Genomic DNA, 57,671 nt, shown 5'->3' with positions numbered 1-57,671 from the left:
CTTTCTGGAGGAGCACAGGCAGATCCCGGAGAGAAAGGAAGTCCTGAACTTTTATTTTAATCTCACCTCATTTCTGAACATTGCGGAGATGATGGATGAGAATTATGTCGTGTATGACGAGATAAGGGATGACGGAAGATTTGTGGTGAGACTGTACTGCGTCAAGCCTGCAGTTAACATAAGAAACTGCTTGGACAAAGGGCTTGCCACGGTGTTTTTCTCGGCTACAATACTTCCTGTCAGATATTATATGGAGATGCTGTCGGACTGCCCGGATGACAGGGCAATATACATCCCGTCTCCATTTTCTGCGGAGAACAGGAAGATAATGATAGCAAATGATGTCACGACCAGATACACGAACCGTAATGAGGCGATGTACAGGAACATTTACAGCTATATAGAGCGCGTGATAAGTGCGAGACCGGGCAACTATATGGTGTTCTTTCCATCGTATGCCATGCTGGAGAAGGTGCATGTGCTCACTGAAGAGCTTCCAGAGTCTCTTGGGGTGGAAGTTATAGCCCAGGAACAATACATGACGGAGAGCGACAGAGAGAGCTTTCTGAGGGCATTTGAGGAGAAGAACAATGTGCTGGCACTGTGCATCATGGGCGGAATATTCTCCGAGGGAATCGATCTGACTGGTGACAGGCTGATAGGAGCGATAATAGTCGGACCCGGTCTTCCCCAGGTGTGCACGGAGAGAAAGCTGATGATGGATTACTTCGACAGCAGAACCGCGGCGGACGAAAAAGAGGCTGCATCCGACAGGAATGGATTCAGATATGCGTACCAGTACCCGGGAATAAACAAGGTATTTCAGGCTGCCGGAAGAGTCATAAGGACGGAGACGGATCAGGGGATAATACTTCTGATAGACGAGAGATTTGCCACCAGGCGTTACACGGAGCTGTTTCCTGTGGAATGGAATGACAGCGTGATATGCAACATGCAAAATGTGGACGGGATCCTTGAACAGTTCTGGGATTATAAAAGTAAAGAGATTTAAATATACAAAAGCATAATACAGTGCTATAATGGACACCTGATGAAGCCGGAGCGGCGGTAAAGCCCGGTTGTATATATTTTATCAATATGAAAAAGGGGATAGTGATGGTAGATATAACAGTAAAAAATATTCTGGAAGCTACAGGAGGCGTACTCCTCTGCGGAGATGAGAACACTGTTCTCACTGACATCTGTATAAACTCTAAGGAGGCCAAGGAGGGCGATCTGTTCGTGCCGATCATAGGAACAAGAACCGACGGACACAGATTTATAGAATCAGCACTTCAGACTGCAGCAGCCACACTCACATCGGAGCATGACAATGTTGTGGTGTCGGACAAGGCGTATATCAGGGTGGATGATACTGTTAAGGCATTGCAGGCCATTGGAAAGTATATAAGGAACAGATACGATATGCCTGTTGTGGCGGTTACAGGAAGCGTGGGCAAGACCACGACAAGAGAGATGATCACAGCGGCTGTCAGTGCTGGAATGAAGTGCTTCCACACAGAGGGCAATTATAATTCGGTGTACGGCGAGCCTATCACGGTGTCAAGGATGACAGACGAGTACGATGCGGCTGTTCTTGAGCTTGGAATCGGCGAGCCGGGTGAGATGGACATCCTCACTGATATAGCTCAGCCGGATATATGCGTTATAACGACCATAGGCGTTGCACATATAGAATATATGGGTTCACTGGAGAACACCCGCAAGGAGAAGCTCAGCATTATCAAGGGCATGGGCGAGAATGGAACACTGTATATCAACGGTGATGATCCTATGCTGTATGCGGTCAAGGATGAGATACCATGTAAGGTATACACATATGGCTGCGGCGAGGGCATGGACTTCAGAGCGACTAACATCCGCATGGAGGATGGATATTCTGTATACGATATGGTACATGGGGATGACGTTGTAACTGTCAAGGTAGGAGTGATGGGACTGCACAACGTGCGCAATTCATTGGTGGCCATGGCTGTGTCGCATCAGCTTGGAGTTCCATATGAGAAGTCGTCGAAGGCATTTGAGAATTTCAGAGGCCTCAGACAGAAGGTCATCAAGCTTCCTGGCAAATACACGATCATAGACGATACATACAATGCAAGCCCTGATTCCATGAAGGCCAGCACCGATGTCCTCTGTGACATGAAGTGCGAGGGCAAGAAGTATATCGTGCTCGGCGATATGCTTGAGCTCGGAGAGAAGAGCGATGAGTACCACTATGAAGTCGGAGAGTATCTCAGAGATAAGAAGATAGATGAGGTCATAGTCATCGGAGAGCATGCCCAGAAGATCAAGGAAGCTCTGGATGCCTGTGATACGAAGTATGCCAAGACTGTGTCATTCACTGACACGGAGGAGATCGCGATATATCTTATGGCGCTCATGAAGCCTGAGGATATAGTGCTTTTGAAGGGATCAAACGGAATGAAATTGAGTGAAGTGGTTAATATTCTCACGAATTAGTGTGTGTATTTGTACAAAATGACAAAAGCAGTCACGGATTTACAACGATCTGTGACCGCCTTTTTGTGTAAAGTGTTGCCATTTATTGTAAATCAATTCCCAAAACGATACAAAAGGGAGAAAAGAATTTGGTTATATTGAAAAAATATAAAAAATGGAGTAATATCAACCTAGCTTGAAAATAAATACATAAGATTACATAGATACTTTTTATTTGGGAGGAAAGAATCATGGCTACAGCAAAGAAGGCAGATGAGACAAAGAAGGTAACAAAGGCAACACCTGCAGCAGCACTTGCTAAGGTTGAGGCAGTTAAGAAAGAGGAAGCTGCAAAGAAGACAGCAGCTACAGAGACAAAGGCAGCACCTGCAAAGAAGGTAGCTCCAGTTAAGGAAGAGCCAAAGGCAGCACCTGCAAAGAAAACAGCACCAGCTAAGAAGGAAGAGCCAAAGGCAGCAGCACCTGCAAAGAAGGCTCCAGCAAAGAAGGCAGCTCCAGCTAAGACAACAGAGAATGTATTTGTTGAGTTCGCTGGCGGTCAGATCGAGATGGCAGCAATCGTTGCTAAGGTGAAGGAAGTTATTGGCAATAAGACAGTTAAGGAATTGAACGTATACTACCAGCCAGAAACAGGCATGGTATATTATACAGCTGATGGAGAATCAGGTTCTTACAGTCTTTAATCTATAGATGTTTGTTTTGAGACGGATCCCAGTCGTAACGACTGGGATCTTTTTTATGCAATATTGTGTTGTATATAATGGGCTTTCTGTGATAATATGTCATAGGTTAGCGACAGCTAACTAATGCTTTTACAAGGGGTAAGAGATGACAATACACGAGTATGGAGACAGGAAGAATCCGCATATATTGCTTATACATGGAATGTGGATGTGAATATATTAAAAAGCCTGTGATATGAACTTTGATTCATACCACAGGCTTTTTGCTTGCAGATAATACTATATATTATGAATTACTTTGTTGTCAGGAAATCTGCGTATGCTGTAGGAAGACCATGCTCTGTAGGATCAAGTCCCTTGATCTCTTCCTCCTCAGATACTCTAAGTCCCATAGTCTTCTTGATGATCAGGAATACGATGGTGATCGTAACTGCTGTCCATGCTGCAACTGCTGCAAATCCAAGTAACTGGATGAGAAGTGGATGAATGCCACCGCCGTAGAACAGACCGTTTAATGTATCATTTCCAGGAACAGTTGTTGTGGAGAAGAGACCTACAGCGATTGTTCCCCAGATACCATTTACACCATGTACGGCTACGGCACCGACAGGATCGTCAACATGTAATGCGTGGTCACAGAGCCATACTCCGAATACTACGAGAAGTCCGGCAACGATACCGATGATAGCTGCGCCGAAAGCATCGACTGTATCACAAGGAGCTGTGATGGCAACAAGACCAGCGAGTGAAGCGTTGAGACACATTGACACATCAGGCTTGCCATATTTGAGCCATGTAAATATCATACATGAAACTGTTGCAAGTGCAGGTGCGATAGTAGTAGTGAGGAAGATAGAACCTAACTGATCAACAGATGTTGCGGCTGCACCATTGAATCCGTACCAGCCGAACCACAGGATGAATACACCGAGTGCGCCGAGTGGAAGGTTATGACCAGGGAAGGTGTGAACCTTTACTACTTTGCCATTCTCATCCTTATTGAACTTTCCGATACGAGGTCCAAGTAATGCGGCACCAATCAGTGCTGAGATTCCGCCTACCATATGGATGGCACATGAACCGGCAAAATCATGGAAGCCAAGTTTTACAAGCCAGCCACCTGGATTCCAGATCCAGTGAGCCTCAATAGGATATATCAGCAGTGAGATGATAGCTGAGTATACACAATATGCAGAGAACTTTGTTCTCTCTGCCATAGCTCCTGACACGATGGTTGCTGCTGTTGCACAGAACACAAGGTTGAATACGAAGCTTGACCAGTCATAGTTTTCAAAGTGAAGGAACAAATCCCATGATGGTTTTCCGATGAAACCTCCGAGTGCCCAGTCACTGCTGCCGAGCAGAAGTGATGAACCGAGGATCATGAATGAGACTGTACCGAGACAGAAATCCATGAGATTCTTCATTATAATGTTTCCGGCATTCTTGGCTCTTGTGAAACCGGCCTCAACCATTGCAAATCCGGCCTGCATCCAGAATACCAGTGCGGCTCCGACAAGGAACCATACTCCAAATACAATTGTGCTTACGTCTTCCATAATCATTCCTCCTTTTAATACATTGTAGTTGTGGAAGTGATCAGATAATAAAAAAAGATGCGTCCCGCCAGGTATGCTCCTGACAAAACACATCTTTGTGCACATTATATCTGATCGTACGTCACTGAGATATGACTGATAATAAGTATCTCAGTGCCACACCTCAATTACTAACTTGGGTTGAGTATAGTATTGAGATATGGTAAAATATTGAAAAAATCGGACATGGAACGATAAACCTTATTATATTTTGCGCGGGCTTAATATAATAAAGCAAAGATACGGTAAAGATAAATAAAGTTATGCGGAGATGGCGTATGGATAGTCAGATTTTATTGAATGTTAATTTTTGCAGTGAAGTACATACTAATTTGATAGAAAAGAATGAGAAGTCTGTGTATGTGAGAGCTGGTTACAGCTTGGGTGGGCTGAGAATAGTGCCACAGGAGAATGCTGGGATATGTGTGATATGTACGGATGGACACATCAAAAGGGTGTATCCGGGTGAACTGGAGGCGGCTGTTTGCATTGAGGAGAGCTGCAGCTTCATATCTGTGGAGCAGGATCTTGGATTTGGCAGGGAGATTCTGGATACCCAAGATATGCGTCTGCTTGAAAAACTGCTGACGGCTGATCATGCATTTACAGGAAATGGTGCAGAAGATCCGATAGAGAGTGCGACAGAGGAGATCACGGAGCATATAGAGAAATGCGGATCGTTGTGGCAGAGGAATGGCATGGCTGATTCGGACATCGTGAAACAGGCGGATGTCATATATGCGGCAAAAGGGAAGATAAGCATATCAGAGCTTGCTGAGCAGATGGGATGCACCGTTAGACATGTGCATAGGAGATTTGTGGAGGAGCTGGGGGTCAGCCCCAAGAGGTTTGCCCGCATCGTGAGGATCAGGGAGACTGTGAGAAAAATGCTGGAGCATCCGGGCGGACATGTCACGGATTATATGGATGACATGGGATATTCTGACCAGGCGCATTTCCAGAGAGAGTTTAAGTGGTATACAGGGATGACCCCGGGGGGTCTTCTGAAGATACTGGGAGACAGAGCAGAACGATAAAAAACAGGCAGTGTACAAATGCCACTGCCTGCAAATTTAGAAAAAGGAATGATACTGGATACCTGTGCTTATTAGAGTGCTGTCTCTCCGCGCTCGCCTGTACGGATACGAACGACATCTGCCACATCATATACGAAGATCTTACCATCACCGATCTTACCTGTGGATATTCTCTCGCAAACCTTGAAAATGATCTTGTCCGCAACATCGTCTGCTGCGATGGTCTCGATCTTTACCTTTGGAATAAGGTTTACAACATATTCGCTTCCTCTGTAAGTTGTCTTATATCCCTTCTGATTACCGTAACCCATGATGTTTGATACCATGGCACCTGTTGATTCACACTCATCAAGTATTGACTTTACATCATCAAGCTTTTCTGAACGAACTACGATTTCAAGTTTCTTCATAATTACAGTCCTCCTTTTACCCGTTGGATTTATTTTTTATGATTATAGCATAGCGAAAAATCCAATTCCATAGCACTTCGCAAATGCTGAAATATAAAAACGATTCGAAAGACCACAGTTGTAAAATGACATAAAAAACGGGAGTTTGACTTAATATTATTAAGGAGAAAATGATGGTATGAGGAGTTTGGTCACGGCTATTTTACAGTAATTTCATATTTGCAGGTGTTGGTAAATGTGGTATATGTGTGTTATTATATTTCTGACTGAGACTATATGTATAATCAGGAAAGGAAAATGAGATATGGCAGAGAATTATGATGATATAGATAAGAAGACACCGGATACGGTGGATACCGATGGACATGCATCGGATGATAAGGATAACGATGACGACTACGAGAAATACTGCTACCTGTGCAGGAGACCGGAGAGCGTGGCCGGCAAGCTGATACATATGCCTGGAGATATAAATATATGTGCGGACTGCATGCAGAGATCATTTGACAGCTTTAACAATTCCGGTTTTGGCAACATGCCGGGGCTTGGCAATATGCAGTTCATAGATCTTACGAACATGCCATTTGGCAATATAGACATGTCCAAGTTCAAGGCACAGAATGACGTGCCAAAGTCACAGAAGGTCAAGAAGAAGGCGCCAAAGGAAAAGAAGCAGGAGGAAGAGCTCACGCTTAAGACCATTCCGGCTCCTCATAAGATCAAGGCTATGCTGGACGAGTATGTTGTGGGACAGGAATATGCCAAGAAGGTTATATCCGTGGCTGTATACAATCATTATAAGAGGGTTCTCACAGATACCATGGATGATATAGAGATAGAGAAGTCCAACATGCTGATGGTGGGACCTACAGGCTGTGGTAAGACATATATAGTCAAGACCATAGCAAGACTTCTCAAGGTACCTCTCGCAATAACTGATGCCACAACTCTAACTGAGGCCGGTTATATAGGCGATGATGTTGAGAGTGTTCTGTCAAAGCTTCTCGCCGCCGCCGACAATGATGTGGAGAAGGCAGAGAGAGGAATCGTGTTCATAGATGAGATAGACAAGATCGCCAAGAAGCAGAACAGCAACAGCAGGGATGTGAGCGGTGAATCCGTACAGCAGGGACTGTTGAAGCTGCTTGAGGGTGCGGATGTTGAGGTACCTGTGGGATCGGGCAGCAAGAATGCTATGGTTCCCATGACGACCATCAATACAAGAAACATACTGTTTATATGTGGTGGAGCATTTCCTGATATAGAGGAGATCATCAAGCAGAGGATCAGCAAGCAGGCGTCCATGGGCTTCAAGGCTGAACTCAAGGACAAATATGATGATGATCCGAATCTGCTGAGACAGGTTACAACCGAGGATCTCCGTGAGTTTGGCATGATACCTGAGTTCCTTGGAAGACTTCCGGTACTCTTCACACTTGATGCGTTGGACAAGAATATGTACGTGAGCATACTCAAGGAGCCTAAGAATGCGATATTAAAGCAGTATAAGAAGCTCCTTGCACTGGATGAGGTGGATCTTAGATTTGACGATTCGGCATACGAGGCGATAGCCGAGGAGGCGATCAAGAGGAAGACGGGAGCCAGAGCATTGCGTGCAATTATAGAGAAATTCATGCTGGATATCATGTACCAGATCCCAAGGGATGACACCATAGGAAGGGTGACCATCACAGGTGATTATATAAAGGGCAAGGGAAGCCCTATCATAGAACTGCGCGGAACACCGGCACTTGAGGAGGCAAGCGCAACTCAGATCGATAAGCAGGACTGAATAGATCTGTAATGACAATAATGCGATAACAGGAAAATGCTACTTGATAATATTTTATCAATATGCTAGAATATCACCGTTCATTAAGGGAGTAGTCAGCGCAGAGCTTGCGTTGTGATATCAACATAATGATTGGCAGCCATCGGTCGATGATGGCGTGAATCTGGTATTACTGTAGATGATGAGACTTTCTGGACAGCTTTTAGCTGCCCGGGAGGTCTCTTTTTATATGTGTCTGTGACTGCATCCGTCAAATCTATATCAAGGAGAAAAATTATGAGTATTGCAGAGTTATTCCTGTTGGCAGTTGGTCTTTCAATGGATGCATTTGCCGTGTCTATCTGTAAGGGGTTGTCCCTGCGCAACATCAAGGTGAAGCACATGCTTATCGCAGGTGCGTGGTTTGGAGGATTTCAGGCACTTATGCCGACGGTAGGATATGTCCTCGGAAGCTTTTTTGCAGATCTGGTAAGCAAATGGTCACACTGGATCGCATTTGTGCTCCTCCTGTTCATCGGCGGAAGCATGATCAAGGAGTCGTTTGGCGGGGAAGAGGAAGTAGATGCAGATATGAGCTTTAAGGTCATGTTCCTTCTGGCGGTTGCAACCAGCATAGACGCACTGGCGGTTGGAGTGTCATTTGCATTCCTCAAGCTGTCCACTCTGTATATCATACTTGCGGTATTATTCATAGGATGTATCACATTCATATGTTCAGCGGTCGGAGTGAAGATCGGAAGTATATTCGGAACAAAGTACAAGTCAAAGGCTGAGCTTGCCGGAGGTATCATACTTATACTCATAGGAGTAAAGGTTGTTCTGGACGGACTCGGTATATTGTAACCTTAACATAAAATAAATGGACAATAGTATGGTTTATGGCATACAATGTGTAGATAGGTTATGTGAAGGGACAATATATTAAGTAAGGAGTAGATGTATGACCAGATTCAAAAAGAATATGAGAAGATTTGTCGTGGCTGCTGTTGTCGGAGCCATGGCCATGTCGATGACTGCATGTACTTCTCATATGTTTGATGAGAAGACTATCACAGGAACAATAAAGGATAATGCGGACAACTACACAAAGGTGCAGAAGGAGTTCGAGGAATATCTGCACGATGAGTATGTGGACAGTGTGACATCGGACACACTCTCGTACAACTATGAGATAAAGGATGGGGATGCCCTTGGTATTCCTGAGCCGGAGGCATCTCTGGGCGATTCGGATATGAGCGATGAGGGAATCAAAAAACGTAAGGCTGAGTTTGATGAGTCCTTTGACAAGCTCAAGTCATTTGACAGGGACGATCTCACGGAGAGCCAGCAGCTCACATATGATATACTTAATCAGTATCTGGAGACGGAGTCAGAGGGTTATCTGAACATATACCTCAGCGAGCCGTTCTCACCTATGAAGGGACTGCAGTCGAATATATCCACATATTTCACAGACTACCGTTTTGACGACAAGGGTGATGTGGAGAGATATCTCCAGGTGCTTGGAATGGTAAGGGATTATTTTGATGACAATCTAGAGTTTGAGAAGACAAAGTCCGAGAAGGGATATTTTATGAGTGATGCCGTGTGCGATAAGGTCATCGAGCAGTGCGAAGACTTCATCAAGGACAAGGACAATCACTTCATGATACAGGTGTTCAACGATAACATCGAGGCGCTGGACTTTCTGACTGCGGACGAGATAGCGGACTTTGAGGAACAGAATAAGAAGGCCGTTGCGGAAAGTCTTATACCTGCATATGAGGATGTTATAGATGTGCTGTCATCGCTCAAGGGAACCGGTAAGAACCAGGGCGGTGTGTGTGGCTATGAAGGTGGTAAAGAGTATTACGCTTACCTTTTGAAGGACGCTGCGGGAACTGATAAGACACCTGAGGAAGTGGCACAGATGCTGGATGACAACCTGTCAGATCTCATGACAGATCTGTATTCCATAGCCATGACACAGTACGATTCATATGAATATTTTGTGGAGCACTACGATGACCTCTTTGGAGACAGTGACTCAAAGGAGCCTTCAGAAATAATAGATATACTCATGAATACAGCCACCGAGAACTACCCAGACTTTGGAGAGATAAAGTATCAGGCGAAGAAGCTTGATAAGAGCCTTGAGGATATTCAGGAGAATACGCTGGCATACTATATGTCACCTGCGATCGATGACCAGGACAACAACCTTATCAGGGTAAATGGCAAACATACGGATGGTATGTGGACCACACTTGCCCATGAGGGATATCCGGGACACATGCTGCAGAATGCATACTACATGTCAACAGATCCTGAACCGGTACGTACCATATTAAGCTTCCTTGGATACAAGGAGGGCTGGGCAATGTATGCGTGCTATGATGCCATAAACTATTACACATTTGATGGGGCATCTGATTCGGACACCGTTGCAAAACTGTACAGGTTAAACGATGAGATCAATTATCTTATAAGTGGAAGGATCGATATAGGAATCAACTATGAGGGCTGGTCACTGCAGGAAGCAAAAGATTACCTGAATGAAAAGGGATTCAACGGCGATGCCGCCGACGATCTGTATACTACCATGATAGGTGATCCTGCCGTATACCAGAGTTATTCAACAGGCTTCTATGAGATGCAGGAGATCAGGGATTATGCTGAGGAACAGCTTGGATCAAAGTTTGACCTGAAGGAGTTCAATACAGTCGTTCTCGAGACAGGTCCATGCCAGTTCAATATCCTGAAGCAGCAGGTTCAGAAGTATATTGATACAAAACAATAAAATAGAATATAGCCGGTACATATAATGTACAGATGGAGACATACCGCAGCCGGAGAAATTTCCGTGCTGCGGTATTTTTGTGTAAAGATTCGGAATTTGCTGCATATACTATATAGATTGCCCCTGGAGGAATGTGCGGTGATATCAGATGCTGCTTACTCAGAGGATTATGTGGAATATATAATAGAATACAACGGAGACAGGGAAGCTCTGATGGATCTGTATCAGCCATACGGGCTCAACATAATAGACGACAGATATGCGGTGGCATATCAGCCGTTTCCGGCTGGGTATATGGAGAGTTTTTCAAGGCTTGAGTACAATCTTTTCCCAAAAGTGTACGGCCTGATGGACGATGTGGGGGCTCTTGAGGCTATAGGGGTTATCAATATCCAGCAGGAAAATATACTCGGACTCACCGGAAAGGGGATGCTGCTTGGCATCGTCGATACGGGGATCGATATATTGGGCAGTTCATTTGTGCGGGATGGGGGTAAGACAAAGATACTTGCGGCGTGGGATCAGACTGTGGAGGAGGCTGACAACGCATCATACGGCTACGGCAGGGAGTATAGCACGGAGGAGATACAGGCTGCTGTGGATGAGAGACAAAGGATATTGACGGATACCACCGGGCATGGAAGCTTCTGCGCGGGAACGGCTGTGAGTGTGGCTCCGTCGGCAGACCTGGTGGTGGTGAAGTTAAAGCAGGCAAAGGAGAATCTCCGCAGCTTTTATGGTATTCCATCGGATGCAAATGCGTACAGTGAGGTTGACATAATGACAGCGATAGCATATCTGCTTGAGCAGCAGAAAAAGCTGCGCATGCCTATGAGCATACTCGTGACGCTTGGGACCAACAGTGGAAGCCATACGGGGGCGGGAGCGCTGGACAAATATATAAACAACATAGGAGATCTTCAGGGGTTTGCGGTATCTGCTGCCGGTGGCAACGAGGGGAGAGCAGGACATCATTATTCCGGGATCGTCACAGGGGCATATGATGTCGTTGAGATCGATGTGGCAGATCACAACAGCTTTACACTTGAGATATGGGGTAAGTCCACCAATACCTACTCGGTGGCCATAGAGATTCCCGGCGGGGAATTTATAGAGAGGATATCGCCGAGGTATGACAGGAGCTCGATCATCCGTCCGATATTTGGAGGTGGGATGATATATGTCGACTATTTTCTCGTAGAGGATTCTGCTGGGCAGGAGCTCATCATGCTCAGATTTATAACCCCGGCAAATGGTATATGGCGGATAAGGGTGTACGGTGTTGGAACCACGGAGCTCAGCTTTAACGCGTGGCTGCCCATAAGCAGCTTTGTATCCCCGGGGACGAGATTTGTGTCAAGTGATCCGGGAGTGACCATAACGAGCCCGGCGGTGGCAGAGACTGCGATATGCACTTGCGCATATGATCACTCAAATGGTAATCTGTATATCGACAACAGCAGAGGCTATACGGCGGACGGCAGGGTGAAACCGGATCTTCTCGCTCCCGGAGTGAATATAAGGGGAGAAGGAGCCAGCGGGGAGACGGTTATAAGAAGCGGCACCTCAGTGGCGGCTTCGTACACTGCGGGCTGCAGTGCCATCATGCTTGAGTGGTCGTATGGGAGAAAGATGATAAGGAATATAAACGGCAACCAGATAAGGGGCTACCTGATAAGGGGAGCGGTGAGACCGGGAAGTTCGGGCGGGCTTTTGGAGATCAGGCAGTATCCGAATCCCGAGTGGGGATATGGCCTGCTGAACATTTACAATACATTTGAAAGTCTCAGGAATGTGTGAGGATAAGTTATGGGAAGAACATGCAGAGAAGAGCTGGCGAGCGGCGGTACGCTAATAATAAGTGAGAATGACTTCAGGATAGAGTATTTCTTCCCGGGGCCGGATGGACGCTATGGTGGAGTGAGGGTCAATATTCCGGGAAGGAAAGTTGAGACCTATATGAGGGCATGGCAGAAGAATTATGAAAGGTACGAAGAGCTTCAGAAGGCGGCGGGTGCAAGTGTGGTGAAGAGACCGGCTGCGATGAGAGGTGAGTGCGGAATGACGATACGGACCGGTTTCATGGACGGAGTATATCTGAAGGGAAGCCACATGAGAGTGACGGAAAGGGTGCAGCTCGACATGATAATCCGGGATTATGGATACGCTCTGGACAGATGGAAGAAGTCCGGGCAAATGCCTGAAAGTAGTGATTGTTAGTCTGCGTGATACTGTGCTATAATGCATCTGTGTGGTCAGAAACGGGAGGAGTATGACATGCATTAATTCACACTATTTATAAGAACGGAGGATAATATAATATGTATATAACATGTCTTGATTTAGAGGGAGTACTGGTGCCTGAGATTTGGATCGCATTTGCGGAGGCAAGCGGAATACCTGAGCTTAAGAGAACAACAAGGGATGAGCCTGACTACGATAAGCTCATGAACTGGAGACTTGGTATACTTAAGGAGCACGGACTTGGACTCAAGGAGATACAGGAGACTATAGCAAAGATAGATCCTATCCCTGGAGCAAAGGAGTTTCTGGATGATCTGAGATCCATAGGACAGGTGATAATCATAAGCGATACATTTTCACAGTTTGCAGGCCCTCTCATGAAGAAGCTCGGTTACCCTACAATATTCTGTAATGAGCTGATCGTTGCAGATGACGGTGAGATCACAGGCTTCAAGATGAGATGCCCACAGTCGAAGCTCACAACAGTCAAGGCTCTGCAGTCAATCGGCTACGACACTATAGCAAGCGGTGATAGCCACAACGATCTGGGAATGATCTATGCGAGCAAGGCAGGCTTCCTGTTCAAGAGCACAGATCAGATCAAGGCGGACAATCCTGATCTTGAGGCATTTGAGACATACGATGAGCTTCTTGCGGCCATCAAGAAGGCAATGGACTAGTTGGAGATACAGATATGAAGTACAAGAGTGTAGATGAGATCGAGACGCTCTCTTTCAGGGATGCGACTCTGATCAGATGTATATATTCGGAGAAGCAGGGAATCCTGGAATTTGAATTTGACGGCGCGGTAGTCAGAGAGGACAACTCTGCAAATGAGCTCTATACTGACAGATATGCCAGTGATATGCAGGTCAGATTCACTGAGCCTGAGATCGAGGCACTTCTGCTCGAGGGTCATAAGTATTACGATGCGAACGATGTCCTCCAGGAGTCAGTACCGGATAAGCCTGTGGACAGGGCGGACTATGAGGATGTGCTGAAGAGCTTTGAGGGCAGGGTTGTATTTTATTCGGGCCAGCCAAAGGAGATGCTCAAGTCTTCGGAGAATGCTGACAGAAAATGCTATCAGATGATAATAGATGTGGATGAGGAATCCTATGTTCTGAGTTTTTACTATGATAAGGTGATCGCACAGTGGGAGCACTTTATGAACAAGGTGATGAACTAGCCTGACGGTTCGGCAGGGATCAGGAAAGGAAGATGCGGCAGATGGCAAAGAGGATACGCCGGTATATAGCATATATTGATGAGCTTTTAAAGAGGAATGATGTGGACTTTGCACGGGAGGCAGAGAGACATCTCACGCAGGTAGGATTTTTCATGCATGAGAGACTTATCCACCTCATAGTGCTGGTATTGTTTGCCGTATTGACGGTTGCAACATGTATAACATTTGTAGTGACGGACAATATATCGCTGCTGATACTTGCACTTGCATTCATGGTGCTGCTTGTTCCATACATAATGCACTATCATCTTCTTGAGAACAGTGTCCAGTATATGTATGAGCAATACGACAGAATGCTCGAGAAGGCGGGCATAGATGCGTTTGTAAACAGATGATTGGTGAAAGGCGGTAAAGCATATATGTTCAATTTCGTTATGGGTATCGTGATGATCGGAATAGGCGCAATAAGTGTGGCTCATGCATTTTTTTCAAAAAATATGGCGGGCTTCATATTCTTCGGCATACTGATGATCGGATTCGGAATAGTGGAGCTGGTCAGATCCAGGGGCGTAAAGGCCAGAAAGAAGGCTGCCAGAGACAGAGAGTTTGACATGTACAATCTCATTGCGTCGGAGATGGGAGTCAAGATCAATCCGCTCACAGGAGAGATGCTGAGCTCAGACAAGAAGGGTGAAGACGAACCAGTGACTGTTACTGAAGCTGATGATGCAGCGGATGTGGCAGAATAAGAACATAGAATAAAGCGGCATGGAGGTTTTCAGATACCTCCGTGCCGCTTGTTTTTTCATGCGGGATATTTCATCTATTTATAATCAGAGAAATCATACTCTGCAAATGTCTTCCCGTGCTCATCGGATCTGTACACCTTGCCATCGCTGGAGTCGATATAGAAATCACCGACCTTGGTGTCGCCCTCTTTATTGTTGTCGTGGAGCTCGATGTGGTAGCCTGTTTTTCCACCGGAAAATTCTGTGAGATCCTTGTCACTGTTGGCAACCTCGAATCTTCCGTCACCTGCGGGAAGCTGATCCATGAACCAGTCCTGGGCATCATCGAATGAACCGAAGATGCCTGACACGGTGTTTCCCACGCCGTCAGCGACATCCTTTACACCGTCGGCCACGCCGTCAGCGACATCCTTTACAGCGTCGGCTGCTCCGCCTACAACGCCTTTGTCAGATGAGTCGGTGCTGTTTCCTTCAGAGCTGTTACCATTCTGAGCCTCAGATGTTGTCTGGGTGCTGGCTGCTGAAGATGAGCCAGTGCTTGAAGCACCGTTTGAATTGCCACAACCACAGAAGAGGATCATGGTGAGTGTCATACACGTCACAAGTAAAAAGTATTTTTTCATTGTACATGTTCTCCTTTTTTTAATATTTGCTATTTATATTCTCCGTATATCTGAGAAATATTCATGGCATAAAAAATAGACACATAATTAAAAATATAAAATAATATAATAGAAAAAATGCTATAGGCGGCGAGGATCATTTGAAAAAAATTGACAATGTGCAGGAGGTGACTGACAGATGGCAGTATATTATGCTGGCGGTTGCCATATTTCTTGCCATAATTTTCTGTTGTTATTACATAATCAGCCAGTCGAGGTGGGGCTTTTATACTGCCGGAGGGCCGGTCAGGCAGCAGGCAAATGTCCTGGGGGCGGATGAGAGCACACCATCGGAGGTGGATGGGGCAAATGATACCGGGGAGATGCAGCCGGAGAAGGACGAAACGGAGTCTGATGCGGAGCCGGAGATAACGAAGAGGGCGTATCTCACATTTGACGATGGGCCATCCGGGAACACAGTGGAGATACTGGATATCCTTGATAAATACGATGTGAAGGCAACATTTTTTGTCGTGGGGCGCGACAAGAGCTATTATGATGCCTACCGGGATATAGTGGATAGGGGACATACGCTGGGGCTTCATTCGTACACCCATGATTACGATAAAATATATGGAAGCCTTGCTGATTTCTCCGAAGATATTGAGGAATTGCGAAATTTATTGTATGATGTAACAGGTGTAAATTGTGTATATTACAGATTCCCGGGCGGCAGTTCAAATACGGTATCCAGAGTGGATATGAACACCCTGATAGACTATGTGAATGCCGAGGGGCTTATATATTATGATTGGAATGCGCTGAACAATGATGCCGTGTGTGGCAGCTACACGCCGGAGCAGCTTGTCGACAATATCATGAAGGATGCACTGCAGCACGACGATGTGGTCATATTGATGCATGATCTTGAGTCGAGGCACACCACGGTGGAATCACTGCCGATGCTCATTGAAAGACTCCGGGATGATGGGTATGAGCTGCTGCCTATAGATGAGAATGCACCACTTATCAGGCACAGATGAGAAGGGACGGATATATGCCATGACTTATGAAGAGGCAAGAAGTTATATAGAATATACGGACACCATGGGAAGCGTTCTGGGGCTTGACAGTATAAAGGAGCTGCTGAGAAGGCTGGGCGATCCGCAGGACGCAGTCCCGGTTATACATATAGCAGGAACAAATGGCAAAGGCTCGATATGCGCATTCCTGGACGAGATACTTGAGAGTGCAGGATACAGTGTGGGAAGATATATATCTCCGACGATATTTACATATCTTGAGAGATTTCAGATAGATAAGGAATATATGTCTGAGGAGGATTTTGCCGTATATCTTGAGACGGTGAAAGATGCAGCGGATGACATGGTGTCGGACGGCTGGGGAAGACCCACATCGTTTGAGACGGAGACAGCGGTGGCGTTCTGTTATTTCTGCGACAAAAAGGTCGATTTCCTGTTGCTTGAGACCGGAATGGGAGGCCTGGAGGATGCCACAAATGTGTGTAGCCACCCGGTCTGTACGATAATAGCAAGTATAAGCATGGATCACATGCATTTCCTCGGGAATACCCTGAGGGATATATACAGACAGAAGCTTGGAATATTGAAAAAGAACTGCCCATGTGTGGCGTACCCGCTTGCCTCAGAGCTTGAGGATATGTGGGATATGGCATGTGAGCAGAATAATATATCGGACTTGGCGGTACTTATCAGGGAGAAGGATATAGAGATATGCAGAGAGTCAGTAGGTGGAAGTGAATATATATATGACGGACAGAGATACGAACTTCAGGTTCCGGGCATATATCAGATATATAACAGTGCCACAGCGGCTGCGACCGCACATGTTCTCATGAGGCTTGGATATGAGCTGACTGAGGATGATATAAGGAGAGGACTTAAAGCGACGTTCTGGAAGGGAAGATTCCAGAAGCTTATGGACAAACCTCTCTTGTATGTGGATGGCGCACACAATCCGGGAGGCTGGAGAGCACTTAGACAGAACATAGATGAGTATTTTGCCGGAAGAGACCTCATATATATATGTGGGGTGTTCAAGGACAAAGACTATGAGCAGATGCTCAGGATCATGATGCCGGGGGCTTCTGCGTTCATAGCAGTTGAGCCGGATAACCCGAGAGCACTTTCAAGGCATGAGCTGAAAAGGCTGGCAGGGACATATATAGATGAAGTCTATGAGCAGGAAGATGTGGACGATGCTGTGAGGCTGACGATGACGCTGGCTGATGACAGGCAGGATCCGGTGGTGATGGTATTTGGCTCGCTGTCATTTATTGGGCCGATCATAGACCGTGCGGAACATGGAGGATATATAGAAAGCTGATGCAGACAGAGATGGACAGAGTGGACAGGATCATATACAACGATGAATACAGACGTCTCATGGAGACTGTGCGGAACAAGGAGACCGACAGGATATTCTGTCGGCATGGACTTGAGCACTGTCTGGATGTTGCCAGGATAGCGTATATAATGAATATCGAACAGGGATATGCGATAGACAGGGAGATCATATATGCCGCGGCACTTCTTCACGATGTGGGACGGGCAGATCCTGATGACACCGGCAGGAAGCATCATGAGCTGAGTGTTGAGTATGCGGGCAGGATACTGGAGCAGTGCGGATTTTCCACGCAGGAGAATGAGCAGATATGTGATGCCATAGGCTCACACAATACAGACGGTGCTGAGCGGGAAGGACTGGCATATGTGTTGTATAATGCGGATAAGCTGTCTCGAAACTGTTTTGACTGCAAGGCATCAGACCAGTGTTACTGGCTGGAGAGTGCACGCAATACAGGGATAAAATATTAAGGGAAGTACCAAGGGATCGCACGTCATGTGCGGATATTTTATATCTGGAGGATAAAAGGATGATAATAGGAAACAAGACATTTGAGAGTGGAAAAGAACCTTATGTGATGGGGATACTGAATGTGACCCCAGATTCATTTTCGGATGGAGGACAGCATAACACCATGGACACAGCTCTGTTTACCACAGAGAAGATGATAGCTGAGGGTGCTGTGATAATAGATGTTGGCGGTGAGTCCACAAGACCTGGATATACAAAGATATCGGATGAGGAGGAGATAGAGAGGACCGCACCGATCATAGGGGCGATAAAGAGAGATTTCGACGTGGCAGTATCACTCGACACATACAAGTCTGCGGTGGCTGAGGCGGGTATACATGCAGGTGCAGATCTCATAAACGATATATGGGGACTGAAGTACGATGAGAAGATGGCGGCTGTCATAGCGAAGTACGACAAGGCGTGCTGTCTTATGCACAACAGGGAGAACACAGATTACACAGACTATCTGGCTGATGTTGTATCAGATCTGGATGAGTCGGTTAACATGGCTCTGGCAGCAGGCATAGACAGGGACAAGATCATGGTGGATCCGGGAATAGGATTTGCAAAGGATCTGCATCAGAATCTGCTCCTCATGAACAATCTGGAGCTGCTCCACAAATGGAATCTCCCGATACTCCTCGGAACGTCGAGAAAGTCGATGATAGGACTTACACTTGATCTTCCGGTGACCGAGCGCGAGGAGGGAACAGTTGCCACATCAGTGCTTGGGCTTGTGAAGGGCTGCGATTTCTTCAGAGTACACGATGTGAAGAGCAACTACAGAGCACTCAAGATGACGCATGCGATGCTGAGTGCCAGATAAAATATAGCGGAGGTGCGGTATGGACAGTATCAATATAAAAGGACTTGAGGTATTTGCACATCACGGAGTGTACAGGGAGGAGAATGTCCTTGGACAGAAGTTCGTGGTGGACGTATCCATGCAGGTGTCGACCCAGGAGGCCGGCAGAAGTGATGATATAAGAAAATCTGTGAACTATGGCAGCGTGTGCGATGGCATACAGAAGGTCATGAAGAACAGAAATTATAAATTGATAGAGACTGTGGCTGAGGAGATAGCAGACATGATACTTCTCACTTACGATGATGTGAGAGGGGTAAATGTGACGGTGAAGAAGCCGTGGGCTCCGGTCATGGTACATGTAGATACAGTGTCCGTGGCCATAAGCAGAAAAAAGCACACAGCATATCTTGGACTTGGGTCAAATATCGGCGACAGGGAATCATATCTGGACATGGCCATAGATGAGCTGAACAAGGATAAATACACCAAGGTGACAAGAGTATCAGATTTTATAGAGACCGAGCCGTATGGCGGCGTTGAGCAGGACGATTTCCTGAACGGCTGTCTGGAGATAGAGACGCTCAGGACTCCTGAGGAACTGCTGAGACTGGTGAATGGAATAGAGAAAGCGGCGGGAAGAGAGAGGCTGATCCACTGGGGACCGAGAACTCTGGATATCGATATCCTGCTTTATGATGATGTCGTGTATGACAGTGAGGATCTTCATATACCACACGTGGAGATGCACAAGAGAGAGTTTGTACTTGAACCGTTGTCCGCGATAGCGGGATACAAGAGGCACCCGCTGCTTGGCAAGACAATATCCGAGCTTCGTGCCGGGCTGGACAAACAGTGACAAATTTGACACTTCAAGTGGAAGGATAGATAGAATGAATACATTGGAAGAGATAAACAGTCTGGAGGAGCAGATACAGCAGCTTATCACCAGAAAGAATGAGCTTATCGACAGAGCGTGTGTTGAGGGCAGAGATATTGCGCTGGCACATATAAGCTCTGATGTGGTGGGCGGGTTTGTGCCCGTGGATCATCTGAAGGTCGATAAAGACACGGTGGTTGTATACCAGGGTGTTCCGGGGGCTTACAGTCATCAGGCTATGCATGACTATTTTGGCAAGGATATAAAGAATGTAAATGTTGCAAAATTTGAGGATGTCATAGAGACGGTGAAGAGAGGCAAGGCTGATTACGGAGTCCTGCCTATAGAGAATTCCTCTGCCGGATTTGTGAGTGGTATATATGATATGGTTGGCAGCAGCGGCCTGACCATCGTGGGCGGAGACGAGGTCAAGGTGGCACATATGCTCATGGGAGTTCCGGGCTCAAAGCTTTCTGATATACAGACTGTATATTCCCATCCGCAGGGGCTTCTGCAGTGCAGTGAATTCCTAAACAGAGCCGGATACGTACAGTGCCCGGTTGCGAACACTGCAGTGGGTGCGGTGGAGGTCAGGGATGAAGGTGATATTACCCAGGCTGCCATAGCGAGCGCTCTTGCCGCAGATATATACGGACTTGAGATACTCAAGGACGATATAGTCAACAATGAGAACAACACAACGAGATTTATCATACTGTCAAAGAAAAAGGAGTATGTGAAGAGTGCGGGAAATATATCCGTATGCTTTGCACTGCCACATGAGAGTGGAACCCTTTACAGTATACTTGGACATATAAAACATAACGGGCTCAATATGACAAGCATTGAGTCGAGGCCTCTCAGGGGAAGAAAATGGGAATATTCATTCTTCATAACTCTTGAGGGAAGTCTCATGGATCCGGCGACGATAGATGCGCTGGACCATATAAATAAGGATTCTATGGATTTCAAGATAATTGGAACATACTGATAAGTAACATGAAAGGTGGGGTAGATATGGCAAGTAAGGTATTTGCAGCCATCGATGTAGGTTCTAACGAGCTGTCAATGAAGGTGTATGAGATAACTCCCAAAAAAGGGGCGAGGGAGATCGATTACGTCAACAGCACAGTTGAGCTCGGAAGTGATACCTACAACAGTGGCAGGATAACCGAGGATTCCATAATGAAGGTATGTGAGATCCTCAACAAATTCCGCAGGAAGATGAGGGAATACGATGTGCGTGAATACAAGGCGTATGCATCGTCCGCTGTGCGTGAGGCGGAGAATTCAGTCATGGTCCTTGAGAGGATAAAGCAGCACACAGGCATCGACGTCTCAGTGCTCAGCAACTCGGAGCAGAGATTCATGAACTACAAGGCGTATGCGGCAAAGTCGAAGTTTGAGGATGCCGACACGAAGAACAGGGCGCTTCTGGACATAGGAGCGGGAAGTCTCCAGATATCTATATTTGACAAGCAGAATCTGATCCAGACACAGAACCTTCCTATAGGAGCCGTGAGAATAAGGGATTATCTGGCAAAATACGGCGCAGACACGGTGGCTCTGGAGAATATCATGGAGGAGTTCGTATCGAACTTCATAGAGGAGTTCAGGAACCTCTTTATAAACGATAAGGACATCAAGAGCATAATAGCCATAGGAGACGGAATCGCAAATCTGAAGAAGGTCGGACCGGAGCTGAATATCACAGACAAGATCACAAGAGATCAGTTCCGCGTGCTTTATCACAAGGTAGTTGAGACCACCCCGGAGGTCCTTTCAGAAAAATATGGTGTGCCATACGAGAGGGCGACACTGATGCTTCCGATGGCGATCATTTACCAGTCATTCCTCGACAACTCAAGGGCGGAGGATATCATCACGCCGGATGTTACGTTCTGTGACGGAATAGTTGCCGATTATATGGATAAGAACGGAACGCTTCTGCTGAATAAGAATTTCGACGAGGATATCATTGCATCGGCAAACAGCATAGCCAAGAAATATAAGGTCAACAGGAAGCACACACAGAATGTGACGCAGAACGCACTGGATATATTTGATTCCTTCAAGAGCGTCCACGGACTCGGAAGGAGAGAGAGACTGCAGCTCCAGATCGCAGCCATGCTCCACAGTTGTGGCAAATTTGTAAATATGAACGTGGGCACCATGATGTCCTATCACATAATCATGTCCACGGAGATACTTGGACTGTCCCACAAGGAGAGGGAGGAGATTGCAAATATTGTGAAGTTCAACGAGTATTATCTCCCTTCACAGACAAAGGCACAGGTATCGCTGATGACTGCGGATTACATGAAGGTCGCCAAGCTGGCATCCATACTGAGACTTGCGGATGTCCTTGACAAGAGCCACAGGCAGAAGATAAGTGATATGAAGTTCAGCTTCAAGGACTACGTGCTCACGATGACGGTAGATACACTGAATGATATTACGCTTGAGGCAGGGGTGTTCAAGACCAAGACTGAACTGTTCAGAAAGGTCTTTGGAGTGAAGCCTGTGTTAAAACAGAAAAGGGGGTTGTAAAGGATGGCAGATAAGAATCCGATATTTTATAACAGAGAGCTCAGTTGGCTTGAATTTGACAAGAGATGTCTGTCCGAGGCGAAGGACAGGACCATTCCTCTGTTTGAGAGAATAAAGTTCCTGAGTATAACGGCATCCAATCTGGATGAGTTCTTCATGGTAAGAATAGCATCACTCACGGATATGGTGCACGCCGGATACACCAAGAAGGATATAGCCGGAATGACGGCGCGGGAGCAGCTTGACGCACTCCATGCCAGCACCAAAGAGTTCATGAAGAACCAGTATCAGACACTGAACAGATCCCTCATCCCTCAGCTTGCCCAGAACGGATTGAAGCTTGTGAGACACCATGAGGATCTCACTCCAAAGCAGGCAAAGTACGTGGACAAATACTTTGAGAAGGATGTATACCCGGTACTCACACCTATGGCGGTGGACTCGTCCAGACCATTCCCGCTGGTGCGCAATAAATCACTGAATATAGGTGCACTCATATACGATAAGAAAAAGGACGTGACGGATATAGCGACCGTCCAGGTTCCATCTGTACTTCCAAGAATCGTGAGACTTCCTTCTGAGGAGAAGGGCGTTACCGAGATAATTCTTCTGGAGGAGGTTATCGAGAAGAACCTTGACAAGCTGTTCCTGAACTACGACATAGTGTGTGCATATCCATACCGTATCATGAGAAATGCAGACTTCTCCATAGATGAGGAGGAGACCGCAGATCTGCTGAAGGAGATCGAGAAGCAGCTCAAGCAGAGACAGTGGGGCGAGGTCATAAGACTTGAGGTGGACGAGGCCATGGACAAGAAGCTCCTTAAGGAGCTCAAGAAGCATCTCGGAGTCGATGACGAGGTCGTATACAAGATCAACGGACCTCTGGATCTCACATTCCTCATGAAGGTGAACGGCATAGATGGTTTTGACCATCTGAAGTATCCTAAGTACAAACCGCAGCCTGTACCTGGAATGGGCGATTACAGCCATATATTTGACAGGATAAAGAAGGGAGACATCCTTCTGTTCCATCCATATTATGAGTTCACACCGGTCATAGAGTTCATAAAACAGGCGGCAAATGATCCTGATGTCCTGGCGATCAAGCAGACACTTTACCGTGTCAGCGGCAATTCACCTATCATCGCGGCACTTGCACAGGCTGCCGAAAATGGCAAGCAGGTAACTGTTCTCGTCGAGCTCAAGGCAAGATTTGACGAGGAGAACAATATAGCGTGGGCCAAGAAGCTGGAGCAGGCGGGCTGTCATGTTATCTATGGCCTTGTGGGTCTTAAGACACATTCCAAGATCGCACTGGTTGTCAGACGCGAGGAGGACGGAATTAGAAGATATGTGCATCTGGGAACAGGAAATTACAATGATCAGACCGCAAAGCTTTACACTGACATGGGACTTCTCACCTGCAGTGATGCCATAGGAGAGGACGCGACGGCGGTGTTCAACATGCTGTCAGGATATTCAGAGCCGAAGAAGTGGAACAAGCTTGCAGTTGCCCCGATCTGGCTGAAGGACAAATTCCTCATGCTGATAGGCCGTGAGGCAGAGAATGCGAGACAGGGCAAAAAGGCAAGGATAGTTGCCAAGATGAACAGTCTCTGTGATCCGGTGATCATGAATGCGCTCTACGATGCCTCAAAGGCAGGCGTAAAGATCGAACTCATCGTCAGGGGAATATGCTGTATCAAGGCAGGAGTTCCGGGACTTTCAGATAATATATCAGTAAGATCCATAGTTGGAAATTATCTTGAGCACTCGAGAATATTCTATTTCTATAATGACGGATTTGAGGATATATACATGGGAAGTGCGGACTGGATGCCTAGAAATCTGGACAAGCGAGTTGAGATAACGTTCCCTGTAGAGGATCCGGAGCTTAAGAAGAAGATAAAGAATATCCTTAAGATACAGCTTGAGGATACACTCAAGGCTCACATCATGCAGCCTGACGGCTCATATGCGAAGCAGGATCTCAGGGGCAAGGCAAAGCTTGATTCACAGATGTATTTTGTGAAGCTTGCGCAGGAGAGTCAGAAGCCGGTGAAGGAAGAGGACAATGACAGGGTGTTCATCCCGGTTGAATCCCACGGCGATAATGAGTGATATAAAGGCAGCACAGAGGCATATCGACAAAAGAAAAATAACAGTTGACACACGGCTGGCGATGTGGTATTCTACCATTGCTGTGTGAAACAGTGAACATAGAAGCAGAGTATCCACTCTCACCTCAGCATGGTCTGACATGACTCGGGTTAATATTTAGCTTAGAAGATTTACAGGGTTTTCCTGAGTTTGAATATGCTTTGTATTAAGAAAGTGGATAGATGGTTCTATCCACTTTTCTTATGTCAGAGAATTGAATTTTAAAAGTGTGGAGGTAGAGAGTCATTAGCGATTTAATGATCAACGAACAGATTAGAGACAGAGAGGTACGACTCATCGGAGAAGATGGTCAGCTTGTTGGAATAATGTCATCCAGGGATGCATACAAGATGGCTCAGGATGCAGGACTTGATCTTGTGAAGATAGCACCTAAGGCACAGCCACCGGTGTGCAAGATAGTTGACTATGGTAAGTATCGTTATGAGCAGGCCAGAAAAGAGAAAGAGGCCAAGAAGAAGCAGAAGACCATGGAAGTCAAGGAAGTCAGACTTTCACCGAACATCGATGCGAATGACCTTAATACCAAGATCAATCAGGCAAGAAAGTTCCTTGAGCATGGCGATAAGGTTAAGGTTACACTGCGATTCAGGGGAAGAGAGCTTGCGCATGTAGAGCAGTCAAAGGTTATTCTTGACAACTTTGCTGAGAAGCTTGCAGAGATAGCAGTTATCGATAAGCCTGCTAAGTTTGAAGGAAGAAGCATGATAATGTTTTTAACACAAAAGCGTTAAATTATTATAGACATATAATTCAAGGAGGAAGTAAGTAAAATGGCTAAATTAAAGACAAAAAGAGCAGCAGCTAAGCGTTTCAAGAAAACAGCTAACGGCGGTTTAAAGAGATCTAAAGCTTATAAGAGTCATATCTTAACAAAGAAGACCACTAAGAGAAAGAGAAATCTTAGAAAGGCTACAATGACAGACGCAACAAACGAGAAGGTAATGAAGAAGATATTACCTTATATCTAATAGATCAGGAGGAAGAAAACCAATGGCAAGAGTTAAAGGCGGAATGAACGCAAAGCAGAAGCACAATAAGGTATTAAAGCTTGCAAAGGGCTACAGAGGAGCAAGAAGCAAGCAGTATAGAGTAGCAAAGCAGTCAGTTATGAGAGCACTTACATCTTCATACGCTGGCAGAAAGCAGAGAAAGAGACAGTTCAGACAGCTCTGGATCGCTCGTATCAACGCAGCAGCAAGAATGAATGACATCTCATACAGCAAGCTTATGCATGGTCTTAAGCTGGCAGGTGTTGACATCAACAGAAAGATGCTCTCAGAGATGGCTATCAGCGATGCTGAGGGATTTGCAAAGCTTGTTGAGGTTGCAAAGGCACAGTTATCATAATATAGAATATAGAATCTTCTATATATAAGTAAAAAGAACCGGATGTGGTATAAACTTACACATCCGGTTCTTTTGTTGCGCGAAAAGGTTTTATAATTCGGAGGCGTATGCTATAATTATAGAGGTTAGGGGGATGACCAATGAGAGTAAAGACACAGAGTAGGAGGCACATATGTTCGTAGAGAGAATAACAAAGGATCAGATGAAGATGTTTCTTGAGACTTTTGCTTGCTGTAGTGAGCAGAAGAACCTCGTTATGAGACTTAACTATGCAGGAAAGGAACCGTATCTGGATGTGACCAGGTTCAGCAATGGTCTGGTATATACTGATTCATATTATGATTTTGACAGTACATACTGCAGTAATCTTTGGAATAAGTTCCTGTATACACAGTTCACACATGAGTATTACACAGCGTTCAAGGAGTACCTTATGAAGGATGTGGACAGAAAGCTCACTAATATGATAAAAATCTGAAAAAAGTTGTTGACTTTGTATTCGATAGATGGTATTATCTTATTCGTTGGTGACGAGCACAGAAGTCGACATCACATAAATATGCGGGAGTGCTGGAATTGGCAGACAGGCTAGACTAAGGATCTAGTGCTGGAAACGGCGTGTGGGTTCAAGTCCCATCTCCCGCATTTTTATTTTGAAAGTCTTATGGAATTTCGGATGTGAGAGAATGGGCGGTTATCAATTACATATAGAATATGCGGGAGTGCTGGAATTGGCAGACAGGCTAGACTAAGGATCTAGTGCTGGAAACGGCGTGTGGGTTCAAGTCCCATCTCCCGCATTTTTTATTTCTAGAGAAAGCTTAAAACATAAGCTTTCTCTTTTTTTTAACTAATATTAACTCCCGGGAGATTTCCTTGATATATGGGCTGACAGGGGGTAGAATCAAATATATTCATAAAAACAGGAGGAATAGAGCGTGTCAAAAGCGATATTCAATAAGAAGGTTCTGGCGGCAGCGATTGCCGGTCTGATGTCCGTGTCGCTGGTTGGTTGCGGAGGCAGTACCGGTGGACAGACAGGAAGTTCCAGAATAAATATAGAGCCGTATAGCAAGGTGGAATTCAATACGGATCAGGTTAAGAACGGAGATATCCAGTCCTCATTGACATTGGAGCTCAAGCCTGATGGTTACAGTAGCAATGATTACTCGATACAGCAGTCTGACTACAAGGTTCAGGAGGTCAAGGTAAAAGAGGGCGATAAGGTGGCCAAAGGCGATGTGATGATTCAGTTTGAGGCCAAGGATATCCAGAAGACCATAGATCAGTATACGGATCAGAAGGAGCGGGATCAGCTTCTTATAGACCATTACAACAGGCTGGCGAGCATAGACAGCAGCCAGGATTACTCCAGTGACATATCCGCGGCGAAGGAGGATATGGATCTGGCGGATACATACATCAAAGAGCAGAACGAGAGAATGAAGGAGTATCAGGTCATTGCAGACAAGAACGGAACAGTGACTTATGTCAACTCAGATCTGCAGTATGGATATGTCACAGCGGGTGATACGCTCATAACGGTGGATTCGGGTTCGTCTGATTATGTATCAGAGACTGCGGATTCATACGAATTCAAGGAGGGGCAGACCTACGATGCTGATTTTCAGGAGGCAACATTTACACTGAAGCTCACGAAGTGTGAGAAGTATACAAGCTCTGCCACCGGAGAGGAGATGCAGAAACTTACATTTCAGCCTGTCAGTGATATGACCGGAGTGACCGAAGCGGATACCCTCAAGATGGTCATAGATAAGCCGGTTGTAAAGAACGTTGTATATGTGAATAAAAAGGCTGTGTTTGACGGCTCGGGTGAGAAGAAGTATGTGTACACTGTAAATGAGGACGGATACAGGAATGCGGTAGAAGTTACTGTTGGAGATACGGTGGATGATTATACAGTTATCAAATCAGGACTGAAGGCCGGAGAGCAGGTGGTGATAAATTGATGAGACAGAATATTATGCATAAAGGCAGCACACGGACAAAAAAGAATATGACCGCCAGAATAGCATGCCTGGTAATGTCATTTGTCATGGCAGGAGGAATGGCGGGCTGTGGCAAGGAGAACAGCGAGAAGGTTCCTGAGCTCGTTGAACCTGTAAGTACAAACGAGGCATACAGACCGGTCACATATGGAGATATAGGCAAAAAGGTCATCAAGACCGGAACGATAGTCCCAACTGACTATTGTTATTACTATGACACATCTGTGACTCTGTCAAAGGTGTATGTGAATGTGGGCGATGAGGTCAAGAAGGACACGGTTCTTGCAGAGACCGACAGCAATGCATCCACAGCATCGGGAGACGATGGCAGTGATACAGATTCAGGCTCAATAGTGGATGATTCTTCAACATCGATGGATGGGGACGACAGCTCTGGAGCTGATTCCCAGGATGTGAAGAAGTATTCACATGAGATCAAGCAGAAGATATATGAGCAGAATCAGGCTGAGTTGGACTGGAAGATAAAGGCGTGCGAAGAGATCGGTGATTCAAAGGGCGCTGCAGAGGCCAGAACAGAAAAAGCCATAAATGAGGAGAACAACAGGTACGATAATCTTTTATATGAGTATGAGCAGAAAAAGCTCACACAGCAGGACGAGGATGAGGACAAGGTCAAGCAGAGCGGAACGCTCAAGGCAGACCGTCCGGGCACGGTAACATACGCCAAGAAGATAAGCGGCAGTGAGAATACTGTCGGCGGCGGTGAGAACGTGGTCGTGGTTTCAGATTACAGTGATCCATATATAGAGATAACCGGTGAGAGCTTCAAGAAGAATACATACAGCATGTATAAGAACATGTACACTGTGATAAATGGAAAGCAGTATGACATAGTGCCATACAACTACACCAATCAGGAGATAGCTGTGGCACAGAGCAAGTCAAGTCTTCCATACACAAGATTTAAGCTCAAGGGTGTGAAGGATGCAGATAAGATCCTCAGCGTGGGCAACACGGTGTCACTGTATTTCAGTACATCCGATGCAAAGGACGTACTCACAGTGGGAAATGATTCCATATACGAGGAGAACAACCAGAAATTTGTATATGTCAAGACAGATTCCAGTGAGAAGGAGCGCAGGGATATAGATACCGGTGCCAGCGACAATAACTACACAGAGGTAGTCAGCGGACTCAAGGAAGGCGATCTTGTCTACTACGCTTCAGATGCGGTCATGCCTAGTGATTACACAGAATACACGGTGGCACTCGATTCATATACGAAGACAGCAACGGTGAAGAGCGATTCGTTCTCGGTGGAGGACCTCAACAGTGTCAGCTACACTGCACCATGCGATGGACGTTTCACGTCACTCAACGTCAAGAAGGGCCAGAAGGTTAAGAAGGGGGATGTGCTGTTTGTCATTGACAGTGGCGGCGGAACAGCGGCGGTCAAGGATATAGATAACCAGATCAGCGAGGAGAACCAGACTTACAGTTCGGATCTCAAGGATTTTGATGATCAGATAAATGAGCTTACAAATGAGATCACGAGATACCAGAAGGGTAAGGTGGCAACGCCGACGGATGCAGAGAACACTCTCTACATGGCGGAGCAGCTCGTGTGCCAGAGAAATGTTGTTACATACAACAAGGATCTTAGGATATATACACACAATGCAACCATCAAGAGCTTAAACGCACAGAGAGAAAAGCTCAACAAGAACAATGATGGAAGCGGAAAGATAACTGTCTACGCTGACCAGGCGGGAACAGTCCTCTCGGTTGGCGCGAAGACTGATGTGGCTGTCAAGGAAGGTGCAAATGTACTCACAGTCGGAAGCAACGACAATGTGATCCTGGCGATATCCATATCAGAGGGAAAACTTGCTGTAAACCAGAAGGTTTCAATATCAAATAAGAACAACAGCGGTAAGAAGATAAGCGGAGTGTGTGTCGGAAGCACCGGAGACAGCTCCAAGTCATATATCAGTACTGATTCAGAGGGTGGGGTTCACGTAACCAAGTGTTCAGGCAGTGATGAACTGAAATATTATATAAAGGTTGATGATGCAAGCTTTTACAAGAAGCCGAAGTCATATCAGGTCAGCTACCCGACAAAGTCCTATGAGAACGTGGTCATGATACCTAACAACATGATCTATCATGAGACGAGCAAGAACAATTCAAATGAGTATGACTATGTATGGCTCATCAAGGATGATGAGATCATAAAGCAGTATGTCACTCTCGGCGAGGCAGACAAGACCAAGACGGTTATACTGTCAGGTCTTTCAGAGGGCGATGTCATAGCTAAGGAATCAGGAGCAACATCCACCGGTGGCTCATCGAGTTCATCAGATGGTTCCGATAATTCAAAGTCAGGCGCAGACAGCCAGTCGGATGGCGGATCGGATTCATCTGGCGGAGATGCGGCGGCAGCAGAGTAGCAGAGAGGAGATATAATGTTTAAATTTTTATCACATAAATTATTGAACAAGAAGTGGTTAAATGCATGTCTCCTGCTTGGAATCATATTGCTGGTGGCTGTTGCATCGTGCAACCCAATGTTCAAAAACGGAGCGCTGGATATGCTCATGTCGTCCAAGTTTGACGCGGCGATGGTAGAGCAGAACAAGTATCCGGCAACTATCGGCAGATCAGGCTCATGCGCGGTAGACGATTATGCCGATGCCGATGCAGTGCTTGGCAGGATCGGCAAATATGAGGACATGTGGAACTACTACATGGAGATAGATGCTCTGCAGAAGCAGACCAGCCTGTCACTTCAGGCGGGGTACACCCAGAGCAACCTGAATCACAGGACCAGCTTCAACATGACATATATGCCACAGATAGAGGATCATGTGAACATAACATATGGAACGTCACTCGAGGATGCCAAGACAGAGGATGGTGTGTATCCTTGTATCATCTCACAGAGAAACCTTGACAAATACGGCCTTGTCGTTGGAGAGGTATTCAGCATAGATACCGGACTCAGCGATGCCGTTGACTCACAGGGCAATCCTATGAAGTATCAGATCGTAGGTGTATTTGAGGAGAAGGATTACTCAGACAGCTTCTGGTATGACCAGCTTGCAGATCTCGACAGCGAGGTATATGTGAAGAAGGATGACTTCAACGACATGATAGGCAAGTACGGCTTCCTCACAATATACTACGTGGATCACGTCATGCTTGACTACTCACAGATAACACACAAGAATGCCATGGACACGCTGTATTATCTCCAGTCATTTGAGAAGTCAGATAAATATTTTGAGCAGAATTTCAGCAGTGTGCTCATAGATTATAAAGGCGATGCAAGAACCATCGGTATAATCATATGGGTTCTGGAGCTCCCAATACTGGTTCTGCTTCTGGCATTCATTTACATGGTATCAAGTCAGATACTTGAGATGGAGGATGGAGAGATCGCCATGCTCAAGAGCCGTGGTACCAGCACGAAGCAGGTTCTCGGAATATACCTTGGACAGTCGGCAATACTGTCGGTGATAGCCATAGTGATAGGAATCCCTATAGGATATCTTCTGTGTAAGCTTGCAGCAAGCACGGATTCGTTCCTGCAGTTTGGATTTAAGGATACACATTTCTATGGAGTAGATCCGTGGATGATAATATACAGTCTGGCTGCCGCTGTTATAGCTATATTATTTGTGACACTTCCGGTGTTCAAATACGCCAAGAACTCCATAGTGGAGCAGAAGAGCAGAACAGGAAAGGTAAATTACAAGCCATTCTGGGAGAAGTTCTTTGTGGACGTCATCCTTGTGACACTTTCAATATACCTCCTGTACAATTACAACAAGCAGAAATCGACGATAGCACTCGATATACTTGCGGGTTCAAGACCTGATCCGGTCATCTTCCTGAACTCCTCACTCTTTATATTTGCAGTGGGACTTCTGGTGCTCAGACTCATCAAATACCTGATAAGACTGATATACAGGATCGGAAGAAAGAGATGGTCACCGGCTGTGTACGCATCATTCCTGCAGATCACACGTACGGTCAAGAAGCAGGGATTCATATCAGTGTTCCTTGTAATGACAATAGCCATGGGTATGTTCAACTCGAACATGGCAAGAACCATAAATAAGAACAAGACACAGCGAATAGATTACAATCTGGGAACGGATCTTGTGGTACAGGAGCAGTGGACCAGAGGAACATACATAGACAAAGACAAGAAGACCCACTGGTATTACACAGAGCAGGATTTTGAGAGATTTACAAAGCTCGAGGACAGCCTGTGTGACAAGGTGACAAGAGTCATATACGACGACAATGCCGTCATAAAAGCGGGCGGCGAGGAGTTGGCGGGCAGCGTACTCATGGGTATCAACACCAAGGAGTTCGGTGAGACGGCCAGACTGCAGAGCGGACTCAACAAGGAGCACTGGTACAATTACCTGAATGATCTTGCAACAGTGTCGAATGGAGTCATCATTTCATCAAACCTTGCAAAGAAGTACAATATAAAGGTTGGAGATTCCATAAACTATGCGAGATACAGTCCTATTGCAAGCAAGGAGAAGGAGGAGATCGCATCTCCTAGCGGAACGGTATGTGCCATAGTGGATGCATTCCCGGGATTCCAACAGTATGTGTATGAGAAGGATTCCGAGGGAGAGATGCAGGAGGTGGAGAGATACCTCGTAGTTGCCAACTATGCATATGTTGTTGGTGCATTCAGTCAGACACCATACCAGGTATGGATGCATCTCAAGGATGGTGTGGACTACAAGGATGTACTTCAGGCACTCAGTGATGAGGATGTCAATATAGTGCAGTATGAGAGTGTGGATAAGGATGTGTCAGAGATGCAGGAGTCACCTCTGGTGCTCATAACAAATGGTCTGTTCTCACTGTCATTTATCATAGCGATCATACTTTGTACGGTGGGATTCCTGATATACTGGATAACATCCATCAAACAGAGAGAACTTCTGTTTGGTATCTACAGAGCTATGGGTATGAGCATGCGTGAGATCAACAAGATGCTCATAAATGAGCAGATATTCAGCTCGGTACTTGCCAGTCTGGCGGGATACGGAGTCGGTGCTGCGGCTACGGCGCTTTTCGTCAAGCTGGTTGCCGTGGTTTATCTGCCGGAATCACACAACATAGCGATATCGATAGCTGTGGATCCTTACGACATCATAAAGCTCACAGCGGTTGTTGTATTTATGTTTGTTGTATGTTTCGTAGTCATAAGAACTATATTGAAGAAGATGAATATAACACAGGCATTAAAGCTGGGGGAGGATTAATCTATGGATGAAATTATGATAGAGGCACATGGAATCAAACGCTGTTTCAGACTTGGAAGCGGAGAAGATTTCTATGCACTCAAGGGAATAGATATAACAGTCCCGGCTGGAAAGCTCACTATACTCAAAGGTCGTTCAGGATCGGGTAAGACGACACTGCTCAATATCCTGAGCGCGCTGGATGAGCCTACTGAGGGCGAAGTGATAGTCGGCGGCCACGTGTACAGCGAGATGAACGAGAAGGAAAAGGAGAAGCTGAGAAGATACAATATAGGATTTGTATTCCAGTCGGTTGCCCTGATCCCGATTATGAGTGCGTATGAGAACGTCGATTTCGGACTCAGACTTGCGGAATATGAGGGCAACAGGGATGCCCGTATAAAAGAGGTGCTCGATCTGGTGGGACTGTCATCCAGAATGACGCATTTCCCAAATCAGATGTCAGGTGGTGAGCAGCAGAGAGTTGCCATAGCCAGAGCGGTGGCTCATAAGCCAAAGGTAATATTTGCGGATGAGCCTACAGGAGCCCTTGATACGGCTTCGGGACTTGCAGTCATGAAGCTGTTCCAGGAGCTGGTGTACAAGGAAGGAATAACGATAGTCATGACGACACATGATCCGAAGCTTATGGAGCTCGGTGATGTAGTATATGAGATAGAGGATGGTGAGATAGTTGAGCGATAAGCATTTATTCAGAAAAAAGAAGAACGATGCTGTGGAGCCTGAAACTATAGCACCGGGTGTGGAGACACAGGACATGGAGAACACGGATGGCCAGGAGACGCAGGAGTTCGTGTACGGCATGGATCTTCAGGAAGACGAGGGCACTGACAGCGGGAAAGCCGTGGAAGCAGATCCTGAGGCTGGCACAGATAAAGAAGCCGGCGGGGAGCGCCTTGGTTCTGAGGAGAATATCATAGAGTGTGACAGCCTTGTCAAGATATACAAGACTGACGATGTGGAGGTCATGGCTCTTCAAGGCCTGGAGCTCAACATCAAATACGGCGAGCTCATGGCGGTCATCGGAAAGTCGGGATCAGGAAAGTCCACACTCCTCAATATGATCGGAGGACTTGAGAGACCTACGGCCGGAAAGCTGTATGTCGACGGCAAGGATCTGTTTGCGATGACGGATAAGGAGCTTGTGGAGTACAGAAAGCACACTGTAGGATTTGTGTGGCAGAAAAACTCCAGAAACCTTCTGCCATATATGACAGCCATAGAGAATGTTCAGGTACCTATGTACTTCGACAAGAGCAACAAGGAAGACAAGTATGCAAGAGCCCATGATCTGCTCTGCAGAGTGGGACTTGAGGACAAGATAAATTCATATCCATCTCAGATGTCAGGTGGTGAGCAGCAGAGAGTTGCCATAGCCATAGCCCTTGCGAATAATCCGAAGATACTTCTTGCGGATGAGCCTACAGGAGCCGTGGACAGCAAGACATCCAACATGATACAGGATCTGTTCAGAAAGCTGAACGAAGAGCTCGGGATAACGATAATCATAGTTACACATGATATAAGTCTTGCAAATAAGGTGGGACGTGTGGTTATGATTGCGGACGGCAAGATTAGCACAGAGAAGATCATGAAGGAATCTTACAAGGACAGAATGAACGAGCTGACGACAGATGGCTTCTCATCTGATGATTCACATGAGGAGTTCTCGATACTCGATAAGGCGAATCGTGTACAGATAAGCCCTGATATGCTGGCTGCTGCCGGAATCGACAGCAATAAGGTCAAGGTTCAGGTTGTTGACGGCAAGGTCATCATCACAAAAGAGTGATAGCAGATGGTGTTGTGTCAGCGGGGAAAATATATTATAATTACTTCAATTAAGTAAGGAAAGGTTGGTATTTTATATGAGAAAAGCGGGTTACAAAAAAGCGGCGGCGCTGCTTTTGGTGACATCACTTGTGGCAGGAACTGCGCTCACAGGATGTGGCAAGAAGAAGGTGGATTACAACATGGGAGACGACGAGAACGGCGGTGGCGGCGGTAAGCTGGCATCAAGACTCGACGTACCAGAGTCATACAATGGCAAGCTTGAGGGTATCAATGCAGATACAGGTCTCACAGATGTATCCATAAATGCCACAGAGATAGAGGTGCCTGACACAGATAAGATGTCAGTGCTTTACTATGAGCTTAACAATGTAGACAATGACTACAAGAAGCGTGTGTGCGAGAATATATTTGACGTGAGCGCAGGCGTATATGTATATAACTGGGATAAGCCGTACAAGGAGGATATACAGAGAGAGATAGATTCACTTCAGTCCATGATGGAACAGGCTACATCGGATGATGATAAGAGCTATTATGAGGATTACATGAAGACCCTCAAGGATCAACTCAAGACAGCGTCTGATACGAGAGAGGGAGCCGGAGATTACAGTGGAGACACATTCATCGGATCTGTAGGGGACAACGAGTTCATGGTAACATTCTATGGAAGTGGCGATGACATGTCCACAGGCGGCGGATTCTCACTGGATTACTATCCATCGGATCAGCTTATACAGTACAGACCTAAGGATGGCGCAACAAGTGTATACTGCTACAGCAGTGAATATTCTGACGAGGAGGCTTCCGCAAACACAGCTTCCATCAGTGCGGCAGATGCTGAGCAGAAGGGAACAGATTTCCTTGCATCATGTGGAATCTCAGATGTCATAGAGACAAGTAATTTTGATCTGCTGTGGGATTACAGCGATGCATCAAACAGCACAGTTGCCGCAGAGAAGAATGGTTACATGGTAACATATAAGCGTTCTGTGGACGGCGTGGCTCCATATACACCTAATATATACGGCCTTGACACACTCGCAACAAGTGATGAAACGTGGTATGACACCATGGATGAGACATTCCAGCTCGGCATTGATGACAATGGACTTATCTCAGCATATTGCCTTGATTCCTTCAGAGCAACAGGAGACAAGAAGGACAATGTTGATCTTATAAGCTGGGATGATGCACTCAAGAAGCTTCCGGAGGCTGTAAATAAGTATTACACAGACAACAAGACACAGTACAGCACCATTGAGTTCAACGATGTAAGACTTACATACTACAAGCTCAAGGATGGAGATAAGTACACATACAGCCCTGTATGGGTATTTGCACAGTGCGACAAGATGGAGGATGGAAGCCTCGATAAGGATTATCCAATACAGCTCATCATGTTAGATGCTACCACAGGAGATATGATAGATCTTAAGGATGTCCTGAACCAGCAGACATATGATTCATCTGTAGTTGATTCTGTTATTGACAGTGATTCAGATTTTGATATAAGTGACGACAGCCTCATTGATGAGACTGATATAACTGATACTGACGATGCAGACAGCAGTGATGAGTCAAGCGCAGATGCGATTGATATCGGAGATGCTGATATCGACATGGGCGATCAGGATACAACAGAGTAAATAAAACTCAGACATATAGGTTAAAGGAGAAAAATCCTCATAGACTGATAAAGTGGTATAAATATTGGTCTATGAGGATTTTTTATTGTTGACACATACCCCTAGGGGGTATATAATCCGTGGATGAAAAGAGAATTTAACAGCCGTAATGTGCAGATAATAAACAGATGGCATATATGCAGCGTCATTTGAAATGTGAACAGAAATGGCTGATGTACAAGGGATGTGTCAAGTTTTCTATGAAAACTTGACATGTAGCTCCAGCCATTTGCCGAAGGCAAATTTTGCATGGCTGGAGTTCAATAAGGATGGAGGAAAGATATATGGAAGAACAGAAGAAATGCTGCTGTCATCATGGCGGAGAGATAAGCGATGTGGAAGCCAGGGTGAGGACAAGGACAGACGAGGAGTATAAGAAGCTTCTCAACAGACTGAACAGGATAGAGGGGCAGATAAGAGGCGTGAAGAGTATGCTGGAAAATGATGCCTATTGCACAGACATCGTGCTCCAAGTGTCGGCGATCAATGCGGCACTCAACAGCTTCAACAGACAGCTCCTTGCCGAACATATCAGGACCTGTGTTGCAGACGATATAAGAAATGGCAAGGATGATACTATAGAGGATCTGGTAAATACGGTTACCAGACTTATGAAATAGATATGTCAGTTATTGGCAAGTGCAGTTACGAACTGACTGATGCTTGATAAAGGAAGGTGAAATATATGGACAAGTACAATGTGACAGGAATGACATGCAGTGCATGCAGTGCAAGAGTCGAGAAGGCCGTATCCAATGTTGAGGGAGTTACCTCGTGTCAGGTGAATCTCCTGACCAACTCCATGATGGTGGATGGAACAGCCGACAGCGGAACTATAGTGGCTGCAGTTGAGAAGGCAGGATACGGTGCGAGTCTGGCGGGTGGAAGATCTGCTGGCGGAAATACTTCACATTCAGGTGGGAAGAGCAGCGGTTCCGGTGAGAGTGAGGCGGACAAAGAATTTGGAAAAATGAAGAAGAGACTGGTGGCATCAGTTATAATTCTTATTCCCCTCATGTATATATCAATGGGACATATGATGTGGAACTGGCCGCTGCCAAGCTTCTTTGACGGCAATCATGTGGCGATGGGACTCACGCAGATGCTGCTAACCATAATCGTGATGGTGATAAATCAGAGATTCTTTGTGAGTGGATTTAAGGGAGCTATACACGGCTCGCCTAATATGGATACACTTGTTGCCATGGGCTCAGGTGCCTCATTCATATACAGCGTGTACGTGCTCTATGCCATGACAGCGGCGCAGACAGCAGGTGACGGTGAGCGTGTCATGACGCTCATGCATGATTTTTATTTTGAATCTGCGGCCATGATACTGGCGCTTATAACAGTCGGCAAGACGCTTGAAGCATATTCAAAGGGAAGAACCACGGACGCACTCAAAGGTCTGATGGATCTTGCCCCGAAGACAGCCGTTCTCATCAGGGATGGTGAGGAGGTCACCGTGGATATAGACGAAGTTGCGGTTGGAGATATATTTGCCGTTAGACCGGGTGAGAGCGTTCCTGTGGACGGAGTAGTCCTTGAGGGGGATTCCGCCGTGGACGAGTCAGCTCTCTCGGGTGAGAGCATACCTGTGGACAAAACTGCAGGAAGCCGTGTGTCTGCGGCGACGATCAACCAGTCGGGTTATCTGAAATGCCGTGCTACACAGGTAGGTGCGGATACCGCACTGTCCAAGATAATAGATATGGTAAGTGATGCGGCGGCTACCAAAGCTCCAATAGCAAAGCTTGCTGATAAGGTTTCGGGAGTGTTTGTACCTGTTGTCATACTGATAGCATTTATCACGATGATAGTGTGGATAATAGTGGGCAAGGATGCCGGTTATGTGTTGGCGAGAGGAATATCAGTGCTTGTTATAAGCTGCCCATGTGCCCTTGGGCTTGCCACACCTGTTGCGATCATGGTGGGAAATGGAATAGGTGCCAAGCATGGAATATTGTTCAAGACGGCGACCGCCCTTGAGGAGACAGGAAAGGGCAGCATAGTGGTCATGGACAAGACAGGAACGATCACAAAGGGAGAGACGGTAGTGACGGATATACTGGCGGCAGATGGAGTAAGTGATGACGAGCTGATGCAGAAGGCTGCGGCTCTGGAGAAGCTGTCAGAGCATCCTCTGGCAAGGGCTGTGGTTGGATATTACAGTGAGGATTACCAGACAGGTGATGCACAGAAGGATAAAAATTATGAGGTATCCGATTTCAAGGCTGTTGCGGGCAACGGTCTGATGGGAAGTCTGAACGGCAGAAAGATCATCGGAGGAAATATGGATTATATAAAGGGCTATGCGGATGTACCTGAGGCGATGAAGGATAACGCAGAGAAGGTATCACAGCAGGGAAAGACACCTATGTTCTTTGCCGAGGAGACTGACGGAGATTACAGAGTCCTCGGAATAATAGGCGTGGCGGATACTGTGAAGGAGGACAGCGCTGAGGCCATATGCCAGCTTCAGTCGATGGGACTTTCAGTAGTTATGTTAACCGGTGATAATGAGAGAACCGCCAAAGCCATAGGAGAGCAGGTCGGCGTAGACAGAGTAATAGCGGGCGTGCGTCCGGACGGCAAGGAGAGCGTTGTGCGAGATCTCATGCAGAAGGGGCATGTGATCATGGTTGGTGATGGAATAAATGATGCCCCTGCACTCACAAGGGCAAATATAGGAATAGCCATAGGTGCAGGCACGGATATAGCCATAGATGCTGCCGATGTTGTTCTCATGAAGAGTGAGCTCACAGATGTTCCGGCGGCCATAAGACTCAGCAGGGCAACAGTTAAGAACATAAAAGAGAATCTTTTCTGGGCATTTATATATAATATAATTGGAATACCACTCGCCGCCGGCGTGTGGATCCCGATATTTGGCTGGACGCTCAATCCTATGTTCGGAGCGTTTGCCATGAGCCTGTCAAGTTTTTGTGTTGTTACAAATGCGCTGAGGTTGAATTTGACAGACATTTATGATAAAAATAAAAGGTATAGAATCAAGGAGGACAAAGTTATGACAAAGACAATGAAGATCGAAGGTATGATGTGTGGACATTGTGAAGCCAGAGTCAAGAAGAGTCTTGAGACCCTTGACCAGGTGCAGGAGGCTGTAGTCAGCCATGAGACAGGAACAGCGGTTGTCACTCTCAAGGCAGACGTTGATGACAGCGTGCTCAAGAAGACAGTAGAGGATCAGGATTATAAGGTGACATCAATTCAGTAAAGGCAGGAAATATATGAAGAAGATACTTAACAGATTGCTAAGCAGAATGGTAATAACGTGCTTTCTTGTGGTCGTCCAGTTGGCGATCATGATACTGGGGGTTGTTTTTCTTCAGGACAGATATATCTATATATCGGGTGCTCTCAAGCTGCTCAGCGTAATAGTTGTAATGTATCTTATAACAAAGGATACTAACCCTATGGTAAAGATGGCATGGATGGTGCCGATACTCATATTCCCGGTGCTGGGAGGTCTCATGTATGTGCTCTATGGACATGTGCTGATACCTAAAAAACTCAGAAAGAATTTTCTGCGGGTTCTCCAGCAGGAGGTATATGAGAACGTCAAGGGGGACAACTGGGTCCCAGCGGAGAATTTAAAGTCGGAGCCTACATACAGGATATGTAATTATATGGAGAATGTGGCTGAGGCGCCTCTGTACAAGCATACCAGTGTAAAGTATTATGCCATAGGCGATGATGTGATGGATGATCTCATCAGAGACCTGGAGAGTGCGGAGAAGTATATATTCATGGAATATTTCATCGTGGACAAGGGTTATATGTGGGATACCATACTTGAGATATTGAAGCGCAAGGCTGCGGAGGGACTTGATGTCAGGTTCATGTATGATGACATCGGATCTGTGTTCAATGTGCCGAAGTATTACTGGAAGGAACTTGAATCCTACGGTATCAAATGTATGGCGTTCAATCAGGTGGTTCCATTCTTTGCCACTATCTTCAATAACAGGGATCACAGGAAGATCACTGTTATTGATGGCAAGATAGCTCACACCGGCGGTTACAACATGGCTGACGAGTATATCAACAAGATAGAGAAGTACGGCAAATGGAAGGACAGTGGAGTGAGACTTGAGGGCGAGGGCGCCTGGAGCTTCACTGTTATGTTCCTTCAGATGTGGAACAGCTTCAGATATTCAGAGGGAAGCTACAACAACTATAGACCGGCGGAAATCGACTATAGTGGCGTAAGTGACGGATATGTTCAGCCGTACAAGTCCAGTCCTCTGAGCGGAGAGAATGTGGGTGAGAATCTGTACATGCAGATGATAAATGATGCACAGGAGTACATTTATATATTTACCCCATATCTTATCGTGTGTAACGAGCTCATGATGGCACTGAAGCTGGCAGCCAAGAGGGGCGTGGATGTGCGTATTGTTACGCCGGCCATCCCGGACAAGAAATATATATACAAGATGACCCAGTTTAGCTACAAGGAGCTGCTTCTGGCGGGTGTGAAGATATATCAGTACACGCCTGGATTTATACATTCAAAGACTTTGCTCATGGATGGCAAGCTTGCATCTGTGGGATCCATCAATCTGGATAACAGGAGCTTCTATCACCACTTTGAGTGTGGAACTCTTCTGTATGACTGCAAGGCCATAGAAGATGTGAAGAAGGATATGATGGATACATTTGCCGAGTCGGAGGAGATAGATATTCCGTGGTGCAGAAATAACATAAGCAGGGTGAATATACTTGGTGCGATACTCAGATTATTGTCACCGCTTTTATAAAAGGAGTATAGCCGTATGGGCAGAAAAGACAACATTGCAGGAGACGGCAGGCGGGAACTTCAGAACGGAATAACCACATTATTTCTTATATATATGGGGGCTGCATATCCCCTGATAATGCATGACAAATATTTTGATATAACAGTAACCAAGTACAGGGCGTTCTATATTGCGCTGTGCATATATGCGGTGCTCATGGTGCTGGCGGTGCTGGTGGATGTGCTGGGACGGAATGTCAGCACAGGGCATGGACAGCGGAGCTCCGGTGGCAACGTGGATGTCTCTGAAGGGGCGGCACACGGTAACGGATTTATCGGACGCCTGAGACGTTTTATTGATCTGCATAAAATAATGGCCATGGATATATTCATGGCAGGATTTGTTCTGGCAAATGTTCTGGCATTCTTTATGTCAGGGAATAAGGTAGCAGCATATACAGGCGAGGAGGGCAGAAGGTGCGGACTTCAGTTCGTGCTGCTGGCCTTTTTCCTGTATGTGTGTATGGCGAGATATTGCAGGATAAGGCGGTATGTGGTGGTCATATTCATGCTTGCGGGCTCATTTGTGGGAATTGTCGGCATATGCCAGTTCATGGGATATGATTTCCTTGGACTCAGGGAAGGGCTGATGCAGAGCATAAGAAATGTATACATATCCACATTTGGCAATATCGACATATTTGCAAGCTTCCTGTGCGTGCTGCTTCCGGTGGCAGCCGGGGCGTATATCAGCTCGGAGGGAAAAGAGAGTATAGTGATACGGATAACAGCAGTCATCGCTGTGCTCACAGGAACGGGTGCGGTGATCATATCCAATGCAAACCTTGCATACGCAGGTGTGGGCGGTGCCATGATAGCTGCGTGGATATGGGCGTCATACCGAGGAAAGATAAAAGAATTTGCGGATGTATGCCTGGTCATGGCGTGCGGAGTCCTGGCGATCAGTATTATTCTGGGACAGACGGACAGTGGATATTCGGAGCTTGACGGACTGAGCTACTTTGTGAGTGACAGCCGGATGGTGTGGATAGTGTCCGTGGTCGTTCTCGTTGTATGGGCGGCCATAAGGCTGGCTTCAAAGTGGACTGTGAAGTTCCGCGGAAAGGCAGCTCTTGCTGTATCGGTCGGCGTATCACTTGCAGGCATCGTGGCTGTTGTTATATATGCGGCGCACAACCACATGGGTATATTTTCATTTGAGGATTCCTGGGGGAATTACAGGGGGTTCGTGTGGAGGAGACTCATGGAGGCGTATAGTGATTTCAGTGTTCCACAGAAGCTGTTCGGTTATGGAAATGAATCGGTGAAGTCGATCATGACTGATAGATACTATGACGATATGATGAATGCGGTGGGTGTTATATATGATAATGCTCACAATGAGTATCTGCAGTATCTGATAACCACAGGAATATTTGGTGCAGTGAGTTACGTAGGACTGCTGGTTACCACAGGTGGTGCTCTTGTGAGAACTGCGGTATCAGGAGCTGTGATGAATGAGAATGAAAGCATGAGCAGTCAATCCGCAGAAAAAAGATCAAAGGAGAAGGCAGCTTCGAGAGATTCAAGAACTGTAAGAGGTTCAAAGACAGGGACTGGCTTGGAGTGCCTGCTTGGATATGCTGAGGATGAGGGCAGTATGATAGCTGTTCTGCTCGGGATAACCGGGTATGCTGTTCAGGCATTTGTCAATCTTAACCAGTCGCTCACAACACCATATATATTTCTGCTTATAGCCATGGCAGGAGGGCTGTGCCGGAGATATATATGTCAATTTGCAGATGGCGGCAGAAAATGATGTGTGAAATATGATTTATAAGAAAATAATACAGGGAATTGTGTGTATATACTTGCCACAGTGCATAGCAAAATGTTATAATATTTGCCTGTGTGGTGCTAGTGAACCGCACATTGAATAAATAAATACAGGAGGTCTAGAGGGACATGCAGATTTATGACGAGCTTGTAGCCAGAGGGCTTATAGCGCAGACAACAGATGAAGATGAAATTAGAGATTTAGTAAATAATGGTAAGGCAGTATTCTATATTGGCTTTGATCCGACTGCTGACAGCCTGCATGTAGGCCACTTCATGGCGCTCTGTCTGATGAAGAGACTTCAGATGGCAGGCAACAAGCCTATCGCGCTGATAGGTGGAGGTACAGCCATGATCGGTGATCCATCAGGCCGTACAGATATGAGACAGATGATGACAAAGGAGACTATCCAGCACAACGTTGACTGCTTCAAGAAGCAGATGAGCAAGTTCATAGACTTCTCAGAGGACAAGGCGCTTCTCGTCAACAATGCAGACTGGCTTCTCGACCTGAACTATGTAGATGTTCTCCGCGATGTTGGAGCATGCTTCTCAGTCAACAACATGCTTCGTGCAGAGTGCTACAAGCAGCGTATGGAGAAGGGACTTAGCTTCCTTGAGTTCAACTACATGATCATGCAGAGTTACGACTTTTACGCACTGTACCAGAAGTACGGCTGCAACATGCAGTTCGGCGGCGATGACCAGTGGAGCAATATGCTTGGTGGTACAGAGCTCATCAGAAGAAAGCTTGGCAAGGATGCATACGCCATGACCATCACACTTCTCCTCAACTCAGAGGGCAAGAAGATGGGTAAGACACAGAAGGGTGCTGTATGGCTTGATCCTAACAAGACATCACCATTTGAGTTCTACCAGTACTGGAGAAATGTGGCAGATGCAGATGTTCTGAAGTGCATCCGTATGCTCACATTCCTTCCACTAGAGGAGATAGATAAGATGGATAGCTGGGAGGGCAGCCAGCTCAACCAGGCAAAGGAGATCCTTGCATACGAGCTTACAAAGCTTGTACACGGCGAGGAGGAGGCTGTGAAGGCTCAGGAGAGTGCAAGAGCACTGTTCTCCAAGGGTGTTGCAGCAGACATGCCATCAGTAACACTCACAGCAGATGACTTCAAGGACGGCGCCATCGATATCGTGTCAGTTCTCGTTAAGTCAGGTCTTGTTACATCACGTAACGAGGGCAGACGTGCCGTAGAGCAGGGCGGTGTCGCTGTGGACGGCGAGAAGATCACAGATGTCCAGATTACAATTCCAGAGGAGAAGTTCGATGGCGAGGGCGTTGTTGTGAGACGTGGTAAGAAGAACTTCAGGAAGGTTAGTAAGTAAGAGACGTTGACGCTTTGAGTGATATCAAGGCGAACGGCCAGTGGTTATTCAAAAAAGGGAAGCGATGAGCTTCCCTTTTTATGTACTACAGAAGGGGATTAGAACTTGATGAATGACAAAACGGCAGATTCAAATAAAAGACGTTTGGCAGTCGCAGCCATCTCGGCTGTGGCACTCATAATACTTGTACAATTTGTGGATTCCTATTGCACTGAGATGTTCGGCAAGACGCAGTCACTTTCTGTTAGGACATTTCTCATGGATCCGCGTGGGATGAGTTCTGAAGCGGCGGTTGCATATATGAGCAGAGGCATGCTGCCATTTTATCTTATCGGAGCGCTCACGCCATTTATCAGGTCATATACGGATATCATAGGCAGGAAGAAGATGATGATCATAAATGTGGCGCTTCTGGCTGTTGGAAGTGCAGTATGCCTGCTGGCAAACAATCTGTGGATATACCTGCTTGGCAATGGAATTCTCATACTGGGATATTCGCTGGACATACATCTGATATACATAGTCGATGCGGTAGATAGAAAACATCGAGGAACTGTCAGAGGAATCTGTGGTGGAGTGTCCATGGCAGCAGCCATGTGTATACCTCTGCTCAGGTCATTGTACGTGGATGGCGGCGGACATAATTGGCAGATCCTTTACGCTGTTGGAATTGTTGGCGGATTAATAGGTCTGGTACTGGTTATGTTGTACAGATTCCCGAATATAACTGGTTCTAAAGCTGCACCGAGTGTTGGCGGATCGGCAAACAGGAGTGAGGGAAAATCTGTGGACAGTACAGAATGTAGCACAGATGATGGACATATACATTTTATAAAAACATTCAAAGATATATGCAGAGATCATGCAACCAGAAATCTTCTCATAAGCATAAGCGTGGTGGGGCTGGCGACAGCAGGCATAACATATTACAATGAACCTTTGTGTGCCTTCTCAGGTATGGGAGAGGGCAATGTGAATACAGTGTTGCTCATACAGCCCATATCATCATTGGCTATAAATGTTCTGACAGGAATACTTGCAGACAAAATGGAACGGAGATATGTGGTGCAGATGGGAATAGCGCTTAGCCTCATATCAGGTATGGCATTTACACTTGGAGTAGGGCATGGAGTTTCATCGGTGTTGCTGGGAATACTCTGGGGCTGCATGAATGGATTTTACTTTTCTGCGGAAGAACTGATAAATCTTATGGTCATGGAAAGTGTAGATATATCGGTCAGAGGAAGGGCGTCAGCCATGTCCACACTGTCATATGGAATAGGAGATCAGCTGGGGATATTTGCAATAAGTCTGGTTGTGGGAGCCCTTGGCATGAGATGGGCAAAACTGGTATTTCTCGTGTCGCCTCTTGTCATAGCAATGGTGGTTCTGAGAAGAAAAGAAATAGAAAAGAGAAGGAAACACGCTTAGTTGTTCAGCGTGTTTCCTTATTTTTATGTTCAACATTCAGCTTGCGGATGCTGGATTTGATTTTTCTGTATTTGAATAGTGGATACATTGCAAATGTCCACAGGGCATACACTGCGACAAGAATGGGCAGGCCTATCAGATTGCGGAGATTATTTGAGTGCCATACCGCCATGCTCAGGTATGCGACAAATATGCACAGCGCAACATCTGTGATGAGATGCAGCTTCTGATTCACGATATACATAGGATGATAACGGTCGTCAGGTGGCTGGATGTCCGATGTGGACAGGCTCTGTTCAAATTGACACAAATTGTAGTTATATATTCCTCTGGCAATCGCAAGCTCAGATATGCTGCCTGCGTACAGGTTGTGTCGGAACAGTGTTGTTACTTCATAATTATCAGAGTCAGGATTGCCGGCGTAGAATGAGAATTCGGCCATTTTCTGATAATGGGATCTCGCACGGAGAAGTATAAGTATGTTCAGAACACCGTTCAGCAAAATAAGGATCATTGTGACGGAATAGAGCATGGAAGCATTTGGCATTCTGAAATACTCCAGGTCAGGATTCACAAGCTGAAGGATCTCGGCGATCACACCTATGGATGAAAGAGTGACAATGAAAGCGGTTAGAGTAGCCCAACTGTATTTGGACGAATCCGCTACCTGATCATATATATGCCGGATGCAATCCTCACTGTAGTTTGTGAGCTTGTTGTAGCTGGTGTGTCTGAAAGAGTTCAGTCTGGAATCATAATCCCATGAGCACATGCGCGCCACTCCGAATCTGGACGCAGGAACATGACCTGGCAGATCCGAGGAGAAGAAAGCATCATACCTTTTGTAGGTAATATGGTCATGAACCATGCTGTCGATAAGCATAACTCCACCAAATGATAAACTGACAAGAGCCACCAGCAGAGGAAAGCTGTTAAATACAAATGACACAACAATATATAGAATACTCACCATACAGAACAAGGTGATGATGACTCGTCTCCCCTGTTGTATATCATTAAAAGATCTCGAACAGTTCTGAAAATGATTATATGTAATGCTATAGGTGTTACTGTTCTCATCAAGCACGGAATGTTCAAGTATCAGGCTTAGCTCAGAATACTTCTTGTGCAATGAGAATGGAATAAATCTCAAAGCTGTCAAAATGATGGATGCACACAGCATGACAATACTGAACAGCGTCCCCTTTGTGCTTGTCGCCTCATAGGAACTGATCCAGGTAGAAGAGAAGATGGTTGCAAGCATCTGTACAGAGTAAAGGACTATCAGTGTATATGTTGCAAATGCCTGTAGCTTGTCAACCCTCCTGGCATCATTCATTAGCTTCTGAAAATGTGGGTTGTTCAGATCAGTCACGGGATGTGCGACCTTAGGTTCTTTGATATTTCTTGTTATTGCAACCTCCGATGCATATGCAGGGAAATTCACATCATCAAAAAGCGCATACAAAAGGATCGTAGCAAGGTATTCTGATGGTGAGGTGCATTTGAACAAAGAGCAATAATGTGTAAGCTGGTTGTCTGTTGAGAGGACGTTACTCAGATATGACTGCAGTGAAACTATAAAATCAGAGTCCAGTGCGCCTTTTGTTTCTATAAGATTGTCAAGATGAGCACACAGCTTGTCGTAATCTATCGCATTCAGCAGAGCTCTTATAGGAAGAGGCTGCTCGTTTCCGGAAAAGTTCTTATTTGCCAGGTTGGAAAAGAAAACACTCAGCTTCGTGCCTGTAGGATAGCTCTCGTCAGGATGGATGAGATAGTACAGAGGTTTCTGGGCTGAATCTGCATCCTTCTTAAGCCATTCTATATCCGCATCCTTGAAGACGGAAAATGACATTATTTTGTCAATATCGTCATATTGGTTCGGATTCTGTGAAAAGAATAATTGGCTGAAAGTATGTTTGTTGGAGTATGAAGACGTCTGTGGAACAATGGGAATGTTAAGCCCCAGATGCTCTGTGAAAAGTTCCTCCAGAGAGCATATGTGTTCCGCCGGTCTGGTACGATATTTCATCTTTTGTTTCCCCCTCATGGAAATGAAATAGGTTGGTTTAGTAAATATATGTGCTAAGCACTATATGAATATATAACAAAAAATGAGCTATTTCAACATAACAAAGGATATATTTCGACAAAATAGAATAAGGAATTTTCAATAACGAAAATAGACAATGAAACATGCAATATAGACAATGATATGTCTGGAGTGCGGATTACATTGCCCGGAATTCATATTACTTCAGACTCTATAATATCAGGTAATAATTGATAAAGATCATTTATTTCTTTAAATTGATATGCAATGAGGCGGAGAACCGCATAGATAAATGAGGGGGAGAGAATTCAATATGACAATAGGCGTATGCGATGTAAATCCAGACGAGACGCAGAGAACAGTATATTTCCTGCGCTCTCAAATTAAAAACAACATTATTGATAACGAAAATGTGAGATTTGTTTCATATAACCTTGATTCAGTAATGTTGGATATCGACTATCAGAAGTTCGACTGTGACATCTTTATAACAGAGCTTCTGTATCCAAATGGCAAGAATGGTGTGAACCTGGCAAAGAGGATCAATGCCGTAGCTCCATCTTGCAAGATTCTTTTTTATGTAAACAAAATCCCTGAAGAACTGGACATATACGAGGCGAATCATGTGAATTGTATGCTTAAAGGCAGACATGATGCAAGACTTGTGACATTCATGAATGATCTTGTGGAGAAGATGAACAATGATGACAAGAAGCAATTCATCAAAATCCGATATGACAGGAACGTCAATATCCTTGATTGCCGCGACATAATGTACATCAAAATAGAGAACAGAGTAACGATATATTACACAAATAGAAAAAATGACCAGCGTGATGGCAAATATTACGAATACAGACCTCTCAGCGAGATTATGAAAGAACTCCCAGATAATTTCGTGAGATGCTCAGCCGCTGCGGTGGTAAACAGGGATTATATCAGTAATTATAATCATCAGACCGTTACGATGGTTGATGGGGAGGAGATAAAGATTGGAAGACGGTATGGAGGGATTGTTAATAGAGCATCAAATAATGTCAAATAGACATGATAAAAAATATTTACAATATAATATGGTAATATTTACTATATGTTAGACTATAAAAAGTCACGACTATTTTGAAAAAATATGATATTGAATCTGATTTTAGGCTTATTAGGAGAAATGACGGAAAGGAAAAATTAGTTTGGGCAAAATTAACAAAAAAGTTATAGTTGTTTTTTCTACAATAATTATATTTATTATTTTATTTAGTTTGTATTTAAAAACAAATAGCAACAACAATCATTCAAATTATAATGGAGAGAATTCTCCGGTTGATGTATCAGAGAGTGTGGGAGATATAGAGACAAATAGTTCCATAGATGGGAATAATGAGCAAAAACCTATATTACGCATAGAAGATTCAAAGGGAAAAAAAGGCGGGGACGTGGTTGTTAAGGTGAATATCGAGAATAATCCTGGAGTATTAGGTATGAAGTTTTCTATATTCTTTGACGACAGTGTTTTGACAATAAAAAGTGTAGATAATGGAGATGCAATAAAAGATGTGTTAACAATGACATCATCAAATAATTTGATAAATGGTAGTATTTTTTTGTGGGATGGACAGGAAATAAAAGAGTCGGAAATCCGAGATGGAGAGATAATGGTACTTCAATTTTCTGTTAACAATGCTGCCACTGTTGGGAAATATCCAATAACAATTATATGTGAAAAGGGGGATGCTGTAGATGAAAACTTGAAGCCAATAGAATTTGTAATTATTGATAATTACATAGAAGTAACAGAATAATGAGAAAGGAGATATTGTATGAGAGGGAAAAGAGTTTTATCAATTATACTGTCGTTGGCTATGATTATAACTTTCTTTGCTCCAGTTAAAGTACAGGCAGCAATAAAAAATGCCTCCTTAACTGTAGAAGAAGGGAAAGCTGTAAATGGTGATACGGTTGAAGTGAAAGTGGAAATTACCAATAACCCAGGAATTATGGGAGCGGTAATTAAAGTTGAATATGACGATGGTTTGGAATTAATAGATTCCAAATCTGGAGATGCGTTTGCTGGTATGAGCATGACAAAACCAGGCAAATATGTTTCGTCATGCAAGTTTGTATGGGATGCAATGGATATGTCCTCAGATACTGTAAAGGATGGAGAAGCATTGGTGTTATCATTCAAGGTTTCAGACACTGTTGATGTGGGAACAGAACTTGGAATTAGGCTATCCTATGCAGACGGAGATGTAATTGATAGTGATTTGAATCCAGTCAATCTGACAATTGAAAATGGAAAAATCACAGTGGTGGACAATTTTGTACCGGGAGATGTAAATGGAGATACAAAGGTAGATATTACAGATGTAATTCTAGTGCGTAGATATCTTGCAACTGGATATGATGTATCCATAAACACAGATGCAGCAGACGTAAATGCTGATGGAAAAGTAAATGCAACAGATGTAATCCTTATGAGAAGATTTATCGCAGGCGGATATCTTGGTGACGATGGACAACCTTTGGAGCTTAAGTCAGGAAAACCATCATTAAATAAGTGTGCACACGACATGACTGCTACAAGTTACAAAGCTGCGACATGTACAGAAGATGGAAATATAGCATATTGGCACTGCGAAAAGTGTGGAAAGTTCTTTAGAGACGAGAATGGAAACACTGAGGTACCTGAGGCTAATCTTGTAATACATGCAAAAGGACATACACCAGTAATAGATCCTGCTGTTGAGCCAACTGCTGGTAAGCCGGGGCTTACAGAAGGAAAGCACTGTTCAGTATGTAATACAGTTCTTGTTGCGCAGGAACCGATATACCAGAACATGTACGAGATCAAGTACTATATTGATAACGGAGATGACTATATTGCCAAGCAGAAAATAGAAAATAAAAACCCAGCTTCTTTAGCAGAGGGTAAATCATTATACCTTCAGAATATATCTGTTGATGGATATATGTTCCTTGGCTGGTATGATGGGGCAGGTGACAATGCAACACAGGTAAAGAAGATAGAAAATATAGATCATCCGATGGAATTGTATGCTCACTGGAAGAAGATAGAGTATACTATTCAGTTCAAATCTGATCTTGTACCAGAGAATGCGATAAAGTATACCACAAAAGAGGGAAAAATTCTTCCTGTACCTACGCTTGATGGTTATACTTTTGCTGGATGGACAGATTTTGATGGAAATACCTACACTCAGATTAAACCAGGCACAAAAGGCGATATCACATTATATGCAAACTGGATAAGTGACAGAAACAGAGCTTGGGCAAAGAAAGATTATGGTCAGCCGTTTGTATATGATGATAATGGATTGATATTGTTCTCCTATGAAATTGGCGAAATCAGAGATGTACCACTTTATGAGATAGAGAACTTTGGTAAGATAAACAAAGATGGTGTGAGCAAGACAGTGACTAAAAAGTATTCTGTAACAACTTCCGAGCAGCTTATGAAATCTTATACAAAAACTGTTGAAAATGCCACCACAAAGACATCATCATGGTCATTGTCAGATGGATGGTCAAAGAGTCTGGATGTAAGTGATGAATGGTGTGAGCAAAATGGCATGACGCGGGAAGAGGCTCAGCGTGTAGGAAAAACCGATACAGGAAATTGGTATGTTAGTAACAATAAGGGTGGTTCGACATCAAGTTCGACAATAGATTCAACGGATACTTACAATTTAATAACTAAAAACAATAATACTCATTCTTGGAGTGATGATTATCAAGAAAAGCAGGAACATGGTGATGATGTAAAAACAACCGAAAATTGGGGAGTTGGGCTAGAGGTATCAGCCAAATATCATGCTGATGCTGGAGTAAATTTAAAGGGACTGTCTGCAGGTGGTGGTTATGAAGTCGGAGGTAAATTGTCCGGACATTATGAAAATGGAAAGGAAACTACCACAAAGGGTGATGATACCACAACTATGAAGGGTTCTGTAAATGATTCCGGTAGTAGCTCACAAGAGGGTACCGTGCAGAATCATACAACAAACACAATAAATACCTCCACATGGAATACAGAATCAGGATATAGTTCAAGTTCTACAGTTAGCCAAGATAAGTCTATTTCATCTGCTGTATCGAGTTTGATAAGTAATACAACAAAATATGGCGAGAGCTATATAAAGAATGGAAGTACTGAAAATACGCAGGGGTTAACAGAAACATCATCTGATTCAGATGTCTATTCATCAGCTGTGACGTATTCTACAGTCACAGCTAAAGAAGAAGAGGTGACATATACAACTACAAATACAAAGTCTGGATATCACAGATGGGTTATGGCGGGAACTGCCCATGTATTTGGTGTAGTAGGATATGACATAGCAAGTGATAGTTACTTTACATATACATATAGCATAATGGATGATGAAATGCATAGGTTCGAAGATTATTCATATAATACCGCAGCTTTCGACGATAATCAGAATGGTATTATTCCGTTTAATATTCCAGTTGATGTTGAGAACTATGTTAAACAGCGTGTATTTTCAACAGAAGGATTGGAAGTTGATACAGATGGAAATATTACGAATTATATAGGTAGTGATAGTGCGGTATTTATTCCAGACTATATGGTTGTAGACAATCATGATGGAAGTAATAGTGTAATAAAGGTAACTGGACTTTCAGAAAATGCATTTAAGGGCAATACCAAGATTACAGGTGTAAAAATGTCTAGATTTATCACAGATGTTCCTAAAAATGCATTCAGAGGATGTACAAATCTTTGGGATATTCTATTTTATGGTTCATCAGTTGGCGACAATGCATTTAGAGATTGTCCATTATTGGATACATGGGATATAAGTTCAGCAATTACAAAGCTTGGAAGCAATGCTTTTGGAGGTGCTAAAAAATTCACAATTAAGGCAGCAAATTCCTCTATTGTTAAAAGTGCAATAGATTCCGGTGCTGCGGATATAACAATAGGCTTGGACAAGATGAGTGATTCTATAGATGGCAATAAATATACAACATCGAGGAATACAAAGTCACTTAGATTAAATGCTTACGGAAAAACTTTCAAGAATATTGTTATTAATTCTGACGCAGATAAAACAGTGATTAACAGAATGAACATTGAGAATAGTGGTGATATTCCATTACAGATATCATCCCCAGATATAACAATAAATCAGAGTAAGATCACAAACTCAGGTATATGTGCAGCATTTACAGCAGACAATTTGACACTTGATTTGTACGGACCATCAACTATGGTGAGCGGTGGACCAAATACTCTGTTCTGTAAGGATACCAAAGTAGTCCGTACATCATCTGGACTTAAGACATCTCTTACGTTGAATGGTAATCTGGTAACATGTGGAGCGATAACAGATCCAAATAAGTTTATACAGTTTGCAAGTGGATCAAATGGAAGAATTGTTGAAGTAGACAGTGATACATTTGATAAGATGATGAAGGCGTATACACTGACATTCAATGCAAATGGAGGAACGTTTACAGGCAGTAGTTCAAGGCAGGTAAATAACGGAGATAAGATAGGTGAGCTTCCAACACCGACAAGAACAGGATATGATTTCCTCGGTTGGTATGATGGCAATACAAAGGTTACAAAGGATACTGTATATTCATCTGGAGTAGACGTAGCATTAACAGCTAAGTGGAAAGTTAAGGAGTTTACAGCAAAATGGAATAATGTTACAGGCTGCAACATTACGGTAAAGAGGACCAGCTCGCCACTTAAGAATGCAACACTTGGAAATATTTCAAATGGAGCAACGGTATATTATTCAGACAAGCTGGAGATATCTTACACGGTTTCAAACGGCTATAAGATAAAGAACACAGGTGTTACAAGTATAACTGTTCAGAATAATGTTACAAGCCAGAATATTTATGCCACAGTTGGCAAGCTGTCAGACGGATGGGTACTTGCATCTGAGATGCCATCAGGTGCCACAGTCCTTGATGAAAAATGGACATATGACAAGACAACAAAGATTACGTCTGATAAGGATAATGTTGAAGGATATACACTCTATGATAGTTCCTATGTATGGTCTGACTATGGCGCATGGAGTTCTTGGTCGAATTCCTATGTTGGATCTAGTGATTCAAGAAATGTAGAGACAAGAAACATTGCGGCAACATACAAGACGCAGTATCAATACTCAAGATACTATGGCAAGAGTAGTTCTTGGTATTTATCTATGCCGTACTCATCTGGTGTGTGTACTACTCTTGAATATACAAATTGGCTTGATAATCCACTACCATATGATACATCAGATTCTGATGGTGCTCAGTATGGTAGAGGATATAACGCAGATGGTGTGAAGGTTACAAATAGAAACGGTTCCAGATGGGATATTCCTTGGTTTAACCAGAATACCAGACAGGCTCAGGTGACTGCTGCGTATACACAGTATAGATATAGAGACAGATCCAAGATCTATACATATTATTTGAAGAAGACAGAATCACTAGAGTCAAGCACACAGGTTACTGCTTCTGATGGAATCGATAATATCCAGAGATGGGTTAAGTATGTAGTATATTGATCGGATACATGGGAAAGGAGATAAGTTATGAAGACTAAGATTCTTATAATACTATCATTTATCTTATTGTGTATCTGTACTCCTATAAGTGCCTTGGCAAGTGAAAGCGACACTACAAAGATAGAGGTCGAGAGTGTTGTAACTGAGGCAGGAACTACAAAGGATGTGGATATATCAATTAAGAACAATCCGGGTATACTTGGATGTAAGCTTACAGTAAATTATGATTCAAGGCTTGTGCTAAAATCAGCAAATGCTGGAGAAGCATTTTCGGCACTTACATTGACAAAACCTGGTGTGCTCGAAAACTCATGCAGCTTTGTTTGGGACGCAATAGAGCTTAGTTCTAAAGATATCAAAGATGGGGTAATACTTACACTCACATTTGATGTACCAGCGGATGCAAAAAGCGATGATAATTTTGCAGTAGATGTTGTATGTGAAGATGCTGTAAATACAGATTTATCTGCTGTTTCAGTGAAAAATGGAGCAGGGCAGATTACGATTGAGAAAAAAACTACAGTGGGAACACTTGACAAGCTTATCGCTGATAAGACAAAAACTTCATATGCTGTCGGAGAAAAAATAACATTAGATGATATTGCGGTTACAGCAATGTATTCAGATGGAACAAAGAAGACAGTTTCAGATTACAAGACAAATGCAGGCTCAATTGATATGAGTACAGTAGGAAAGAAGACACTTACTGTGACTTACACAGACGGAGGAATCACCAAAACTGCAGACATTGAGATTGAAGTTAAAGCAAACGAAAGTGTAAACAATACCAAAATTGTTGTCAGCAACAATCTGTCACTGCCAGGGGATCATATTGATGTGGATATATCAGTTGCAAATAATCCTGGAATATTAGGCATGACATTGATGCTACAGTATGATTCAAAGCTGACTCTTGTCTCAGCGAAATCTGGAGAGGCATTTGATATGCTTGCGATGACAAAGCCGGGAGTTTTAGAGTCCGGATGTAAGTTTGTCTGGGATGGAACAGAATTGGATGAGAAGTCTATAAAAGATGGAACTATTCTGACATTGACATTTGAAATATCTAAAGAGGTTAAGGCGGGAGAGAAGTATATTATATCTGCTTCATCAGAAGATGCGGTTGATAAGAACTTGAATCCAGTAAAGATTACAACACAGAGTGGGTCGTTGTCTATAGGTGATGATAGTTCAATTGTAGACAATGAGTTGATAGGTATTACTGCAACAAAAGAAAAAGTTAGATATGAAAAAGGAAGTATTATAAATCTGGATGATTTAATAGTTGTAGCTGAATATAAAGGAGGACTATATAAAGAGGTTAAAGATTATACGACAAATGTTAACGACATAGATATGAGTATTGTTGGTGATAAGATATTGATTATAACCTATTCAGATCTAGAGGTAACAAAAACTGCAAGTATTAATATTAGTGTAGTTGATAAAAGAGATAATCATGAAAATCATAAGGGATATTCTCTTGTAAAGGAAATTCCAGCTACATGTGTGTCAGATGGAAAAAAAGCGTATTATAGATGTAATGAGTGTGACAGGATATTTGAGGATAAAGAAGGTAAAAAAGAGATTGAGAAGCCGATTGTAATACCAAAGACAGGTCACACATATAAAAATATAATAACTGCGGCTACGTTAAAAAATAATGGATATTCTATAAAAAAATGTACAGTGTGTCAGGCAGAATATGATAGAGATGTAATTTACAGCGTTAAATCTGTCAATTTGACTAAAAATTCATTTGATTTTAATGGGAAGACGCAGAAACCATCGGTAGTGGTAAAAGATTCTACAGGCAAAACAGTTCCGAAAACTGAGTACAATGTAATTTATAGTAAAGATACAAAGTCTATAGGAAAACATGTAGTAAAAATAGTATTTAAGAATAAATATTCTGGAAGCATTGAGAAATATTATAATATTGTTCCGGTATCAACAAAAATAACTAAGATGATAAATACATCGGCAGGAATAAAAATTACATGGAACAATAAATCCTATGATGGATACAGGATATATAGAAGTCTTAATGGCGGCGGATACAAATTGTTAAAGAATATAAATCATAATACGACGAATTCTTGGATAGACAAAAATGCAAGAATAAATGGAAACAGATATTCATATGTAGTTTGTCCGTATAAAGTAGTTAATGGAGTGGTATATGCATCTTCAAAGAAGGAAAAGAGACAAGGGGTATTCCTTAAAAGAGGAAGGATTGTTAGCGTTGGGACTCCATCATCTAGAAAAGTAAGAATAAAATGGGGAAAAAATAGTGCCGCAACTGGTTATCAAGTACAGTATAGTACTAGTAAAGTGTTTACATCAGCAAAAACCTATACTTATAGAAAAGATGCTATTGTAACAGCATCGTATGGAAAGTTGAATAAGGGAACTACATATTATTTTAGAGTCAGATCTTATAAGAAAACTACTACTAATATTTATGGAGAGTGGAGTGCAGTTAAATCTATAAAAGTTAGAAAGTAAATTCAAAGGTAATAAGAGATTGTTATAGAAGGCCAGAATGCTACAATATGTATAGCTTTACGGAGAATTAGTATTGCAATATATATTGTGTATTCTGGCTTTTGGTTTATAATTATGAAATATATACTGATGTATATAAAATCGAGGAGACCAGCTATGAAAAGTCAACCATAGATTAGCTGGAAATTATT

44 protein-coding genes, 2 tRNA genes and 1 pseudogene (1 of these 47 running past the window's edge) are annotated in these 57,671 nt (G+C 44.3%); 43 read left to right on the top strand and 4 right to left on the bottom strand.

What is annotated here, in order from left to right; genetic code table 11:
* The 3 genes from DWW70_RS12165 to DWW70_RS12155 form a co-directional block, all read left to right on the top strand.
* Positions 1 to 1,012 carry the end of an ATP-dependent DNA helicase gene (locus DWW70_RS12165; protein ID WP_118649945.1) on the top strand. It extends 1,457 nt beyond the left edge of the window, so 1,012 of the gene's 2,469 nt are visible here — the last part of the coding sequence; its start codon lies off the left edge, out of view; the stop codon is at positions 1,010 to 1,012.
* Positions 1,013 to 1,116: 104 nt separating this feature from the next.
* Positions 1,117 to 2,484: a UDP-N-acetylmuramoyl-tripeptide--D-alanyl-D-alanine ligase gene (locus tag DWW70_RS12160; RefSeq protein WP_022215917.1), complete on the top strand. Its 1,368-nt coding sequence runs from the start codon at positions 1,117 to 1,119 to the stop codon at positions 2,482 to 2,484.
* A 230-nt stretch (positions 2,485 to 2,714) separates the two neighbouring features.
* Positions 2,715 to 3,167: a DUF6465 family protein gene (locus DWW70_RS12155; protein WP_118649944.1), complete on the top strand. Its 453-nt coding sequence runs from the start codon at positions 2,715 to 2,717 to the stop codon at positions 3,165 to 3,167.
* A 308-nt stretch (positions 3,168 to 3,475) separates the two neighbouring features.
* Here DWW70_RS12155 and DWW70_RS12150 read toward each other — a convergent pair.
* Positions 3,476 to 4,732, bottom strand: a pseudogene (locus DWW70_RS12150) (ammonium transporter); the annotation flags it as partial.
* A gap of 311 nt (positions 4,733 to 5,043) precedes the next feature.
* Between DWW70_RS12150 and DWW70_RS12145 the strand changes: the two are divergent.
* Positions 5,044 to 5,802, top strand: coding sequence for a helix-turn-helix transcriptional regulator (locus DWW70_RS12145; protein ID WP_158576561.1), 759 nt, complete (start codon positions 5,044 to 5,046; stop codon positions 5,800 to 5,802).
* Between the two features lie 71 nt (positions 5,803 to 5,873).
* Here the strand turns inward: DWW70_RS12145 and DWW70_RS12140 are convergent, their stop codons facing one another.
* Entirely contained in the window at positions 5,874 to 6,212 is a 339-nt protein-coding gene (locus tag DWW70_RS12140; protein WP_015533899.1) for a P-II family nitrogen regulator, read from the bottom strand.
* A 304-nt stretch (positions 6,213 to 6,516) separates the two neighbouring features.
* Here DWW70_RS12140 and clpX point away from each other — a divergent pair, with 304 nt between their 5' ends.
* From clpX to DWW70_RS12095, 9 genes are all read left to right on the top strand, one after another.
* Positions 6,517 to 8,004 (top strand): ATP-dependent Clp protease ATP-binding subunit ClpX, encoded by a 1,488-nt coding sequence (gene clpX, locus DWW70_RS12135; protein WP_118649941.1) that lies wholly within the window; start codon positions 6,517 to 6,519, stop codon positions 8,002 to 8,004.
* A 276-nt stretch (positions 8,005 to 8,280) separates the two neighbouring features.
* Positions 8,281 to 8,847: a manganese efflux pump MntP gene (locus DWW70_RS12130; protein ID WP_117549249.1), complete on the top strand. Its 567-nt coding sequence runs from the start codon at positions 8,281 to 8,283 to the stop codon at positions 8,845 to 8,847.
* A gap of 97 nt (positions 8,848 to 8,944) precedes the next feature.
* Positions 8,945 to 10,783 (top strand): DUF885 domain-containing protein, encoded by a 1,839-nt coding sequence (locus DWW70_RS12125; protein ID WP_118649940.1) that lies wholly within the window; start codon positions 8,945 to 8,947, stop codon positions 10,781 to 10,783.
* A gap of 138 nt (positions 10,784 to 10,921) precedes the next feature.
* On the top strand, positions 10,922 to 12,583 hold the full coding sequence (locus DWW70_RS12120) for a S8 family peptidase (protein ID WP_118649939.1): 1,662 nt from the start codon (positions 10,922 to 10,924) through the stop codon (positions 12,581 to 12,583).
* A 9-nt stretch (positions 12,584 to 12,592) separates the two neighbouring features.
* Positions 12,593 to 13,003, top strand: coding sequence for a hypothetical protein (locus DWW70_RS12115; RefSeq protein ID WP_015533895.1), 411 nt, complete (start codon positions 12,593 to 12,595; stop codon positions 13,001 to 13,003).
* Positions 13,004 to 13,104: 101 nt separating this feature from the next.
* A complete protein-coding gene (thrH, locus tag DWW70_RS12110; RefSeq protein ID WP_118649938.1) occupies positions 13,105 to 13,707 on the top strand; it encodes a bifunctional phosphoserine phosphatase/homoserine phosphotransferase ThrH in 603 nt (200 codons plus the stop codon).
* A gap of 14 nt (positions 13,708 to 13,721) precedes the next feature.
* Positions 13,722 to 14,216: a hypothetical protein gene (locus DWW70_RS12105; protein ID WP_118649937.1), complete on the top strand. Its 495-nt coding sequence runs from the start codon at positions 13,722 to 13,724 to the stop codon at positions 14,214 to 14,216.
* 41 nt (positions 14,217 to 14,257) lie between these two features.
* Positions 14,258 to 14,611, top strand: coding sequence for a hypothetical protein (locus DWW70_RS12100; RefSeq protein ID WP_117549243.1), 354 nt, complete (start codon positions 14,258 to 14,260; stop codon positions 14,609 to 14,611).
* Between the two features lie 24 nt (positions 14,612 to 14,635).
* Positions 14,636 to 14,965 carry a DUF308 domain-containing protein gene (locus DWW70_RS12095; protein ID WP_117549241.1) on the top strand — a complete coding sequence of 110 codons (330 nt, stop codon included), beginning with the start codon at positions 14,636 to 14,638 and terminating at the stop codon, positions 14,963 to 14,965.
* Positions 14,966 to 15,039: 74 nt separating this feature from the next.
* Here the strand turns inward: DWW70_RS12095 and DWW70_RS12090 are convergent, their stop codons facing one another.
* Positions 15,040 to 15,588, bottom strand: coding sequence for a hypothetical protein (locus DWW70_RS12090; protein WP_118018156.1), 549 nt, complete (start codon positions 15,586 to 15,588; stop codon positions 15,040 to 15,042).
* Between the two features lie 140 nt (positions 15,589 to 15,728).
* Here DWW70_RS12090 and DWW70_RS12085 point away from each other — a divergent pair, with 140 nt between their 5' ends.
* From DWW70_RS12085 to DWW70_RS11960, 26 genes are all read left to right on the top strand, one after another.
* Positions 15,729 to 16,610 (top strand): polysaccharide deacetylase family protein, encoded by an 882-nt coding sequence (locus DWW70_RS12085; RefSeq protein WP_238051350.1) that lies wholly within the window; start codon positions 15,729 to 15,731, stop codon positions 16,608 to 16,610.
* A gap of 19 nt (positions 16,611 to 16,629) precedes the next feature.
* Positions 16,630 to 17,934, top strand: coding sequence for a bifunctional folylpolyglutamate synthase/dihydrofolate synthase (locus DWW70_RS12080; RefSeq protein ID WP_243017725.1), 1,305 nt, complete (start codon positions 16,630 to 16,632; stop codon positions 17,932 to 17,934).
* Positions 17,934 to 18,425, top strand: coding sequence for an HD domain-containing protein (locus tag DWW70_RS12075; protein WP_015533888.1), 492 nt, complete (start codon positions 17,934 to 17,936; stop codon positions 18,423 to 18,425). Before DWW70_RS12080 ends, DWW70_RS12075 begins: the two co-directional genes overlap by 1 nt.
* 59 nt (positions 18,426 to 18,484) lie before the next feature.
* Complete coding sequence (folP, locus tag DWW70_RS12070) at positions 18,485 to 19,294, top strand: dihydropteroate synthase (RefSeq protein ID WP_118649935.1); 810 nt, start codon at positions 18,485 to 18,487, stop codon at positions 19,292 to 19,294.
* 19 nt (positions 19,295 to 19,313) lie between these two features.
* The gene (folK, locus tag DWW70_RS12065) at positions 19,314 to 20,132 is read left to right on the top strand and encodes a 2-amino-4-hydroxy-6-hydroxymethyldihydropteridine diphosphokinase (RefSeq protein ID WP_118649934.1); all 819 of its coding nucleotides are present in this window, start codon (positions 19,314 to 19,316) and stop codon (positions 20,130 to 20,132) included.
* Positions 20,086 to 21,144: a prephenate dehydratase gene (locus tag DWW70_RS12060; protein WP_243017724.1), complete on the top strand. Its 1,059-nt coding sequence runs from the start codon at positions 20,086 to 20,088 to the stop codon at positions 21,142 to 21,144. Before folK ends, DWW70_RS12060 begins: the two co-directional genes overlap by 47 nt.
* A gap of 26 nt (positions 21,145 to 21,170) precedes the next feature.
* Positions 21,171 to 22,703, top strand: coding sequence for a Ppx/GppA phosphatase family protein (locus tag DWW70_RS12055; protein WP_055146896.1), 1,533 nt, complete (start codon positions 21,171 to 21,173; stop codon positions 22,701 to 22,703).
* A gap of 3 nt (positions 22,704 to 22,706) precedes the next feature.
* On the top strand, positions 22,707 to 24,827 hold the full coding sequence (locus DWW70_RS12050) for an RNA degradosome polyphosphate kinase (protein ID WP_015533883.1): 2,121 nt from the start codon (positions 22,707 to 22,709) through the stop codon (positions 24,825 to 24,827).
* Positions 24,828 to 25,123: 296 nt separating this feature from the next.
* A complete protein-coding gene (gene infC / locus DWW70_RS12045; protein WP_015533882.1) occupies positions 25,124 to 25,618 on the top strand; it encodes a translation initiation factor IF-3 in 495 nt (164 codons plus the stop codon).
* Between the two features lie 39 nt (positions 25,619 to 25,657).
* Positions 25,658 to 25,855: a 50S ribosomal protein L35 gene (gene rpmI, locus DWW70_RS12040; protein WP_004849138.1), complete on the top strand. Its 198-nt coding sequence runs from the start codon at positions 25,658 to 25,660 to the stop codon at positions 25,853 to 25,855.
* A 22-nt stretch (positions 25,856 to 25,877) separates the two neighbouring features.
* The gene (gene rplT, locus DWW70_RS12035; protein WP_004849136.1) at positions 25,878 to 26,234 is read left to right on the top strand and encodes a 50S ribosomal protein L20; all 357 of its coding nucleotides are present in this window, start codon (positions 25,878 to 25,880) and stop codon (positions 26,232 to 26,234) included.
* A gap of 172 nt (positions 26,235 to 26,406) precedes the next feature.
* On the top strand, positions 26,407 to 26,712 hold the full coding sequence (locus tag DWW70_RS12030) for a hypothetical protein (protein ID WP_015533881.1): 306 nt from the start codon (positions 26,407 to 26,409) through the stop codon (positions 26,710 to 26,712).
* An 83-nt stretch (positions 26,713 to 26,795) separates the two neighbouring features.
* Positions 26,796 to 26,879, top strand: a tRNA-Leu gene (locus tag DWW70_RS12025).
* A 71-nt stretch (positions 26,880 to 26,950) separates the two neighbouring features.
* Positions 26,951 to 27,034, top strand: a tRNA-Leu gene (locus DWW70_RS12020).
* 138 nt (positions 27,035 to 27,172) lie between these two features.
* Positions 27,173 to 28,204 (top strand): efflux RND transporter periplasmic adaptor subunit, encoded by a 1,032-nt coding sequence (locus DWW70_RS12015; protein ID WP_118649933.1) that lies wholly within the window; start codon positions 27,173 to 27,175, stop codon positions 28,202 to 28,204.
* Complete coding sequence (locus tag DWW70_RS12010) at positions 28,204 to 30,654, top strand: biotin/lipoyl-binding protein (RefSeq protein ID WP_118649932.1); 2,451 nt, start codon at positions 28,204 to 28,206, stop codon at positions 30,652 to 30,654. Before DWW70_RS12015 ends, DWW70_RS12010 begins: the two co-directional genes overlap by 1 nt.
* A gap of 15 nt (positions 30,655 to 30,669) precedes the next feature.
* On the top strand, positions 30,670 to 33,501 hold the full coding sequence (locus tag DWW70_RS12005; protein WP_118649931.1) for an ABC transporter permease: 2,832 nt from the start codon (positions 30,670 to 30,672) through the stop codon (positions 33,499 to 33,501).
* Between the two features lie 3 nt (positions 33,502 to 33,504).
* On the top strand, positions 33,505 to 34,185 hold the full coding sequence (locus tag DWW70_RS12000; protein WP_015533878.1) for an ABC transporter ATP-binding protein: 681 nt from the start codon (positions 33,505 to 33,507) through the stop codon (positions 34,183 to 34,185).
* Positions 34,175 to 35,293 carry an ABC transporter ATP-binding protein gene (locus DWW70_RS11995; protein ID WP_330423969.1) on the top strand — a complete coding sequence of 373 codons (1,119 nt, stop codon included), beginning with the start codon at positions 34,175 to 34,177 and terminating at the stop codon, positions 35,291 to 35,293. Before DWW70_RS12000 ends, DWW70_RS11995 begins: the two co-directional genes overlap by 11 nt.
* A gap of 76 nt (positions 35,294 to 35,369) precedes the next feature.
* Entirely contained in the window at positions 35,370 to 36,941 is a 1,572-nt protein-coding gene (locus tag DWW70_RS11990; protein WP_118649930.1) for a hypothetical protein, read from the top strand.
* A gap of 323 nt (positions 36,942 to 37,264) precedes the next feature.
* Positions 37,265 to 37,600 (top strand): metal-sensing transcriptional repressor, encoded by a 336-nt coding sequence (locus DWW70_RS11985; protein ID WP_022216248.1) that lies wholly within the window; start codon positions 37,265 to 37,267, stop codon positions 37,598 to 37,600.
* Positions 37,601 to 37,665: 65 nt separating this feature from the next.
* Positions 37,666 to 40,218 (top strand): heavy metal translocating P-type ATPase, encoded by a 2,553-nt coding sequence (locus tag DWW70_RS11980; RefSeq protein ID WP_118649929.1) that lies wholly within the window; start codon positions 37,666 to 37,668, stop codon positions 40,216 to 40,218.
* Positions 40,219 to 40,231: 13 nt separating this feature from the next.
* Complete coding sequence (gene cls / locus DWW70_RS11975; RefSeq protein ID WP_015533874.1) at positions 40,232 to 41,764, top strand: cardiolipin synthase; 1,533 nt, start codon at positions 40,232 to 40,234, stop codon at positions 41,762 to 41,764.
* Positions 41,765 to 41,779: 15 nt separating this feature from the next.
* Positions 41,780 to 43,561, top strand: a complete 1,782-nt coding sequence (locus DWW70_RS11970; protein WP_118649928.1) for an O-antigen ligase family protein — start codon at positions 41,780 to 41,782, stop codon at positions 43,559 to 43,561.
* Positions 43,562 to 43,707: 146 nt separating this feature from the next.
* On the top strand, positions 43,708 to 44,928 hold the full coding sequence (tyrS, locus tag DWW70_RS11965; protein ID WP_118649927.1) for a tyrosine--tRNA ligase: 1,221 nt from the start codon (positions 43,708 to 43,710) through the stop codon (positions 44,926 to 44,928).
* 108 nt (positions 44,929 to 45,036) lie between these two features.
* Entirely contained in the window at positions 45,037 to 46,359 is a 1,323-nt protein-coding gene (locus DWW70_RS11960) for an MFS transporter (protein ID WP_118649926.1), read from the top strand.
* Positions 46,360 to 46,363: 4 nt separating this feature from the next.
* Here the strand turns inward: DWW70_RS11960 and DWW70_RS11955 are convergent, their stop codons facing one another.
* A complete protein-coding gene (locus tag DWW70_RS11955; protein WP_118649925.1) occupies positions 46,364 to 48,394 on the bottom strand; it encodes a hypothetical protein in 2,031 nt (676 codons plus the stop codon).
* Between the two features lie 334 nt (positions 48,395 to 48,728).
* Here DWW70_RS11955 and DWW70_RS11950 point away from each other — a divergent pair, with 334 nt between their 5' ends.
* The 4 genes from DWW70_RS11950 to DWW70_RS11935 all read left to right on the top strand — a co-directional run bounded on the left by DWW70_RS11950 (position 48,729) and on the right by DWW70_RS11935 (position 57,480).
* Positions 48,729 to 49,460: a LytR/AlgR family response regulator transcription factor gene (locus DWW70_RS11950; protein WP_158576559.1), complete on the top strand. Its 732-nt coding sequence runs from the start codon at positions 48,729 to 48,731 to the stop codon at positions 49,458 to 49,460.
* A gap of 142 nt (positions 49,461 to 49,602) precedes the next feature.
* Complete coding sequence (locus DWW70_RS11945; RefSeq protein ID WP_158576557.1) at positions 49,603 to 50,211, top strand: cohesin domain-containing protein; 609 nt, start codon at positions 49,603 to 49,605, stop codon at positions 50,209 to 50,211.
* Between the two features lie 18 nt (positions 50,212 to 50,229).
* A complete protein-coding gene (locus DWW70_RS11940; protein ID WP_118649922.1) occupies positions 50,230 to 54,972 on the top strand; it encodes an InlB B-repeat-containing protein in 4,743 nt (1,580 codons plus the stop codon).
* Between the two features lie 27 nt (positions 54,973 to 54,999).
* Positions 55,000 to 57,480: a cohesin domain-containing protein gene (locus DWW70_RS11935; protein WP_118649921.1), complete on the top strand. Its 2,481-nt coding sequence runs from the start codon at positions 55,000 to 55,002 to the stop codon at positions 57,478 to 57,480.
* The last annotated feature ends 191 nt before the right edge of the window (positions 57,481 to 57,671 follow it).

This window comes from Coprococcus sp. AF16-5, from assembly GCF_003479365.1.
GTDB lineage: Bacteria > Bacillota > Clostridia > Lachnospirales > Lachnospiraceae > Coprococcus > Coprococcus aceti.
The sequence above is the reverse complement of the archived record's forward strand: the minus strand, read 5'-3'. Positions and strand labels throughout refer to the sequence as shown.

Coding starts and splice junctions, on each gene's coding strand:
- DWW70_RS12030 (WP_015533881.1), top strand. CDS start 26,407: ATGTTCGTAGAGAGAATAACAAAGGATCAGATGAAGATGTTTCTTGAG.
- DWW70_RS11985 (WP_022216248.1), top strand. CDS start 37,265: ATGGAAGAACAGAAGAAATGCTGCTGTCATCATGGCGGAGAGATAAGC.
- DWW70_RS12145 (WP_158576561.1), top strand. CDS start 5,044: ATGGATAGTCAGATTTTATTGAATGTTAATTTTTGCAGTGAAGTACAT.
- DWW70_RS11990 (WP_118649930.1), top strand. CDS start 35,370: ATGAGAAAAGCGGGTTACAAAAAAGCGGCGGCGCTGCTTTTGGTGACA.
- rpmI (WP_004849138.1), top strand. CDS start 25,658: ATGGCTAAATTAAAGACAAAAAGAGCAGCAGCTAAGCGTTTCAAGAAA.
- DWW70_RS12105 (WP_118649937.1), top strand. CDS start 13,722: ATGAAGTACAAGAGTGTAGATGAGATCGAGACGCTCTCTTTCAGGGAT.
- DWW70_RS11950 (WP_158576559.1), top strand. CDS start 48,729: ATGACAATAGGCGTATGCGATGTAAATCCAGACGAGACGCAGAGAACA.
- DWW70_RS12155 (WP_118649944.1), top strand. CDS start 2,715: ATGGCTACAGCAAAGAAGGCAGATGAGACAAAGAAGGTAACAAAGGCA.
- DWW70_RS12100 (WP_117549243.1), top strand. CDS start 14,258: ATGGCAAAGAGGATACGCCGGTATATAGCATATATTGATGAGCTTTTA.
- clpX (WP_118649941.1), top strand. CDS start 6,517: ATGGCAGAGAATTATGATGATATAGATAAGAAGACACCGGATACGGTG.
- thrH (WP_118649938.1), top strand. CDS start 13,105: ATGTATATAACATGTCTTGATTTAGAGGGAGTACTGGTGCCTGAGATT.
- folP (WP_118649935.1), top strand. CDS start 18,485: ATGATAATAGGAAACAAGACATTTGAGAGTGGAAAAGAACCTTATGTG.
- DWW70_RS12000 (WP_015533878.1), top strand. CDS start 33,505: ATGGATGAAATTATGATAGAGGCACATGGAATCAAACGCTGTTTCAGA.
- cls (WP_015533874.1), top strand. CDS start 40,232: ATGAAGAAGATACTTAACAGATTGCTAAGCAGAATGGTAATAACGTGC.
- folK (WP_118649934.1), top strand. CDS start 19,314: ATGGACAGTATCAATATAAAAGGACTTGAGGTATTTGCACATCACGGA.
- DWW70_RS12160 (WP_022215917.1), top strand. CDS start 1,117: ATGGTAGATATAACAGTAAAAAATATTCTGGAAGCTACAGGAGGCGTA.
- DWW70_RS12125 (WP_118649940.1), top strand. CDS start 8,945: ATGACCAGATTCAAAAAGAATATGAGAAGATTTGTCGTGGCTGCTGTT.
- DWW70_RS12075 (WP_015533888.1), top strand. CDS start 17,934: ATGCAGACAGAGATGGACAGAGTGGACAGGATCATATACAACGATGAA.
- DWW70_RS12005 (WP_118649931.1), top strand. CDS start 30,670: ATGTTTAAATTTTTATCACATAAATTATTGAACAAGAAGTGGTTAAAT.
- DWW70_RS12010 (WP_118649932.1), top strand. CDS start 28,204: ATGAGACAGAATATTATGCATAAAGGCAGCACACGGACAAAAAAGAAT.
- DWW70_RS11980 (WP_118649929.1), top strand. CDS start 37,666: ATGGACAAGTACAATGTGACAGGAATGACATGCAGTGCATGCAGTGCA.
- infC (WP_015533882.1), top strand. CDS start 25,124: ATGATCAACGAACAGATTAGAGACAGAGAGGTACGACTCATCGGAGAA.
- DWW70_RS11960 (WP_118649926.1), top strand. CDS start 45,037: ATGAATGACAAAACGGCAGATTCAAATAAAAGACGTTTGGCAGTCGCA.
- DWW70_RS12140 (WP_015533899.1), bottom strand. CDS start 6,212: ATGAAGAAACTTGAAATCGTAGTTCGTTCAGAAAAGCTTGATGATGTA.
- DWW70_RS12095 (WP_117549241.1), top strand. CDS start 14,636: ATGTTCAATTTCGTTATGGGTATCGTGATGATCGGAATAGGCGCAATA.
- DWW70_RS12130 (WP_117549249.1), top strand. CDS start 8,281: ATGAGTATTGCAGAGTTATTCCTGTTGGCAGTTGGTCTTTCAATGGAT.
- DWW70_RS11935 (WP_118649921.1), top strand. CDS start 55,000: ATGAAGACTAAGATTCTTATAATACTATCATTTATCTTATTGTGTATC.
- DWW70_RS11970 (WP_118649928.1), top strand. CDS start 41,780: ATGGGCAGAAAAGACAACATTGCAGGAGACGGCAGGCGGGAACTTCAG.
- DWW70_RS12050 (WP_015533883.1), top strand. CDS start 22,707: ATGGCAGATAAGAATCCGATATTTTATAACAGAGAGCTCAGTTGGCTT.
- DWW70_RS12080 (WP_243017725.1), top strand. CDS start 16,630: ATGACTTATGAAGAGGCAAGAAGTTATATAGAATATACGGACACCATG.
- tyrS (WP_118649927.1), top strand. CDS start 43,708: ATGCAGATTTATGACGAGCTTGTAGCCAGAGGGCTTATAGCGCAGACA.
- DWW70_RS12055 (WP_055146896.1), top strand. CDS start 21,171: ATGGCAAGTAAGGTATTTGCAGCCATCGATGTAGGTTCTAACGAGCTG.
- DWW70_RS12090 (WP_118018156.1), bottom strand. CDS start 15,588: ATGAAAAAATACTTTTTACTTGTGACGTGTATGACACTCACCATGATC.
- DWW70_RS11940 (WP_118649922.1), top strand. CDS start 50,230: ATGAGAGGGAAAAGAGTTTTATCAATTATACTGTCGTTGGCTATGATT.
- DWW70_RS11955 (WP_118649925.1), bottom strand. CDS start 48,394: ATGAAATATCGTACCAGACCGGCGGAACACATATGCTCTCTGGAGGAA.
- rplT (WP_004849136.1), top strand. CDS start 25,878: ATGGCAAGAGTTAAAGGCGGAATGAACGCAAAGCAGAAGCACAATAAG.
- DWW70_RS12115 (WP_015533895.1), top strand. CDS start 12,593: ATGGGAAGAACATGCAGAGAAGAGCTGGCGAGCGGCGGTACGCTAATA.